Below are 57,671 nucleotides of genomic sequence, written 5' to 3'. Positions count from 1 at the left end.
ATGTAATGTTTTGCCTTGGTGGCAGATTTGTTGGATCAGTGTCCGATGGTTTTGTTGGAGTTGGTTTTTTAGGAGTACCCGGAATATTTGGATGCTCCAAATCGTATAATTTTGCTTTAAGCTGGTTCATTTCAGCTTCTTTTTTAGCAAGAAGATCAGATTGCTTCTTCATAGCAAAATAAGAAATGGTCCATGACAGCAAAAATAAAATAAACCCAACCAAAAGGATTTTGACCATTCCTACTGAAGTGATTTCATCCATGCCAAACATTCCTCCTACGGTATCGAAAGCCATAAAGAAAATGAGGTAGGCTACAAAAAAGATCAGTAGTGCTATCTGGGTAAATTGATGGAATTTTTTCATGTCAACTAATATTTTTACGAATATACTAAACCGACTGAATACTCGAAAGTTTCTGATACAAGCCCTCTTTTTCAATCAGTTCCAAATGGGTTCCTCTTTGTACGATTTCACCCTTTTCTATGACTAAAATTTCATCTGCATGCTGGATCGTACTCAACCTATGGGCAATGACAAGTGTCGTTCGATTCGACATTAATTTGGTGAGAGCTTCTTGGACCAGCAATTCAGATTCAGAATCCAATGCCGATGTGGCTTCATCCAAAATCAAAATAGGAGGATTCTTTAAAACTGCCCGTGCAATACTGATTCGTTGCCTTTGACCTCCCGAAAGTTTGGATCCTCTTTCTCCAATGGAGGTTTGATATCCATTTTCCATTTGGGAAATAAACTGATGGGCATTTGCAATTTTAGCAGCTTCTATCACTTGCTCTTCACTGACATGCTCGATCCCAAAAGCTATGTTGTTATAAACTGAATCATTGAAAAGAATGGATTCCTGAGTGACTATTCCCATCAATGAACGCAATGACTCAAGCTTGAATTTTTTGAGATTTACCCCGTCCAATAAAATTTCGCCTTCGGACGGATCATAAAACCTCGGTACCAAATCCGCCAAAGTAGACTTTCCGCCACCTGATGGGCCCACTAGCGCAATGGTTTTTCCTCTTTCAAGGTCAAAATTGATGTTTTTTAAGACCAATTGATCTTGGTAAGCGAAATTGACATTCTTAAAGGAAACCTGATTTTCAAAAGATTTTAATTCCGTGTAATTCTCAGGTGAAGTGATTTTAGAAGGAGTATCGACTACTTCAAAAATTCTCTCTGCGGATGCAATCCCTCTTTGAATACTACTTACAGCTCTGGAGATTTCTTTTGCTGGATTTAATACTTGTGTGAAAATGATGATATAGGTAATAAAATCACTGGCTCCAAGTTGAGAATTTCCGCTAAGGACTAAACTTCCTCCATATACCAGAATGCCCGCCACTACGGTCACACCTAAGAATTGGGAAATAGGTGAAGCAAGTTCATTCTTCCTGGCCATATTGATATTCACGCCAGAGTAATAATCAGTTTCATGATCAAATTTCCTTTTCATGAAATTCTCAGCATTGAAAGCTTTGATCACTCTCATTCCTCCAAGAGTTTCATCCAGAATATTCACTAATCTTCCTAAGGACTGTTGGCTTTCCACCGCTTTTTTCTTCAGTCTTCTGGTAATTCCTCCGATGATCGCGCCAGTAATTGGGATAATTAAAATGGTGAAAAATGTCAGCTTGGCTGACATGAAAAAGAGAACTGCGAAATACAATATAATGGTTGCCGGTTCACGGAAAACCACTCTTAGCGATTGGACAATGGTGTTTTCTACCTCTTGTACATCGTTCGTCATTTTTGACATTAAGTCTCCTTTTCTTTCATTGGAGAAATAACCGATGTGAAGTTTACTGACTTGGCCGAAAATGTCCATTCGCATTTTCTTGATCACAATTGCACGGACTTTGGCTAAAACAACTCCAGACAGATACGTGAAAAGGTTTGATAAGAAAACCGAGACAACTATGATGATACAGACATAAAAGAGCGTGCCCAGTTTGCCGTATTCTTCTGCTACCTGCAGAAAATTATAATTGAATAAATGAGTGAAATACTCGACCGAAAAGCTGAATTCAGGTTTTTGCTGGAAAGCCGTCAAAACCTCCGGATCCACCTGCTCAAAAATCACATCGAAAAGTGGCTTCAGTAAGGTGAAATTAAGTAAGCCAAAAACGATGGAAAGAAATGCGTAGAATATATAAATAGGCACGAACTTTCCGTAGGGCTTAGCATAGGAAAGAATTCGTAGATAGGTCTTCATAAACGAAAATTCATGGAATAATCCCGCAAGTTACGCAAAATTGGTCTCGGAAGTTTCCTGTTAATAATTGTAGTCAGGTCTTGTGAAGTTCCATCGGAAAGCTAATTGAAGATAATTGGTGGTTTCTGGACTGTCTAAATCCTGTGCCGTTCTTTTCCTGAAAGAATGAGATGCGTCTATGAAGAAGTTGTGTTTCAGCATATAACTGGCATTTAGATTGGATTGAATCACTCTGTTTTCTATGCCTTGGCCTATCTCATTCCCAAATAAACCTGTTGGGCTTCCTTCCAATCTATTTTTCAGCACATCTCCTCCCCAGTTGGTCGCTTCATCAGGATCTGCACCATAATATTGGTACATCCCAAGTAAGGTTAGATTTAACTTAGGAATAGGTTGATATCGGATTATTCCTAAAAACTCTCTGAAGTTCGCTCCTCTTGGGTGAGTGAGTGGTGTTCTCCAGTTGCTATAAGATTGATAGTCGTTTTTCTCCTGAAATGTATACGGTCTGGCAGAATTAAATTCTAGCTGAAGATCAAGGTTGGAGATTTTAAACAAATCCATGTACTTATAGCCAGCTTGGATTCCATATTTGTTTCGTTTCGATCCTTTTCCATCTTGGCCAAAAAATTCAGAAAACACGAATTCATCTAAAGCAAACTGACCATAAAGCTGCATTCCTGAATAGAAATTCCATTTGCCATCCAGTCCAAGCATTACTTTGTCTGGTGTTCCTAGGGATTGTTCTACCCATCTGTAAAAGACTATCGGATTAAAGTAGTTGAAATCAGCTTTATCGGTCATCACAGATTCGAAGAATCCTAGGTTTAGACTTTTTCCAATGTTGAATCCAAGCCGGTGAAATGAAAATAATTTGTGAGGATATCTTCCATCCGTTGGTCTGCCGCGGTCATAATCCACATCTGCTGTCATCTGGGTCCAGATATTTGTCAATTGGAATTTCCAGATTCTTGTATTGAACTTGACAAACATGTAGGGATTCGAAAAGTCTGAAAGAAGAAAAGAACGGTAGCCTTCTCCGATAAAATTCCGATCGTGACCCAGTTCCACTTCAATATGCTTGGTGATATTGTAGCTAATGTGTCCCATAGCAGAAAAGTAGCTATACCCATTGCCATTGTATTCTTTCCAAAAACCTTCCCCCGGCACAGCGCCATTGTATTCGGCATACCCTTTAACCCAGCTTGGAAAAAAAGCTTCAGAAGAGGTGAAATAGGTGTAGAAGCCAACTTTTTTATCAATCGACCCTCTTAAAACTACTCCTCGGGAAAGGCGATTTGGATTTTGATCATTATCAGGCTCGATTCCTCCATTGAGGTAAATCACTGGACTTACATGGATATCAAAGTCCTCACTATAATAGTGCGCAAAATCACCTGGTCTTCTGTAGATTGATTTTAAGAATGGCTTCTTGGATTCAGGAGTTTCTCTGCTGACAAATTCCCAATTGTCTTGACTTAAATAAGCTAAGTTAAATTCATCAGCTCGAGAACGAATGACAGGATCACTTGCTAGGGTATCGAGAAAGGCTGCCACATCATCTCTTCGATATGGTTTGGTCGCTGATCGATAGACTGGGTTATTTTGTCCTCGAAGGATCTCGTAGCGGTCCAGGATATGGTAATAGTCTCTGTTATAAGGAATGTAACTTCCTTGGGAAAAACCCAGTAATGGTAAGAAAACCAGAGTTAGAATAAGTAAACTTTTGATTCTGATGGGTGAAGTAGAATTTTTTTCCATTCGGTAAAGCCTGAAAAAAGTGTATGATTCTTAAAATAAGGCAGTATTTTTGGATTTCGAAGCTAAAGTTCAAGGATTTTAATAATTCAGGCAGAAATACTTGATAAACTTTTTGCGGAATTTCTGAAAAAGGGTAACTTTGTGCCTCATTTGAAAAAGGTACTATAAAACTAACGATACAATGAAAGCCGATATTCATCCAAACTACAGAGACGTGGTTTTCTATGACACTTCTAGCGAGTTCAAGTTTTTGACCAAGTCGACTATCGAAACCAGCGAAACAATCGTTTGGGAAGATGGCAACGAATATCCTGTGTATAAAATTGAAGTGAGCTCTCAGTCTCACCCTTTCTACACTGGTAAGAAAATGATGCTTGACACAGCTGGTCGAGTTGAGAAATTCAACAGAAGATACGCTCAGAAGAAGTAATTCTTCCACATCACATTCTAAAAAGTCTTCCGGAGCATGGATTCCGGGAGACTTTTTTATTTTTGCCCCATGGATAACTTGTTATTGTTTGATGATCCGGCGATAAGGGGATCGCTGCTCCCATTTACTTTTACCAGGCCGGTTGCGGATATTCGTGTGGGGATTTTAAAAATTTCAGAAAAGTGGCAGAAGCTTTTTTGTACTGAGGTTTCATTTCTCACCCAGAAATACCTGGAATCAAAGTTTCCAAGAGCAAAAGGAGATCATTTAGCAATAAACGGTTCGTGGATTCCGGGAGAAAAGGACTTAGCCGCTTTGGAAGAACTCCAAGAAGATCAGTCTCTTTATTTTGGTAAGACTTTGTTAGCTACCTATATCGGAGAAACTGAGAAAAATCTCGATCGAGCTAAAGAAAAGAAGGTTGTTCAGTTAACATTTGAACCTACTTTGCTTCAAAAAACCTGGAATATATTTCAATTGAATGGTTCTGAAATTAAATCTGACTTTCAATTGATCACCAAAGGAAGAAAATCTGCTGAAATCACGGATCCATTTACCAAGGTATATTCCCCTGAAAATGTCTTTATTGAAGAAGGGGCAATCATCAAAGCTTCCGTTTTGAATGCTGAAAATGGGCCTATTTACATTGGGAAAGACACTGAAATTCAAGAAGGGTCTTTGATTCGTGGACCATTTGCGCTATGCGAAGGTTCTACTGTAAACATGGGAGCGAAGCTTCGAGGAGATACGACCATTGGACCGTTTTCCAAAGTAGGAGGTGAGGTCTCCAATTCAGTAATATTTGGATACAGCAATAAAGGACACGAAGGATTCTTAGGGAATTCAGTGATTGGAGAATGGTGTAATCTAGGAGCTGATACCAATACCAGTAATCTTAAAAATAATTACGCTTCTGTTAAACTTTGGGATTATACCAAAGGGAATTTCTCAAATACCGGTCTTCAGTTTTGTGGATTAATGATGGGTGATCATGCGAAATGCGGGATCAATACCATGTTTAATACAGGAACTGTCGCTGGAGTAGGAGCAAATATCTTTGGAGAAGGATATCCCAAGAACTTTATTCCCTCATTTTCTTGGGGAGGGAAAAATGGAATTTCAACCTATCAATTCGCGAAATTTCAGGAAACAGCCATGGCAGTGATGGCAAGAAGAAAAGTCGAGTGGACAAAAAAAGATGAAGAAATCCTCCAATGGATTTTTGAATTAACCAAAACCTACAGAATTTGGGAGATATCTTCCTGATAAAATCAAATCATGCTTTTTGCCGATATACCGGGCTTGCCCGAAACAAAAGAGAATCTGATCAATGCAGTCAAAAACAATCATTTGGCGCATGCATTGCTTTTCCATGGCCCAGAAGGATCAGCCAGTTTGACGATGGCTTTGGCACTTTCTACCTACCTGTTTTGCCAAAATCCGGGTGAAAAAGATGCCTGTGGAGAATGTTCTTATTGTAAAAGAATGGAAAAGCTCATTGTTCCGGATTTGAATTTTGCATTTCCTTCCATTTCAAAAGACAAGGAAGGAGATGAGGATGAAAAGAATAACGAGTTAGCGAATTGGAGGACTTTTGCCACCGAGCAGCCTTATGGAAATATGTATGATTTTATCTATTTCAATGGCTTCGAGAAGAAACAATTAAATATCTCCAAAGGAGCGGCAAAAAAAATCATACAATCTCTTTCGCTGATGTCGTTTGAGGGAGGGTATAAAGTGATGATGATCTGGGGAGTGGAGTATTTACACCCATCTGCAGCAAATGCATTGTTGAAAATCATTGAAGAACCACCTGCGAAAACGGTTTTTATGCTGATCACCTCTCAGCCTGACCAATTAATGACGACTATTCTTTCGCGAACGCAAAAAGTGATGGTTCGCGCATTTTCTGATGAGGAAGTCAAAAATCATTTGGTCAGCTCTGGTAAGTGTGAAGAAAAACTTGCCGAGCAAATTGCAATGCTGGCAGACGGAGACTTGAGAACCGCCTATCGATTGGTCAATGAGGTGGAGGATGAGCAGGTAAGCAAGATCAGAAACTGGTTTTTGCTATGCTATGGTAAAAAGCTGAAAGATATCTTTGCCTTGGCGGATGACTTTCATAAAGCGGATAAAGAGGCTCAAAAATCTACCGTTTTGACCGGTTTGAATGTCTTGAGAGAGATCATGTTGAAAAACCTGAGCTTGGAGACTTTGCTGAGGACCACTGGTGATGATCGAGGATTTATTGATAAGATCAGTGGAAAGGTTTTGGACGAAAATCACGTCCTTGAGCTTTACGAATCCTTTAATCAAGCCCATTATCATTTGGAAAGAAATGGAAATGCCAAGATGATTTTTACAGATCTTTCGATGAAAGTACTCTTGTCAATGGCCAAAACAAATTGAGATGGAAAAGAAAATCATCGGTAGAAAAGAGAAAATTTCCATTCCTGAATTTGATCTAAAATTGGCTTGGGCCAAAGTAGATACAGGTGCATATACCAGCAGCATTCACGCAGAAAACATCCAAGTTGTCGAAAAGGAAGGAAAAAAAGTACTTTGTTTTCAGGTGTTGATGCCCGATCACAAATCCTACACTGGGAAGACTCTTGAGTTTGAAAAATTTAGGGAAAAGCGGGTCAAAAACTCATTTGGCCAGGCAGAAAGTAGGTATTTGATAGAAATAACTTTCAAATTTGCGGGAGAAGAATATCCCGCGGAGTTCACGCTTTCCGACAGGTCCAGCATGCGCAATGCCATATTGCTGGGAAGAAAAATCCTCAGAAATAGATTTCTCGTGGATGTATCAGGATTTAATCTTGCTAAAATTTACCGCAAAAAGGAAACAAAAGTATAGTCCGTTTTCTTTCGCAAAAATCAATCCCATGAAAATTGCCATCCTATCTAGGAACCCAAATTTATACTCAACTAAAAGACTACACCAAGCAATTGTTGAGGCAGGTCATGAGGCTCTCATTATCAATCACAGCATTTGCGATCTGATAATTGAGCAAGATGGACCCTCGATAATTTACAAAGGAGAAATGATCACCGGAGTAGATGCCATCATCCCAAGAATCGGCGCTTCTGTGACATTTTATGGAACCGCTGTAGTCAGACAATTTGAGTTGATGGGATCTTTTTCTGTTGTCAATTCACAGGCAATTGTGCGAAGCAGAGATAAATTGAGAAGCTTGCAGATTTTGTCAAAAGCTGGTTTAGGGATGCCAAAAACTGCTTTCACCAACTTCTCAAAAGGTGGAGAAAAGCAAATCGTAGAGCATGTGGGTGGTGCGCCTTTGATCATTAAATTGCTCGAAGGAACTCAAGGTCTCGGAGTGGTTTTGGCTGAAACCAAAAAAGCAGGACAATCGGTAATCGAAGCATTTCATGGACTGAAGGCAAGGATAATTGTTCAGGAATTTATCAAAGAAGCTAAAGGAGCTGACATTAGAGCCTTTGTAGTAAATGGAAAAGTGGTAGGAGCGATGAAACGTCAGGGTGCAGAAGGAGAATTCCGCTCAAATCTTCACCGCGGTGGCATGGCAACCGTCATCAAATTATCCAGAGCAGAAAAAGCAGCTGCTTTAGGTGCGGCAAAAGCTTTAGGATTGGATGTGGCTGGGGTGGATATGTTGCAGTCGGCAAGAGGACCATTGATTTTAGAAGTGAACAGCTCGCCGGGATTAGAAGGAATCGAAAAGGCAACTGGGATCGATATTGCGGGAGAAATCGTGAAGTTTATTGAGTTAGGAGTAAAGAAAAAAACTACCAGTAGAGTAAATAATCAATGAGTAAATTGATCAAAATAGGGACAAGGGGAAGCAAATTGGCGCTTTGGCAGGCATATTATGTAGAGGAGCTTCTACAGAAAAATGGGTTAGAAACAGAGATTGTCATCATTGATACCAAAGGGGACCAAGTTTTAGATGTTTCTATTTCCAAAATCGGTAGCAAAGGAGTTTTTACCCAAGAACTGGAAGATCAGCTGTCCGATGGTCGAATAGATATTGCTGTTCACAGTGCCAAAGACATGCAGTCGAATCTACCGGAGGGGTTTGAAATCATTGCTTTCACAGAACGCGAAACCGAAAATGATGTGATAGCCTCTTCCAAAAAAGATATTTCAATTTCGGACCCTTCCAAACCTCTAGTTTTAGGAACTTCTTCAACTAGAAGAGTAGCGACTCTGAAACATTTTTATCCTCATGTGAAGACTGTGGAGGTAAGAGGTAATCTGCAAACCCGTATCCGGAAAATGGAGGAGGGGCTTTGCGATGCTTTGTTATTGGCTTATGCAGGAGTGCACAGAATGGGCTACGATGATATGATTGTAGAGAAGTTGAAATTAGAGGAATTTACTCCAGCAGTTGGTCAGGGGTCTGTTGCCATAGAAGTGTCAAAAAACCTCAACCCAGAGACAAGAAACCAGATTATTGCTGCTTGTAATCATCCCGAAACTGAAAAGAAATTACGAGCGGAAAGAGCCTATTTGCGTGTCTTAGAAGGAGGTTGTAGTATTCCTGTTTTTGCTTTGGCAAAGATGGATAATGAAGAAATCTCTTTGAAAGGAGGAATTGTCAGCTTAGATGGTCAAAAAAGAATCAGTATTGAAGTGAAGGGTTCCTCAGAAGAACCAGAAGCAATAGGTGAAAAATTGGCTGAGGAAGTTTTTGCGCTTGGAGGTAAGGAAATATTAGATCAGATTAAATCAACTTTGAATAAATAATGAGGTATTTGAAAAGTTTCCTTTTTGCTTTGTTATTGGTAAGCTCCTGGGCATGCGCAGGAGACAAGGATTATGTGGCAACTATTGAAACCAGACATGGAAAGATTGTCGCTGTATTTTTTGACGACACGCCTGTTCATAAATCAAATTTTATAGAATTAGCAGAAGCGGGACGTTTTGACTCCACGGAGTTTCAGCGAGTGATGAAAGGCTTTATGGCACAAGGAGGAGATGTTTTTACCAAAGAAGATTTACCTCCGGCCGATTGGCCTACCTTACCTGCAGAAATCAAAAGGAATCATTTTCATAAGAAAGGAATGATCGCTGCAGCCAGACAGCCAGATGGCGTAAATCCTGAAAAAAGGTCCAACGGCTCGCAGTTTTACATTGTTTTAGGTAAAGTTTATACTGAACCAGAACTTTTGGTGGATTTTACAAAGCTGCAACCGGCTTTTATGAAATACATCCAATTGGGTAGCCAGGAAGATCTCAAGAAAGAATATATCAGACTTTATGAAGCTCAGGAATTTGACAGCTTGACTGCTCTTTTGGTTTCAAAAAGAGAGGAGATCGAGAAATCCTTGAATATTAACGCTACCAAAGACTTTTCACCTGAGCAGATTGAAACATATACCACTGTGGGCGGAACTCCCCATTTGGATGGAGAATACACGGTGTTTGGACAGGTAATCCAAGGGATGGATGTAGTGGAGAAAATCGGAGAAGAAACAACGGATTTCAGAGACAGACCAATAGATCCTGTGTTCATGAAGGTGACTGTAGAAAAGATGTCTAAAAAGAAAATTGAAAAAGAATATGGGTACCAATACCCCGAAATCAAGTAAGAGGAAAATTTTCATCACAGGAGTTAATGGTCTTCTTGGTCAAAAATTGGTCGCCCAATTAGCTGAAAGAGGTACTTTTGAAATTTATGGTTGTGGAAAAGGTCCTTGTCGGATTCCAGATCAAAAATTTGACTATGTCACTTTAGATATTACTGAAAAAGAAGAGGTTGATCGGGTGATCTCATCGATTAAACCAGATATTATTCTTCATGGTGCAGCGATGACCAATGTGGATGAATGTGAACTCAATCAAGAAGCAGCCTACATTGTCAATGTAAAAGCAACAGAATATTTGCTGAAAGCTGCTGAGCAAATTTCCTCCCATTTCATTTTTGTTTCTACAGATTTCATCTTTTCAGGTGAAAAAGGACCGTTGGACGAAAATGCCATTCCAGCACCAGTTAATTATTATGGTGAGACAAAGCTGGAAGCCGAGCGAATCGTGCAGGCTTCCTCTACGAAATGGGCCATTGCCAGAACAGTTTTGGTTTTTGGGATTGCTCATGACATGAGTAGAAGCAATATTATCCTGTGGGTAAAATCCTCTTTAGAAGCAGGGAAGAATATTCAGGTAGTCGATGATCAATTTAGAACTCCTACTTTGGCAGAAGACTTGGCAGAAGGATGTATTTTGATTGCAGAAAAAGAGGCGGAGGGGATTTTTAACATTTCGGGGAAGGATTTTATGTCTCCTTACGAAATGGCCATTATGACCGCTGAGTATTTCAATTTGGATCAGTCCCTGATCGCTCGTGTGGATTCGAAAATTTTCACTCAGCCTGCAAAAAGGCCCTTAATTACCGGGTTTATCATTGATAAAGCGCAAAAAGAGCTTGGTTATGAGCCTAAAACTTTCCGAACGGCAATTGCTATTTTATCAAAACAAATTATCTTAGCCAGCTAGTAAAACAGCATGTCTTACCCAATATTTAACTTTAGTATCACTCAAATTTAATTTAGAAATTATCTTATGGCAGCAAGTCCAAACACCGAAGAAAGAGGGCAATGGGGGTCAAGCCTCGGGTTTATTATGGCCGCCGCAGGTTCTGCAGTAGGCTTGGGAAATATTTGGAGATTCCCTTATCTAGTAGGTGAAAACGGAGGAGGAGCCTTTGTTTTTGTATACATCCTTTGTGTACTTCTTATCGCTTTACCACTACTTTTCAATGAAATTGCATTGGGTAGAAAATCTGGTAAAAACCCGATTGGAGCGATTCGTGAAACGGGAGGAAATAAATTTTGGCAATTAGCAGGCGTACTTTGTGTATTAGTCTGCTTTTTTGTTTTTAGCTACTATTCAGTAATTGCTGGATGGACAGTAGGTTACATATTTACTGAAATCATCAATATTCCGGTTGATTTTGAAGTCTTTGTAGAGACTCCTTTGTATGTCATCCCATTGACCTTTTTGTTTATCATGATGACCATCTTGATTGTACTAGGTGGGGTTTCTGGCGGAATTGAGAAAGCATCCAAGTTCTTGATGCCTGTATTGTTCATCATCATTATCTTCATTGCTGGCCGATCTGTAACGCTTGAAGGTGCAGAGGCAGGGATTGAATATTATCTGAAGCCTGACTTCTCTAAAATCAATGCAGCGGTAGTGCTTCAGGCACTGGGACAAGCATTTTTCTCCATGTCTGTAGGATGGGGATTGATGATCACTTTCGGATCTTATTTGCCTAAAAAATCAAACATTATCCAGTCATCTGGCTGGATTGCTGGGATGGACACATCGGTTGCTCTATTGGGTGGTTTGATGGTGTTTCCAGCGCTTTTTGCTTTACTTCCGGGGAAAGATCCAGCTGCAGGTCCAGCTTTGGTTTTTGACGTGTTGCCAAGAGTATTCGATGCGATGCCAGGAGGGAATATTATCGGAGGATTGTTCTTTATCCTATTGATGGTAGCCGCCTTGACGTCGACTATTTCCATGTTGGAAGTTCCGGTTGCTTACCTGATTGATGATAGAAAATGGGGTAGAAAAAGATCAACTTGGACGGTTGGTATTGCAGCCATGGCATTGTCTGTACCTTCTGCTTTGTCTCAGATTCCAGGTAACTTCTTCCATTCTTTCCACTTGAATTTCTTCGGAAATAAGCTTGAAGGATTCTTTGGTATCATGGACTTTGTATTCGGAACTTTTGCGGTAATCGTGATCTGTTTGATGCTTGCCTTGTATACAGGTTGGGCGTCTAAACTTTCTGAATATGCAGACGAATTAGCTTCTGGTGCTCCAGGCTTTAAAGGCGTTTTCAGAACAGGATGGATGTTCTTTATCAAGTGGGTTTGTCCTTTGGTAATTATCCTTTTGATTTTGAATATGGTAGGTGTGTTTGGAGATCCTCAAGCAGCCTAATTGAAATTTGATAACATTGGAAAGGGAGCTTTAAGCTCCCTTTTTTTATTTTATAAAGGAAAAAAGCTGATGGATCAAAATGAATTTCATATACTTATAAAAGTATTTGATTACTAAATCGCCCGCCATGCGCGTTTTACTTGTTGATGATGATGAAATCCACTTATTGATTCTCAGAAGAATATTTGAGAAATCAATGGATTTTGTTGAAGTGGCTCATAATGGGATTGAAGCGCTAAAAATTTTAGAGTTAAATCCAAGTTTTCAGGTTATTCTGACAGATATCATGATGCCTGAAATGGATGGGATCGAGCTACTGGTTAATCTGAAAAATAGCGAAGCCTCTCATTCCATTCCAGTGATTGGGTTTACTTCAGGAGATGTGGAGTATTATAGAAAAAGCACTCCTGTCCAATTTGATTCCTTGGTTTCCAAACCCATGGATTTTTGGGATTTGTATCATTTGGCGAAACTAAAAGCCAGTTCTCCGATGAACTGAATTATGACTTGGCAAGAACATTGCTAAATTTTTTTTGAGAATCGTCGTTATCATTCTCCTAAACCAATGTTTACAGCCATGAAAAAACTTCTTTTTACTATCGCAATGATGAGTATGACCCTAGCGGCATTCTCCCAGGATTTCTCAATTGGCCCCAAAGTGGGGATCAGTCAATCCAAATTAGATCTATCTAAAGAAAATTTCGAATCGGGAGATGCCAGGTTTGGCTATCATGTCGGGCTTTTCGGTCGTGTCGGGTTTGGTGGATTTTTCGTTCAACCGGAAATCCTTTATACCCAAACAAAAGCTCAGTTTTCATTTGATGAAATGGGATCTTCTTCCTCTTCGGAATATGAATCAAGCTTCAATCGTTTGGATGTGCCAATTATGGTTGGCTTTAAATTGTTTAACCTATTAAGGTTACAAGCAGGTCCGATTGCCAGTTTTGATGTCAATTCTGAATTAAAAGATGCAGGAAATGATGTGAGTAATGCTGATTTTAAAAAGTCGACTATTGGATATCAAGCAGGACTGGGATTGGATATTGGCAACTTGATTATAGATGCGAAATATGAAAGCTCATTAGGAAATATTTCAGATAATGTGGGGAATTTTGAAACAGACCACAGGTTGAACCAATGGATTCTTTCCCTTGGCTTCAGGCTATTTTAAAGGAGGAAAATTAAAATCCCGATTGAAACGATTCAATCGGGATTTTTTATGTCTCTATTTTTCGACTATTCTGGTTTTATAAATAACTGAATAATCGTTTTCTGCTTCCGAAAAATTAAGGGAAAACCAAACCTCATCCTTTGAAACAAATTTGTTTAAGTTTCCAAGGAATGAAGGCTTATGGATACGCATGCTCAGTTCAGATCCATTAAAAATTACGAGTCCTCCTTTATTTATTTTTCCAATTTCTTCCCATGGTTGTTCGCCATTTTCTTCAGCAACTGCATTCGCCTCGGTATATTCTTCTTTGGTGATTCCCCCTAAATAATCTACCAAGAAATGGTTGTCATCTATAAAGTGGATGCTGTTAATTGTTCCAGCATATAATTCACTGATTTCTATGTTATTATTGACTTTGTCATCTTTCGGTTCATTTTGGACAAAGGTTTCAAAAGGCAATGTTTTCGTAGATCCTAATTGATTTAAATCGGATAAGGGATAGCCAAATATTTTTGGTTCATGTCGGTAGGAAATAAATAGACTGTCTTCGGATAAGGTCAGTGTTGGGTAATAAGAATAGAATTTATAAGCTTTTTCATTACTGCTGAATTTGGATGTGTTTGGGAATTTGATGGCAGGAGTGTATTCTTCTTTTTGGAGATCTAAAACCTCAACATGAGTTGATTTTGTCTGGTAATCTACCCCTTGCTGTCCGTATTCATCTGAGCCTCTTCCCGGAAGGTTGAGATAGACTTTTTCGTCTTTGATGAATAAATTATCCCTCCCGGAGATAATTATCTGGGCCATACCGGTAAAATCTGGTTTGTAATGTTTGATGAGCTTTCCCTGTAGGTCATATCGATAAACACCACCAGTAGTAGGAATTAAAAACTCCTCATTCGTAAGAAATTGATATAATCCATATAGCCTTTCCTTAAATTGATTTGGCCCTTCACCACTTAGTTTAAATCTTTCTAATATATCACCTTTATTATTTGACACGAAAATGCTGTCACTATTTTGGTCTCTTAATAAGAAGGTTTTTTGATCAGGACTTACATCTTGTAACTCCAAGGTGCCAAGGTAATCCACTACCAAAGAATCATATATTTCAAATTCCAGCTGTTGCTCTGACAGTGGTGTGGAGGTTTTTTTTTCGTCTTCATTTCCTCCCGAACAGGAGAACGTACAAATTGCGATTGTTAGGAGAAATAGGAGTTGGTGTATTTTCATTTCTGAACTAGTTGTAGTTTATAAAAAGTTAGATAATCCTGCTCTTCTCCGATGTATTCATCGTTTCTGAGGGCGTAGAATGGCTCAGATAAAGATTTAATGTTTAGAATTCGCCCGATAGAATAAGGGACATCAATTTCATTGGAAAGCGTTGAGTCAGGGTTTATTACTTTAATAATCTGCCTTTGATGGTCTTTATGTTGAGGGAAGTTTTCTGGTTTTTTTAATTCATATTGGGCATAAATATCTTCAGATATTCCTTCTGTATAAAAAACTACAATACCCTCTTTTGTAGGGAAGAATTGCTGGATATTTCCATCCCGCATTTTTCTGAAATTTATATATTCATAAGCTTTTGAATGTTCCCCATTATCCAGAAACTTTGTTGGTTCGAAATTAAAAGTATGCAAATACTCATTGTTTTTGGACAGGTCATAGACATGTATCAATGGTTCATTTTCAAGGGTCAGGTAGAGATTGTTTTGTAATACAACGAACTGGATAAATGGGCGCTCATAAAATTTATCTGACGAATACCTTGAGGTATTGGGAATTCGAATAATTGGTTCAGATGTTTCGGTAAGAGGATCAATTTTTTCAAGTAGAAAATGGTCTCTTATAAAATGTGGATCATATGGATTTGCCCCATCCCTGCCGGGGTAGTAGGTAATGATTTTTTCATTCCAAATGTCCAGATTTTTCAATAGTCCCCCTCCATCTTTTGCTTCGGTAGGGAATTCCAATTTTATTTCTTTTTCAAACGAAAGATCTGAATTCATTTTATACAACCAACCAATAAAGCTCGATGCGAGGACTTCCCCATTGTCTAGAATTTTAATTTGGGTCGGATAATAAATTTTACCTGGACCCTCAAAAGGATAGGATTGTTCGGAAAGTATTTTTCCCTTTTCATCAAACTTGATAAGTTTATTTTCTTTGAAATTAAAAATAACGCCAGTCCCATTATTAAAATCCCCACCATCTACCGTCCCCAAATAATCCACCTTTATAGAATCCAGAATTTCCAGCTCCCATTCATTGGAATTGATTGCTTGGGTTTCTTTTTTTTCTTTTGAAGAACAGGAAAGAATGGAGAAGATTAAAAAGAGCTTTAAAAAACTTTTGTAATTCATTTTTCGACTAGTTTCATTTTATAAATTCTCAAAAAATCTTCTTCAACATCAGGATCCGGGAGTTTTTGAAACCATGCAAATCCATTTGCGCTAGCATAAGATCTTCCACCGGTATTCTCAGGGGGAGGGACCATTCCCAGATATTTGAGATCTGGAAGGCTATAAAGTATCGTTCCCTTAGGGGTGTCATCTTCCAGCTTTTTGTACAAAGCTCTTGCTTCTTCTTCATTTCCCCCAGCCCAAAGGGATTCAGCCTCTTCCGCTTTTATAGGATCTTGTCCAGAATAAAAGTCTAATAAAAGCAAATTGTCTATAACATGGATATTCCTAACTGCTGCAGTACCTCCATAAATAGTGACCGTACCTTTCTGAAATTCTGCCCGGTCTTTTCCTTCAGGTGAGAAAAAGTTCGGAATATCCAATTGAATGATAGTGTCTAGTGTTGCTTCTTCAGGGCTTATCTGGTAGCTGAAAAGCTTTGGGTCACCTCCGTGTACGAAATATAATTTTCCGTCATAGGCTTCATAAGCCGCGGTGTAATCACTTGGATGATATCCTTTTCCATTTAAAAAAAGACTCCCTTCTTCAAATGGAATCATTTCAGTCATTGTTTCAGAATCTTTGTCTACCAACTCTATTGCTCTATAAGAGTCATAAAACAACTGCTCTCCTGGGAAAGTATTCCTTGTTCTTACAGATTTAGTAAGAATGTATTCTTTTCCTTGGAGCGTTATCGTTTCAGTTGATTTGCCGGCATGATTGATTGATCCTGTAGCGCCAAGAGTTTCTGGGTGCGGGATTTTTTTAATCAACTCACCTTCTAAGTTGTAAAAAAACAAGCCATTTCTACCAAAGGCCGTGAGTTGATTGCTTTTGAAAAAACCAGGTCTTTCTAACAAATTCCCATAAGAATCCGGAGTGTCTTCTTCTTTTGAAAAACTTGAATTTATGGTTCCTTCCTTATCTACCACTAGAATTTGTTTGCTGGTATAATCATAGAAAAGTAGGGTCTCCCCATCTTTGCTGACATCTGAAAGCATCGGGTTTCCCAGAAAATTCAGATCTAATGAATCTATCAGTACCCATTCATAATTTTTTTCTTCCTGAGTGATGACTTCTGTCTTTTCTGAGCATGAACTCACGAAAATTATAAAAGCAATACTCCAAAGTATTAGTGGATTTTTTTTCATAAAAAATAGTCGTATAAGTCTAGGAATAAATAAGATAGTAGCTAAAAAATTAGATACAAAAAAACTCGGCCTGATTGACCGAGTTTTAAGTTTTTATCCGATTAGATTCCCTTCATCGTCCCATTGAGCGACCGTACCGCGATCTTCAGGTTTCAGGTAGATCGGTACATATTTTTCCGGAAGCGTGAAGCCGTGTTTGTCCATGACTTCCTGTGGCACACCATCCCAAACATTTGGGGTGTTTCCTTTGTATCCCATGTACTTCCATCCAGCCTCGGTAGAAAAATATCCGGAGCAGGTAAGGTTTCTTAGCATGTTAAACCATTTTACAGCTCCTTCATATTCCGGAGTAGCTTTTTCTGGCCACGCCACTAATTCCACAATCTCAATTACCTGGTCTTTGGAAAGTTCCAAAAATGGTTTTCCGAACTTTTCATCCGCTTCATAATCCAGCCACATCAATCCGCCGCGCATCGGGGTCTGATTGTAAGGCATGTCTTTCATGATGAACTCCATAAATTCCGGAACGCCCACTTCAGTTGCCGAAGGGGATTCAGAATCCTTAGGTATGATGATGTCTACCAGAATATCCAGTTTCTTCAGTTCGTCTTCCGTAAAAAAGGTTTCCGAAAGCAGTTCCTTATCTCTTTGTCTTTCTTCGTCAGTTCTGTATCCTTTGGTACCTCCGGAAAATGCTGCCGCTGCCGGCAATTTCTGCTCCTCTGGAGAGCATCCTGCTAACATTAATCCAGTACCGACAGAGCCGGTAAAGAGTAGTTTTAGGTTTTCTCTTCTGTTCATGGCTTAAATGTTTTTTTGTTTCAATTGATCCACAATGTATTCAGAAGTTCTCCAGCTCAAAGCAAGGATAGTCCAGGTTGGGTTTTTATCCGCCTGGGAAACAAATGGACCTGCATCCACCACAAATAAGTTGTCGCAATCATGAGCCTGGCAATTGGAATTTACCACAGAGCCTTTAGGGCTCTTACCCATTCTGGTTGTACCTACTTCGTGAATGATTCTTCCCGGAGCATGCAGTCCATATTGAGATTCTGGTCCTGGCTTTTCACCTAGAAGAATCGCCCCTGCATTAGTCAGGATTTCCTCAAAGGTGTCATGCATGTGCTTGGCCTGCTTCAATTCCTGATCAGTCCAGTTGTAGTTGAATCTTAAAACAGGGATTCCGTATTTATCGACGGTGTTAGGATCGATCTCACAATAGTTTTCATAACGAGGTACACTTTCTCCACGTCCGGACATGCCCAAAGTAGATCCATAGATTTTTCTCACGTCTTTTTTCAGACCTTCGCCATATCCACCGTTTGGACTTGGATTGCCAAACTCATCTTTGATGAATTTACGCATGGTATCCATGCCGCCACCTGCACCATAAGAAGGTTGACCCATTCCACCCCAATATTCGATATGATATCCTCTGGCAAAATCCAGTTTCTTATTATCCAGCCACCAAGGAGTGTACATGTGCATTCCGCCCACGCCATCTTCATTGTATCGCTCTCTGTCAATCATGTCCGGAAGAATTCCCATTCTGTCAGCTCCGGTAGAGTCGTGTAGGTATCTTCCCAATGCTCCAGAATCACCTCCGATTCCGTTTGGATGGGTTTTGGATTTGGAGTTCATCATGATTCGGGCAGACTCACAGGCAGATGCGCCAAGAACTACCACTCTTGATTTTAGCTTGTATTCTTTCATGTCCACTTTGCTCACGAAAGAAACACCTGTTGCTTTACCTCTGTCATCGGTAGTCACTTTTCTTACCATCGAATGAGTGTAAAGATCAACTTTTCCTTTTTTCATCGCTGGGTGAACCAGACAAGTTCCTGCTGAGAAATCAGCATACACCTGACAGGCTCTATTACACTGGGCACAGAAGAAACAAACACCACGTTCGTTGTTGATCGGACGGGTAAGCATGGAAAGTCTGCCAGGGATCATTGGCATTCCTGCTTTGTCAGCTCCTTTTTTCAGGAAAAGTTCGTGAAGTCTAGGCTTCGGAGGAGGTAAGAAAAATCCATCCGGTTCATTGTAGATGCCTTCTTTGGATCCGAAAACCCCAATCAGCTTATCTACTTTGTCATAATAAGGTTTCAGATCATCGTATCCGATAGGCCAGTCATCACCTAGACCGTCAATACTTGCTCTTTTAAAATCATTAGGTCCGAAACGAAGTGAAATTCTTCCCCAGTGGTTGGTTCTTCCACCGACCATTCTGGATCTGAACCAGTCAAATTTGGTTCCATTGGCTCTGGTATATGGCTCTCCTTCGATGTCCCAGCCACCGATAGCTGCGTCAAAGTCACCAAAAGGTCGGATTCTCGTTCCTGCACCTCTTCTTGGAGATTCCCATGGTGGTCGAAGCTGAGTCCGATCTTCGTCTTTTGCTGGGTCAAAATCTCCCCCCGCTTCCACTACTGCTACGGATAAGCCAGCCTCAGAAAGAATTTTGGAGGCCATACCCCCTCCGGCACCTGATCCCACGATGATCACATCGTAGCTATCTCCGGATGATTTTATCTGAAAACTCATTTTTGAAATTTTTTAATGAAGTTTAAAAATTACTTCAATTTTTTCTAAAATGAAATTATCAGCTTCTTAGGAATGTGAATTTTTCAATAAACGGTGAAAATGTTTGAAATTGTGAAGGATGTCTTTCTTTAAACTTCCTCTTTCAAATATTCCCAAACATTTTCAAAAACGATTTTGTGGCCTTCTTCTGTTGGGTGAATTCCATCCGGAAGATTTAATTCTTTGATGCCTCCGACATTTTCCAATAAAAATGGAATCAGTGTGACATTTTTCTCCTCAGCGACACTCGGATAAATCTGAGAGAATTCCTCAGAATATTCTGGCCCCATGTTCGGTGGAATCTGCATCCCGGCCAAAATAATTTTTGTATCAGGGTATTTTGATTGAACCTTGTCAATAATAGCAAGCAGGTTCTTTTTAGTCTCACTAAGTTGGATACCTCTCAAACCGTCATTTCCTCCAAGTTCCAATACAAAAATGTCCGGCTGGTCTTCTAAAAACCAATCCAAGCGGCTCAATCCCCCAGCGGTAGTTTCTCCACTCAGTCCACCGTTGATTACTTTGTAATTTTTCCCAAGACTATCTAGTCTGTCTTGAGTAAGGCCAGGGAAAGCGAGATCTTGCTCGATGCCATATCCAGCAGTCAAACTGTTTCCGAAGAATAAAATGATTTTTTGATCCTCTTTAACTTCTTGAGTTTCAGTTTTGGCCTCCGTCTGTGTCTGTTCTGTTTTTTTCTCAGAGCAAGAAAAAAGAGCGAAGTTTACTATGAGAGATAGAAGAAGAAGTTTAATGCCTTTTTTAGGGAAGTTCATAGAGATCAAGAGATTGATTTGTAAAACTATATACCCAAAAGGAATTTTAGGCCAAAAGGTTCGATAAAATCTAGGTTAAAATAAAATTGCCAAAGAAACTATTCCCAATATTCCGCAAAATGCCTGGAATAATGAGTTTCTGAATTTTATGGATAAAGCCAGTAATGCAGTGGATAGAATGGTTACAGAGCATGGCAAAATTGAAAGATCAAAATTGGGTTCCGTCATCAAAAGATCTAGCCAATAAAATGTAAGTAACCCCCAAAATGTAAGCAGGCAAAAGTTGCATGGTAAAAGAAAATGCTCGGTGAATTTGTTATACTTTTTCATATTCAGGCTTATTGATTTCACGCTTTTTTCTGATGTGCCACATGATTTGCAAGGGGATAAATAGGGATAGGAAAATATAAACCATCGGAGTCACGATCATCGTGGCAATCGCATAACTTACGAAGACTGTTACTGCTCCAAGGAGAACGATCAAAAGAATAACTCCGACGGAATAAATGAAGATGGTTTTTTTGACTTGGCTCTTCTCCTTTTCGGTTTTTTTGGAGCGAAGCATGTAGATAAGAAAACCAGTAATTGATAAGATGCCAGTGGTCAATCCCAATAAGGAATAGGCGATTTTGAGTAAAATGCCCCCAAATCTTCCGAAGTGTAAACCTTCCTGCATGTAATAGAACTTGTCCGAAAATTCTTGGTCTCGTATGTCGTAAACATCCAATACCTGAAGGGTTGATTTGTCCAAAACTACTTTGGAAATATGAGGCTCAAACGGCAGATGTCCGGCGTCACCTTTAAGCTCCAAAGTATTTGTTCCATCCTTTGATGGAATGACTTGTGTGATTTTGAAATCAGGGATTTGATTTTTTGCAACTTCCAGAGATTCCCAATAAGCATAGGGTTGAAGAATATCTTCTTCCGGAGATAGAATTTTCTCGGACCTTTTGAATGTGTTTGGTGCTTTGATGTCAAAAGCTTTGATCAAAACTGGTTGCAAGCCCAGCCATGCTCCGGTGGCACCAATCATTAAATTGAAAAGAAGGGCAGCAATTCCGACCATTTTGTGCCAATCGGCCATCAAGATTCTAAGGTTCTTTTTTCGGATGGCTCCGAAAACCTGATTCTTCATGAATTTACCGTAAATCAACAAGCCTGAGATGCAAAGCAGGCAAAGTCCGATTCCGGCAAGACCGACAATTTGCCTTCCCCACCAAGAATCCATTAGACGAACATGAACCTGTCTCAGGAAATTTGAAAGGCTATCGGTATGGGACTTTTGACCCAATATTTCCCCTGTAAACGGATCAATGAAAATTTGAACACGCTGAGAAGAGGTGGCTCCATCTTCTTTAAAAATATCCATTATCAAAGGAGAAGTTTTTGATTCTGGAGGCATCGCTCCCAAAATTCTAAAGTCAGGATTTCTCAGTTGGACTTCGGCAATAATTGAGTCCATTGGGATGTAAGTATCTCCTACCTCCGATAACTCGTATTTCCGCTCGAGGAAGTGGTCAATTTCAGGAATGAAAACAGCTGCAGCGCCAGTTAAACTGAGCGCTGCAATGACTATTCCTACATAAAGGCCCACCCATTGATGGATTTTCCAGAGGATATTTTTAGATTTTTTCGCCACTTAAGCTGGGGATTAGAAATTGAAAGTGACCGTGCCTAGAAGATTTCTTGGTGCTCCTGGGAATAATCTCAGATAATCATAGCCGCCAACCCAATGGGTTTTATCAGTCAGGTTGTTGATGTTTATTTGGAGGCGAACATTCCCTGTGGTGTAATACAAAGCTGCGTTGGAAACAGCATAACCAGGAATTGTTTGGGTGTCGTTAAGGGAAAGGTTTCTTTCTGTGACGAAATTTGCGCCAAGACCTATTCCCAAACCGGATATTTTGCCTTGATCAAATTCATATTTTGTCCAAAGGTTTCCTTGGTGTTTCGGAGCATTTGGCTTTTGTCTTCCCAAATCAATTTCATTTGGACTTTCAGTGATTTCAGCCACATTGTAGGCATAAGAAGCCATCACACTCCAGTTCATCAGAATTCTTCCAGTCACATCAAACTCAATTCCTTTCGCAGTTTCTTTTCCAATCTGCTGAAGTAAATCAGTTTCTCCGGGTACTTGGTAAAGAGTATTCTTTTGGTCGATTTGATAAATGCCAGTTGTCAATTCCAAACGCTTGTTAAACCAATCGGACTTCATGCCGAACTCCACCATTGAGCTGATCAAAGGATCAAAAGGACCTCCTGCATTTGGATTGGAGATAGATGATGCTGTCTGTGGATTATAACCCTCTACATAAGTACCGTAGAAGTTTACATTTTCATTAGCCTTGAATACTAAACCAAGTCTTGGAAGAAGCGCGTTTTGATTTACCTTTTGCTCGTTCTCTTTTTTGTAATTCTCAAAGTCAGTGTATACCTCATATCTTAAACCAATCATCGCTTCAAGTTTTCCAAAAGTGATTTGGTCTTGGACATAGAATCCATTCAAATGATACAAGGTCGGGTCATAACTACGCTGGGCATAGAAGTACTTGGACATGTCCTGCATGGTCTGGGATCCAATCGGATTTTTCAAGTCAAAATGAGTCACATTTGGTACTGGATTTCCATTGACATCTAACAAATAAGCTTCTTTGTTTGCAGGGTTATATTTTGCGATTGATCCAGTATTTGAAGCATTTCTGTAACCATTTGCTGTCAATTGAGAACCTCCAGCTGGTAAAGTTTCCTGTGCGTAATCATATCCAACCACTAACTTATGAGTGAACTTGCCAGTAGATTTTTGGATGTTGAAATAAGCAGAAAGGTTATCGACAAATCTTGATCTTTTTCGGATGAAAACCTGACGTCCTACCATGGTGCCGATATTGTTTCCTTCTCCATCTACTGCATAGCTGTTTGAAGAGCGATGCTCGGTAAGATCTTCGTTGTAACCGGTTTTCATGTAAGAAGCATTGAAGCTGATATTCTTACTGATCTGATGGTTTAAGGAAGTAGTGATCGTATATGTCTGCTCCTTTAAATAGTCATTTGCGGTATTGAGCGACCTAGTGATAGGAGTAGAGTAAAGATCATTTTCAAAGGTAGATTGCCCTCGGTCAAGTCGGCTACTGGAATTATTGAAAACCAAATCCAAGTTAATTCGCGTTTTATCCGAAGGGATGAATGAAAGTGATGGAGCGACGACAACGTTTTTGTCAAACTGAAGGTCTCTAAAGTTTTGGGCATCTTCATAGCCCAAATTCAATCTGTAAAGTAAAGTTTTGGATTCATTTACCGGACCGGTAAAATCTGCCAGTGCTCTGAAATTGTTAAAGCTGCCTATTGAAAAACTCAGGCTATTTCTGTTGATGTCCAAAGGCTTTTTAGTCACTCTATTTACTACTCCTCCGGGACTGGCATTTCCAAATAGTGCGGATGATGGACCTTTCAAAACTTCAACTCTTTCCAAGTAATTGATCAATGGCTGCTTCCAGAATCCAGAAGTGGATCGCATACCATTTACTAGTTGTGTATTGCTGCCGCCGTTAATTCTAAAGCCACGAATCGTGATGTCATCATAAAAAGTGAATTGGCTGACTCCGGAGAAGTTTTTGACAGTTTCTCCTACACGCATCAAGCCTTGATCTAGGATCAACTCCTTTGTCACATAAGAAACAGATTGTGGAAGATCCTTGATGTTTGTTTGGGTCTTACTTCCGATAAAAGTGGAAGTGTTTTTATAGCCTTCTTCTTTCCTTCCAATGATTTCTACTTCCTGTAGGTTGGAAGTTTCTTCCTCCATTTGGTAATTCCTAACCATAGAACGTTTGGAGATAGTGACTTTCTCCTGGATGCTGGAAAAACCAATGAATGAAAGTTTTAACTGATAGTCGCCAGTATTCTCAAAGTTCAATTGATAGTTACCATTTAGATCTGTTATTGTTCCAAATGACGTACCTGCCACTTGGATACTTGCTCCGATCAATGGTTCTCCAGATATGTCTGTGATTTTGCCCTTTAATTCAAAGTTTGATTGTCCAAAAGCGTTGATGCAGATGAACAGGACAAAGGAAAAACAGGTAAAAACTCCTCTCATTTCTTATTTAGATTAATTATTGATAAGACAAAAGTAGGAGTGGATTTTTTATTCGCAAAGCTTATTTAGATTAATTTTAAATAAAAATTATAATCCTATTGTAAATCAATTTGTTGGCAATAAACCGGGGTGTTCATTTACATTTTTTAAAGACTCTGGCTATTTCGTTGCCTAATTTGTTGAATTAGGGCTTGATTGCTATCTTCCACCAACTATTCAGAGGGTTATCCGTTATGTTTTAGCTTAACCCTTCACTCTCTTGTTTTCACCTATGAATATTTTATCAGTCTCAAACCTGAGTAAGGTTTACCAAAGCGGCAGCAGAAAGCTGACTGTACTGGATGAAGTTAATTTTGATATCAAAGCCGGGGAAATCATCTCCATCGTGGGCCCTTCAGGAAGCGGCAAGACGACTTTGCTTGGTCTTTGTGCAGGATTAGACTCGGCAAGTACCGGTAATGTGAGTTTGAATGGCGAAAATCTTCAAACGATGAATGAGGATCAAAGAGCAGCTGTTCGCAACCAACATGTCGGCTTTATTTTTCAGAATTTCCAATTGCTTCCAACTTTGACTGCTTTGGAAAATGTGATGGTGCCGCTAGAGTTAAAGAAAAGAAAAGATGCCCGCTCCAAAGCTCAGGAGCTACTTAACAAAGTGGGGCTTGGTGATCGTGGAACACATTATCCAACTCAACTTTCAGGAGGTGAGCAACAGAGAGTTTCCATTGCCAGGGCTTTTGCCAATGAACCAAAAATTCTTTTCGCAGATGAGCCAACAGGGAATTTGGATACTGAAACAGGTGAAATGATAGAGAAATTGATTTTTGACCTGAATAAGGAGCAAGGGACCACTCTTGTTTTGGTGACGCATGATTTAGATCTGGCAGCCAAAACACAGCGAATCATTCATATCAAGGGAGGCAAAATACAGGAGGGAGAAAATGCCTGATTTCGGATGGATCATGAAGATGGCTTTCCGGGACTTCAGGAAAAACATCTCTCGACTTTTACTCTTTGTAAGTTCCATAGTGGTGGGGATTGCTGCATTAGTAGCGATTAGTAGCTTCGGGGAAAACCTGACTAATGATATTGATAATCAGGCAATGGAGCTTTTGGGAGCGGATCTGGTTTTGGAAAATAACCAGCCACTCGGAGACCAACCTGTTGATTCCATCGCAATTGAAACAGCATCAGAAGTGAATTTTGCTTCGATGGTGGCGTATCCGAAAACTGGTGCAAGTCGCTTGACTCAAGTTCGCGCATTGGAAGGTGCGTTTCCATTTTATGGTATTTTGGAAACTATTCCTGCATCTGGTGAAGCAGAATTTCGCAGCGGAGGAAAGAAAGCTTTGGTAGAAAAAGCGCTTTTGGCACAATTTGGAGCTGAAGTTGGCGATAAGATCAAAGTTGGAATGGTTGAGTTTACTGTTACTGGGGAGCTTCAGGCCGTTCCCGGGCAAACAGGAATTACAGCGACTGTTGCACCGGCAGTTTACATACCTATGGAATACCTGGAAGAAACCGGGCTTGTTCAATACGGTAGCCGGGTGAATTATAGCAGGTATTATCAGTTTGCTCCAAATACTGACGTTGATGAACTGATTAAGCCATTTGAAGATCAATGGGAGATTGACCGGGTAGATGCGGATACGGTGGAGGACCAAAAACGATCCACAGGCAGGTCTTTTGAAAACATGTCCAATTTCTTGAGTTTGGTAGCTTTCATTGCCTTGCTTTTAGGATGTGTAGGAGTGGCAAGTGCTGTCAATGTTTTTGTAAAGGAGAAACTTGCTTCTGTGGCAGTATTGAGATGTCTAGGTGTATCATCTAGAGATGTGCTTTTGATTTACCTGACCGAAATCAAAATCATGGGTTTGGTAGGAGCGATTCTTGGAGCATTCTTTGGAACGCTTTTACAATACGTTTTGCCGGCAGTTTTCTCAGATTTCCTTCCGGTGGAGGTAAGCTTTGGGATTTCTTGGCTCTCTGTTGGTTTCGGTGTTATCACTGGCTTATTCGTTTCTGTGCTTTTTGCCTTGTTGCCACTTCTTAAAGTGAGAAATGTGTCGCCAATGGCAACTCTTAGACCAGAAACAGCAGATACTACTTTATTGAAAGATCCGCTTCGATGGTTGGTTATTTTAGGGATTCTGACTTTCATTTGGGGATTTAGCTTTTATCTTTTGGGTCAGGCGGTTTTTGCGTTTGGATTTACTGCATTCGTAGTATTCGCCTTCGGGATATTATGGGGAATTGCACAGGTGATTATTTGGGCGGTTCGCAGGTTCCTACCAATCACATTTTCTTATCCACTTCGTCAATCATTAGCAAATCTTTATCGTCCCAACAACCAAACTGTTTCTTTGATAGCGACGATTGGCTTGGGAACAGCAATGATCTCTACGCTATTTTTCCTTCAAAATCAATTACTCGAGGAGGCGAGGTTTGCAGATAAAGAAGATCAGCCAAACATGTTGATGTTTGATATTCAAACTGCTCAGCTTCAGGATGTCAAGGAGAAAGTTGAGTCAAGAAATTTGCCGATTATGCAAGAAGTAGCAATTGTAACAATGCAACTGAATGCTATCAATGGCATAGATAAGCAGGCGAATGAGGAGCTGCCCGATGAAGAGGATTATTCCAGATGGATTTATAACAGAGAATTCCGGGTGACCTATCGCGATACATTGATCTCATCTGAAACATTGACTGACGGCGAATTGATTCCTGTAGGCGCAAGAGGAGATTCTGTCTTTGTGAGTTTCGAAAAAGGATTTGCAGAGGGGAATGGTCTGAAAATCGGAGATGAAATTGAATTCAATGTGCAGGGAAGACCGATCAAGACATATATCGGAAGTTTTCGAGATGTAAAATTCAATCAGGTTTCTACCAATTTCCTGGTATTGTTTCCTTCTGGAGTTTTGGAGCAGGCTCCAAAGTTTCATGTGATAATCACCAAAACAAAAAATGACCGAGAAGCAGCGGATGTACAGGCAGATATCGTAAGGGCTTTCCCAAATATTTCCATTATTAATCTGGGGACCATCGTTGCAACTTTGGAAGAAATCCTTGGTAAAATCAGCTTTGTAATCCAGTTTATGGCCTTTTTTAGTATTGCCACAGGAGTTCTAGTATTGATCAGTTCATTGATTATTTCGAAATATCAGAGAATGAGAGAAAGTATTTTGTTAAGGACTTTGGGTGCAAACTCGGCTATTGTCAGCAAAATCAATACACTTGAATATTTCTTCTTGGGAAGTTTGGCTTCCTTGTCTGGGATTATTTTATCCTTTTTGGCGACCTTTTTATTGAGTGAGTTTCTATTCAATATTCCGTTTAGAGGGGCCTGGTTAGAGGCGTTGTACCTCTACTTGGCAATTACTGCCTTGACCATCGTATTAGGTTGGCTGAATGGAAGGAAAATCATCAATCAACCTCCGATGGAGATATTGAGAGGAAATTAGAAAAGCAGAAGGCTGAATTTAGAAGTCTGAATAATAGGAGAGGCTCACAGAAATGTGGGCCTTTTCTTATGATAAGAGTTGGAGTTAAAAAATAGGTTCAAAAAACCATGCAATATGAAAATGAAACTTTCAGATTACATGGTTTTTTACTTAAATTCATGTAATCTGAAAATATATCATTCAAAAAGTAGCTCTGGTAGTTGATGGAATGGAAATTGGAATAAACGAAAAAAGCCTGCTTTTCAGCAGGCTTTTGTACCCAGGGCCGGAGTCGAACCGGCACGCCCGAAGGCATTGGTGTTTGAGACCAACGCGTCTACCAATTCCGCCACCTGGGCTTTTGGTAAATCCTGATTTCTCAGAATCTCGGTCCGTTGCTTTCGTAACGGGATGCAAATATGAGTAAAGAATTTTTTTTCTACAAACTCATTTTCTCACTTCTTCAATTTTTTTTGAACTGAAAGCAAGAGGTTTTTCGGAAAACAGCGCTTTGGTAAACTTCCAGACAGATTTAAATAACTCAGAATCACGATATTGATTCAGATGTTCTTCACTTTTCCAATGACTGTAAGTAGTGAAAATATTTTTTTGATTTTCGTCTTGCCACAGCTCTAAATGCTCACAACCGGGGAAATTCCGGATTGATTTTTTATGAAGTTCGAAATTTTCTAAAAATGCAGGGACATTTTCAGCGTGGAAAGTCATCCTTACAATCCGAATCAACATCGCTCAGAGATTGAAATTCACAAAAACTACGCTATCGTATTTCAAGCCTAATAAATCCGCACCATGACCATGATTGATGCCGATTTCCAGCAAGTTCAAGCTATTGAAAAAAGCAAAGCAATCGCCTGGCTCAACCTGATCATATCCTTTGTTTAGGCTAAATAGTTCTTCTCTGCCAAATTCGATGCTGAACTTACCCGGATTCAGTTTTTCAAAAACCTCTTTTTGGATGTTGGTAATCAGGTTTCCGTACCTATCAACACGAATAACATGACCTAAGATTTGTTCTCTTGTGGCTTTGGCCTGACGAGCCATCAGTTTTCTGAAACCACTCAAAGGTCCACCAAAATCATGGATGGCCGCACCGCTTGCTACTTTTGCAGCAATAGGCGCTAAGATATCTTTTGCGGGAAAAGTAGAATCCTGAACGTGAATATCTGCGAACTGAACCATAATACCTGGGTCATGATCCGCCAAAAGACTTAAAACTCCATTGTTTGGACCGACGAAAATATGTTCTTCCAGTTTGATCCCAATGTATCCCTGCGTCAAGGCACCTGTGGTATTCATTGCCACCAAATGGACAGTCCCTTTTGGGAAATCCCGAAACGTCGACCTCAAAACGAAAGCCGCATGTGCTATGTCAAACGTATCTATAGAATGGGAAATATCTATGATATTCAACTGTGGATTTACTGCAAGCATTTTGGCTTTTACCGCAGGTACGTAATAATCTTTATCCCCAAAATCTGAAAGGAAAGTCACCAAAGCCATAGGAGCATGTCAATTAAAATTGTGTACTTTTGTTAGTGTAGCTGCGGACAAAAATAGAAATTTATTCGTTCGTGAAAGGATAATCTAATCAAAGAAAACAGATTGGTAGAAAAAGTAATCACTTTAGAAAATGTGCCATTGGCTGAGTTTTTAGGTACTGCCAATGAAAATATCAAGCAAATCGCACTTGCTTTCCCTCAAAGTAAAATTGTATCCAGAGGAAATGAGATCCGAATCAAAGGAGGAGCTCCGGAGATTTTGCGCATCAATGATGTGATCAATCTTTTGCTGGAGCACCTGGAGCGTTTTGGGCATCTTACTCCTGAAAATGTGAAGGATTATCTTGACGTAGAGGGGATTCCGTTTGAAGAAGCAAGTCGAGATCAGGTGATTGTTTTTGGTAATAAGGGATTGGTCATCAAACCTAAGTCCCCAAACCAAAGAAAATTAGTGGAATCGGCGATGAATAACGATCTGGTTTTTGCACTGGGGCCAGCCGGAACCGGTAAAACTTACATCGCTGTTGCTTTAGCTGTGCGGGCGCTGAAAAATCGAGAAGTCAAGAGAATCATTATTACCAGACCTGCTGTGGAAGCCGGTGAAAATCTAGGTTTTCTTCCAGGGGATTTGCAGGAAAAATTAGACCCTTATTTGAGGCCAATCTATGATGCGCTTGCTGACATGGTACCTCCAGAGAAACTGAAATTTTATCAAGAAACCAGAGTGATAGAAATAGCGCCTTTGGCGTATATGAGAGGTAGAACACTTCACGATGCTTTTGTTTTGCTCGATGAGGCGCAAAACACAACAAATGAGCAAATAAAAATGTTCTTAACCAGAATGGGGCCTAATTCGAAGGTCATTATTACTGGTGATCAAACTCAAGTGGATTTGCCTGTAAGACAAAAATCAGGGCTTTCAGAAGCCTTAAAGATTTTGAAAAATGTAAAAGGCATTGGAGTTGTGAACCTGAGTGGAAAAGACGTTATCAGACACAAATTGGTGAAGTCTATCATTGAGGCTTACGAAAAAGATCAAGCAGAAAAAGATCAAATGAAATACGATGCTTCGAGTAGAAAAAATATCAACTGAAGAGGATCTAAAGGAAGTTTTTTCGATCCGGAATAAAGTTTTTGTTGAAGAGCAAGAAGTAGCTTCGGAAGATGAATACGATGAGTTTGAGAATATTTCCAGTCATTTTCTGGCAACTCTTGACGGAGTTCCTGTTGGAACAGCAAGGTGGAGAATAACAGAAAAAGGAGTGAAGCTAGAGCGCTTTGCAGTTCTCAAAGAAGCCAGAGGAAAAGGTGTGGGACATGCTTTGGTAGAAACTGTACTGACTGATATTAAATCTGACGCAGCGACTGAGGGGAAAGTGAAATATCTGCATGCTCAAATTGATGCAGTACCACTTTACAGCAAATTTAACTTTAAAAAAGTAGGTGATATTTTCGAAGAATGTAACATCTTACATTACAAGATGCAGCTGGCTTAAGAATTGTATTAACCTTTGAAAACTAAATAACTATGAGAAAATCAATTTTTACATTGGCAATGATGCTTGGTTTTATAAGCATGGGCATGGCACAGGAGGTGGTTTCAAGTAGCTCTGGAAATACCTACGCAGGAGACTTCAATAATGAAGTAAAGGTGAACTTTGTGAATCTGATTCTTTACGGAACCTTCGAGGTAGGATATGAAAGATATCTAAGCGATGATCATTCTTTGGAATTCAAAGGCTTTATTAATGATAGATTTGGCTTTAACTCAGAAGGAAAAGGAAAGAAATACAAAACCAATTCGGTTCAGGTTTCCATGAATTTTTACTTCGGTGAAAGTGATAAAGGGAACATCTATTTATTTCCTTTGGCAAAAATCCGATTTGGGGATTTTGAAGAACCAGCTGATGGAGGAGGTGTCGATACTACTGATATGACAGCATTTATCATTGGAGTGGGTGCTGGATACAAGTGGGAGTTATCAAGGAACTTTGCATTTGGACCATATGCCAGTGTCGGTAGAAACTTCAGCGATGAAGTAGCAGACAGATTTACCAGTATTGAATTTAACGCAGGATTTAATCTTGGCTATAGATTCTAAGAAAATCATACTATAAAATTAAGAGCTTCAAGTTGGAGCTCTTTTTTTTGTCTGAAAATCTGTAACTTAAGTTTTAATTTTTATAAAGCTAAATGAGGTTTTCAGACTTTCCTTTTTTACGATATCTACCTTTTCTGCTTATAGGGATAATTTCAGAAAATCATCTCCAATCACCTCCGTTTTTTTGGGGAATTGCTCTTGCCATTTGTTGGTTGCTATACCTGACTAGTATTCTACTTTTGAGGAATTTTTTAGGCAGTATGGGAATCGCTTCACTGGCCTACCTTTGCCTCTTTTTGTTTGGCGGAATGCTGGTTTCTTTAAATAAATACTCTGAGCAAAAGATTGATTGGACGGACTCGCAAGGATATTTGGCAGAAGTAATTCAGTTTGATGAAGAGAAACCAAATTCAAGACAAAATATTTTAGAGGTAAAATCTATTCTCAAAAGTGGGCGATGGGAAGAGGCATTTGGCGAAGTATTGGTTTACCATCAATTAGACCAGGAGTTAAGACCTGGAATGATTCTTTTTGTTCAGGGAATACCAGAATATATTGAAAAACCCAGTAACCCATCCGAATTTGATTATGCTTCTTATTTGGCCAGAAAAGGGATAGGAAGCAGACATTTTATCGGGAAGAAAGCGGAATTGATTGGAAATCATCCAAGTCAAAAAACGACTTATTGGATTGAAAATCTTCGGAATTCCATCAGTTTACAGTTAAAAGAAAAAATCCCAGACCCAAGGTCTAATCAAGTAGCTCAGGCATTGCTTTTAGGCCAAAAACAATTTTTGGATCAAGACACCAAAACCGCTTATTCACAATCTGGAGTGATGCATGTTCTTGCAGTATCTGGTTTACATGTTGGGATAATTTATTTGTTTCTGATGTTTTTGATCAAACCCTTTGGTCTGAAGAAAGTCGGTCTAAAAAGCTACTTAATCTTTGTGGTTTTTTGTATCTGGCTTTATGCATTGATCACAGGAATGTCACCTTCGGTGCTTAGAGCTGCCACCATGTTTACTTTAATCACCTTTGGACAAATGAGGGAAAGAAAACCTTCCATTTTCAATGTGCTTGCATTCTCAGCCATTTTGATGATCACTTTAAATCCTGAAGTAATCTTCGAAGTCGGTTTCCAGTTGTCGTATTTGGCGGTAGGAGGAATTGTCTTAATTCATCCTTTGGTGGCTAGGCTTTGGACGCCAGCTACCAAGGTTTCTGAATACATTTGGCAATTGATTGCTGTGAGTATTTCTGCTCAACTCGCTACTTTTCCTCTTACAGTCTATTACTTCCACTCTTTTCCAACGTTCTTTTTGTTGGGGAATTTAGTAGTCCTCCCAATGGCTTTTTTGGTCATGCAAATAGGTGTTCCATTGGTTGTTTTTAGCTGGGTTCCATTTCTGAGTGACTTCTTAGGTGTTTTGGTAAGCTATTTAATTTTAGTACAAAATTGGCTTATAGACCTGATCCAAAAGTTGCCATTTTCTCAATTGGACAGACTGACGATTTCTATCTCGACAATGATCTTTGTTTGGCTGGTTTTAATGATTTGGGCGATGTGGGAAGAAGGACAAAAGCGAAAACTGGTTTGGCTAACTCTTTTTCTAGGCTTTTTTTGGTCTGGGATGAGACTATTTGAATCGTTGCATGCTACTTCAGAAGAACTAATTCTATATCATACCAAAAGTGGGATAATTCTGGATTATGTTTCAAATGGGAATGTACGTAGCTGGAATGTTGGAGTGACGCCAGAGGATATCCGATTTAAGGTAGATTCCTATCGACTTGCCAGAAACTGGGATCAGATTCCCAAATCATTGGCAGGCATTAAAAATGATCCATCGACTTTTTATTTTCCTTTGGAAAGTTTCAGTATCGATATGGAAAAGCAAGAACTGGATATTTCTAAAAAGTCGCCTAAATCCGTGCAAAGATGGTCAAAAGGGCGTTGGGAGGAAATCTCGGTTTCAGAAAAAATCACTTCCGATCAAGCAGCAATGAGAATACTTTTCTAGACTTTTTTGGCTTTGAGTTATTAGGAAAGTAAATTGATTCTTTTCCCAAAAAGATTGATTCATGACAAATGCGGTATTGACAAGAGTAGAGAATAGGATTGGTTTCATCAAGCTGAATAGACCGGAAAAACGGAATGCTTTGGGACCTGAACTTATTTCGTCCCTACATCAGGCTTTTAAAGAAATGGATCAGAATTCTGAGGTAAAAGTTATCGTGCTCGAAGCGGAAGGGAAAGCTTTCTGTGCAGGTGCGGATTTAGCATATTTGCAGGAACTGCAAGGTAATTCGTATTCGAAAAATTTGGAAGACAGTTTACATCTCAAAGATTTATTGACCTTGATTTACAATATGCCGAAAGTAGTCATCGCAAAGGTGCAAGGGCATGCCTTGGCAGGAGGATGTGGATTGGTGACAGTGTGCGATTTTGCTTTTTCTGTTCCCAATGCCCTTTTTGGATATACTGAGGTAAGAATTGGCTTTGTGCCGGCTTTGGTTTCTGTCTTTTTATCGGAGCAAATAGGCATCGCCAAAACACAGGAATTATTGCTTTCAGGAGAGTTGATTTCTGCTGCGAAAGCTGCGGAATTGGGATTAATTACGGAAGTTTGTCACGATGAATTTCTGGAAAAAGGAGTGATGGATTTTGCTACCAAACTGATTGCTCAAAACTCTGGATTTTCAATGTCAGCTACCAAAACCCTCCTTCGTTCGCTTAATCGGGATGCCAGAGAAAAATCTTTACTTCATGCCTCTGAGGTCAATGCTAAATCAAGATCTCACGAAGATTGTATCAAGGGGATTTCTGCATTTCTAAATAAGACAAATCCTTCTTGGTAATTGGAAAACCGCATCAAAGAAATACTTCGGGAAACCTTCGGATATGAAACTTTCAGATCTGTACAGAAAGAGGTCATAGAAGCTGTCCTGTCGAAGCAGGATACTTTAGCCCTTTTGCCGACAGGTGGAGGGAAATCTTTGTGTTACCAGATTCCAGGATTGGCACAAGATGGAATTTGCTTGGTGATAAGCCCCTTGATTGCTTTGATGAAAGATCAGGTAGACGCACTCAAAAGCAAAGGCGTAAAAGCTGCAGCAATTTTTTCTGGAATGAGTTACCGTGAAATCGATACGACTCTTGATAATTGCATCTATGGAGACTTTAAATTTTTATATGTTTCGCCAGAGAGGTTGAAAGTTGATTTGTTTATCGAGCGATTTAAGCAGATGAATGTCAATTTGATTGCTGTGGATGAGGCGCATTGTATTTCTCAGTGGGGATACGATTTTAGACCACAGTATCTGGAGATCGCTGAGATCAGACAATACCATCCCAAAGTTCCTGTGTTGGCTTTGACCGCCTCTGCCACTCCAAAAGTCTGCGAGGATATTGTGGAAAAACTACTGATGAAGAATGAAAAGCAATTTCATCAAAGTTTTGCCCGGGAAAATTTGAGCTTCAGCGTCAGGTTGGTAGAAAATAAATTTGAAAAGGGAGTTGAGGTACTATCAAGAGTGCCGGGCTCGGCGATTTGGTATGTTCGCAATCGCCAAGGAACGCATCAAATAGCAAAATCTCTTCAAAGACTTGGAATCACATCGGCTGCTTACCATGCAGGGATGAATATGGCGGATCGGGATGCAGTTCAGAATTCCTGGATGAAAAATCAAGTTCGGGTGATGGTCAGTACCAATGCTTTTGGGATGGGAATTGACAAACCGGATGTTAGGGTCGTTTTGCACAGTGATCTTCCAGAAAATCTGGAAAATTATTATCAGGAAGCAGGCAGAGCCGGAAGAGATGGAACCAAAGCTTTTGCAGTTTTGATGAGCAATGAGCAGGATTTTGAATTGTTGATGAATAGAGCGGCTCTTGTTTATCCTCCAATTGAATTCATCAAAAGAGTCTACCAATGTCTGGCCAATTATTACAAATTGGCAGTGGGCAGTAATATGTTCAGCAGCTTTGATTTTGTCTACCACGAGTTTGCGAATAATTATGAACTGGGCGTTTTAGAGACCTTTTATGCTTTAAAAGTGCTTGAAGAGGAAGGCTTGATTTCTCTCAATGAAAGCTTCTATGCGCCATCCAGAATTCATTTTTTGGTAGACCCGGCAAGGCTTTACGAAGTCCAAATTGCCTATGCCAATTTAGATCCTTTGGTAAAAGTGCTTTTGAGAACTTATGGGGGAAATCTCTTTTCAGAGTACTTATCCATTCAGGAAGCAAAGCTGGCCAAAGTGTTGGAGATTCGGGAAATAGATGTCATCAGCAGGCTTAGAAAACTTGCCGAACTGGAGGTGATGGATTACGACCAAAGAAAGGATAAACCTCAACTGACATTTCTGACGCCAAGGTACGATGCAGGTAAATTGCCATTGAATTTTAAGAGAATTGAAGCCAGAAGAGAGTTGACTTTGGACCATGCGAAAAGTATGGTTGCCTATGCGCATCAGAACAAAATCTGTCGAACTCAATTCATTCAGGAGTATTTTGGTGAGGAGACAGATTCCCAATGTGGAATTTGTGATTGGTGTATTGAAAATAAAAAATCCACCGGCCTGGCTTTGGAAGAAAAAAATCTGGAAAAGAAAGTTGTCGAAACTTTAAGCCAATTTGGAGAGTTAAGTGAGAAGGAATTGCTTGAAAGGTTGAAAGTTCCCGGTTCTGAAAAGCTATTTTCAATTCTAAGAAGAATGGAAGATTCTGACATGATTTCCTCAACTTCCGAAGGTAAATACCTAATTTCAAATCATGGGAAATTTCTTTGAAGACTTAATCAATAAAGTGTTTCCAGCTTCTGAAAAGATAGCTGTGAATCATAAGGAGAATTACTCTCTGTCTACAAAGGAAATTGAAGAAGCCGTCAACTGGACTAAAACGGAAGATGGGAGGGCAATTTTGGATCTGATTTATAAAAATTATCACTTCAAAAGAACTCAGATTAACGAAAGACCGGAAGTTCACATTTTCGAATCTCCCTATGCCAATGGATTGGCAGTCAGTTATCAAGAACCACTTGATCCGCAATCTTTTTCTAAGCTTTTCTTGGCTTTTAGCCAGCGTGTTTTAGCTTTGGGTTATAGGCAGGTAAGTTTAGATCGGAAATACGAGGAAATAAACGATCAAATGAGGCTTACTGAAAAGTTTTATTTCAAGCCTCCTCTTTCTGCACCAAAAAAAGGTGATTTAATTTCTCAACTTTTTGGGAATGTTACCTTGGAAAAGATTAGTATTGACAATGAACCGAGCTATATCAAGCTTTTGGTTACCATATATTCTGATCGATTATACAAAGACCCAAAACCATTTGATCAATTTCTGGATTTACTATTTGATTAAATTAAAATGGATAGAACGATATTAAAAAGTCAGCTTGAGAAGTACAGAACTCCTTACGAAGAGGAATCCGCATTCATTGATTCGTTTATCGAATTAACAAATGATCCTTTGGCTTATAGGAGAGAGAGATTGGAAGGTCATTTTACCGCGTCTGCTTGGGTCGTAAATAGACGAAGAACACATACTTTATTGACTTTGCACAGAAAATTAGGTCGTTGGCTACAGCTTGGAGGACATGCTGATGGCGATGAAAATCTAATCGAAGTAGCTTTGAAAGAGGCCAGAGAGGAAAGTGGTCTGAAGTCTTTGGAGTTGGTAGATTCTACCATTTTTGATTTGGATAAGCACATCATTCCTGAGCGTCCACATGTGCCTGAGCATTTTCACTACGATGTCAGATACATTTTGGAGGCGGATATCAACGAACCATTACATATCAGCGATGAGAGTATTTCGCTTGCCTGGATTACCTTCGATTCTGTAGTGGATATGATTGGCTACAACCCATCTATCTTACGAATGCTGGAGAAAACAAGTAAATCAGAAATCGTCCTCTAATGCCAAGAATTGACCTGTCTGAAATCATTGGAGAGCTCGATTTTTTTATCCCCATTCAAATTCGCTTTTCGGATATCGATGGATACCAGCATGTAAATAATGGGATCTATTTCAATTATTACGAGCATTCCAGAGCAGCATATTTATTAGACCATTGTGGCTGGGATTTGATGGAAGTTGGGTCTGTAGTAGCACATGTCGGGATCGATTATTTTTTACCAATTCATCTGAATGACACCTTAAAAGCATACGTTAGATGCTCCAAAGTAGGAAATACCTCTTTTGATTTGGAACAATATCTAATCGGAAAAACTGCTGAAGGAAAGGATGTGATTTTCTCTAAATGTCATTGTACACTGGTTTCTGTCGATATGAAAACCATGAAACCTGTCAGTATTCCTGATACCTACCGAAGTAAACTTCAGAGTTAAGTACCTTTCCAAAGTCAGATTCCCTATCTTTGCCGAAAATTTAAGCCCGTGAAAAGATTGTTGATTGTTTGCCTTTTGGCAGTAGGAATGAGTAGCTGTAGCCCAAGTGAAGAGGAATTGTTTCAAGCTGGAATTGAGAAAATGGACCAGCAAGCTTGGAAAGAGGCAATCGTTTATTTTGACCGGGCGCTGGAAGAAAATCCAAAGAATGCTGCTGCTTTAAACGCGAAAGGCGTGGCTCTTTTTCAGGAGGGTGAATATGAGGCGGCAATTCCTGTATTTACCGCATCCATTTCTGCCGATAGCACGATGTACAAGCCTTGGTTCAATCGTGCCAATGCAAACTTTGAACTTGGGAATTACAAGGAATCCCTAGCGGATTATAACATGGCCAACGGTTTGGATCAAAGCCAAACAGACATTTACTATAACAGAGGTCTGGCACTTTTGGGATTGGAAGAATACGAAGATGCTTTGTTGGATTTTGATGCGGCTTTGCAAGTGAATCCAAATCAGCCATTGGTTTATTTCAATCGTGCCAAAGCTCAGATAGGCAATAATGATCCTGCGGGTGCACTGGAGTCTTTGACGAATACCGTCAACTTGGATAAAAGAAATGGTGCGGCATATTATTTATTAGGAGTTACCCGTATGAGTGCTACCGGTGAAAAAGAAGAAGGCTGTGCAGATTTAAAAATGGCATTGAGCCTTGGATACACAGAGGCAAAAACCTGGATAGACGATTTTTGTGAATAGCATATGGCGGAAATAGGTCAGGATATCATACAAGCCAAGAAATTTCTTGAATCAGGGAAATTGGTGGCCATTCCTACCGAAACTGTTTATGGTTTGGGAGGGAATGCATTGAATCCTTCTGCCGTAGCCTCAATTTTTGAAACCAAAAACCGACCTAGTTTTGATCCATTGATCATTCATACTTCCTCACTGGAAAGAGTGAATGATTTTGTAGCATCATTTCCAGATCCGCTTCGCAAACTTGCAGAGGCTTTTTGGCCGGGTCCCTTGACTTTATTGCTACCAAGAAAGAAAATTATACCTGATTTAGTAACCTCTGGGCTCGATAGAGTTGCCGTCCGAGTTCCAAAGCATCCTTTGACGAGCGAACTATTAGCCTCTTTGGATTTTCCCTTGGCGGCACCTAGTGCAAATCCCTTTGGCTATATTTCTCCGACTACCGCCATGCATGTGGAATCGCAGCTGGGTGGGAAAATTCCTTACATCCTTGATGGCGGTAATTGCCAGGTGGGACTGGAAAGCACCATTGTTGGCATGGAGGAAGAGAAAATTGTCATCTACCGTTTGGGTGGATTAGAAATATCCAAAATAGAAAAGATAGTAGGGCCAGTCCATATTCGTGATCATAGTTCCTCTAATCCGCAAGCTCCGGGTTTGTTGGAAAGTCATTATGCGCCGAGAAAACCTTTTGTCCTGGGAGATCTGGATTCGCTCGTGGAGAAATATTCTAGGGAGAACAAACGTTTCGCAGTGATGAGTTTGTCCAGAAGCTTTGATCAGATTGGAGAAGGTCTTCAAATCCAACTGAGTGAATTGGGTGATTTGAATCAGGCAGCTCAGAAACTTTTTGCCAGCATGAGATTTTTAGATGAGCAGGAAGTTGATGTGATTTTGGCTGAAAAAATGCCTGCCATCGGCTTAGGAAATGCGATTAATGATCGATTGAAACGAGCTGCGGCAGAAGTTTAAGTGTTTCTTTTTCTTTATCATTTTGAATTCAAATGCCCTGAATTCGGTAATTGAGCGAATCTTTGATAAATTCACCTTCTTTTTAAAAGCAGAAATTCAAAAAATCTATTAACCTAATATGAATCCTAGAATCAAAAATGTAGATAACCTCAGCTTTGAGGGGAAAAAAGCACTAGTTCGAGTTGATTTTAATGTGCCTTTGGATAGTGAATTTCATGTGACTGATGACACTAGAATTCAAGCAGCCATTCCTACGATCAATAAAATTCTGAATGATGGAGGATCCGCAATTTTAATGTCCCACTTGGGAAGACCAAAAAGCGGCCCTGAAGATAAGTTTTCCCTAAAACATATCGTGTTAGATTTGGAGAAGGCATTGGGAAGACCAGTGAAATTCGCTCCGGATTGCATCGGACAAGAAGCAGAGCTTCTTTCAGAATCCCTGAAGCCAGGAGAAGTGTTGTTGTTGGAAAACCTTAGATTTTACAAAGAAGAGGAAAAAGGCGACGAAGAATTTGCAAAGAAATTGTCCAAACTTGGTGATATCTATGTAAATGATGCATTCGGAACTGCTCACAGAGCACACGCTTCTACTTCGATTATTGCTCAGTTTTTTACTGACAAAGTTTGTGGCTATTTGATGCTTTCTGAGCTGAAAAATGCAGACAAAGTTTTGGGTAACCCTGAGAGACCTTATACTGCAATCATGGGGGGTGCGAAAATTTCCGATAAAATTTTGATCATCGAGCAGTTACTTGAAAAAGTGGACAACTTGATCATAGGCGGAGGAATGTCTTACACTTTTGCGAAAGCACAAGGTGGTTCTATTGGTGACTCATTGCAGGAGCCAGATAAAATGGATTTTGTTCTCGAATTGATGGCAAAAGCTAAGAAGAAAGGTGTGAACCTTTTGCTTCCAGTGGATACCGTGATTTCTAAAGCTTTTGCAAATGATGCGGAGCAAGGTTTGGCAGTTAGCGGTCAAATTCCTGATGGCTGGATGGGCTTGGATATCGGACCAGAAACTAGAGAAAAATTTGCTGAAGTCATTCTGGCTTCGAAAACTATCCTTTGGAATGGTCCAATGGGAGTTTTTGAAATGGATTCTTTTGACAAAGGAACAAAAGCAATTGCCGAGGCGGTAGTTGAAGCTACAAAGGGTGGTGCCTACTCATTAATCGGTGGAGGTGATTCTGCAGCTGCAGTGAATAAGTTTGGCTTCGGCGAGGAAGTTTCATTTGTATCTACAGGTGGAGGAGCATTGCTTGAGCACATGGAAGGTAAAGTACTTCCAGGTGTTGCTGCCTTGGAACCTTAAGAAATATTCAAGGAAATGAAAAGGCTGCTAATCAGATTAGCAGCCTTTCTTTATGATTTAGAATTTAATTTCTGCAAGAACAGGAAAATGATCAGAGGGATATTTTTTACCATAATTATCAGTCAAAATTCCATGTCGAACCACCGTTAATTTTCCTTTTACAAAGATGTGATCAATGATTCCATCAGGCATCCTTTCCCAATCAAACCCTGTGAATGTTCCAGCAGGCCCATAAGACGGGATTTCAGAAACCAAACGAGCATCTTTCCAGCCATCCTTGGAAACGATGGTTTTATAGGCCTCATTATCTGGTTTCACATTAAAATCGCCCATTAAAATAACCGGTAAGTTTTCAGTGTTCATTTTCTCAGCTTGAGCAACAACTAGTTTACTGCTTTCCTCTCTTGCCTGCTGCCCGATGTGATCGTAATGAATGTTGAAAACCATGAATTTAACTCCATCCGAATCTTCGAATTTCCCCCAAGTACAGATTCTGTTCAAAGCGGCATCCCAGCCTTTACTTGGCTTCTCAGGGGTTGGAGAAAGCCAAAAAGTACCATGATCTAAAAGTTTGAATTTCTTGTCATCGTAAAGAATAGCGGCATATTCACCTTTGTCTGTTCCATCATCTCTACCCACGCCGATGTATTTGTAATTTAATCCTTCAGTCAATTCAGTGACTTGATGATGAAGTCCTTCCTGGATTCCAAAAAGTTCAATTTGATGGAATTGAATTAGGCTAATCACATGCGGAAGTCTGTCTTTCCAAAGATTTCCTACATCATTTTGGTTGGCATACCGAATGTTGAAGGTTGCGAAATTGTGTGTTTGAGCCATCACATTTGCCTGGATCCCAAAAATCAGGAAGCTGACAATTGCTGCGGTGAACAAAGATTTAAACAGGGTAGTTTTCATAAAAGATGAAGTTAATCGTGGAAAAGTATTTAAGTTTTAAAATTGCATTCTAATTTCAGAATATGAAAACCTTTTATCCCAAAGACCTTGCCCCAGTTGAATTTCATGCATTGCTACAAGGAAGTGTGGCTCCTCGACCCATTGCTTTCGTCAGTACAATTGATGCGGCAGGAAATGTCAATTTGAGTCCCTTTAGTTTTTTCAATTTATTCAGTACCAACCCGGCGATTTTGGTCTTTTCTCCATCCAGAAGAGTGAGAGATAATACCACCAAACATACCTTGGAAAATGTATTGGAAGTGCCAGAAGTGGTCATCCATGTGGTTCACTTCGGGATTGTGGAGCAGATGTCTTTGGCCAGTACCGAATATGAAAAAGGTGTCAATGAATTCAAAAAGGCTGGGTTTACAGAAGTTCCTTCTTTAGAAGTAAAACCGCCTAGAATCAAAGAAGCACATGTGGCATTTGAATGTAAAGTAAACGAAGTGAAGTCCTTGGGAGAAACCGGTGGTGCAGGGAATTTAGTGATTTGCGAGGTTCTTGTTTCTCATGTGAATGAAGCGATTTTGGATGATTCTGGCGTCATTGATCCTAGGAAGCTTGATGCAGTGGCAAGGTTAGGAGGTAATTGGTATAGCCGTGCAAATGGCGATTCTCTTTTTCAGATTCCAAAGCCTCTTAGAACAAAAGGAATTGGGATTGATCAAATTCCTGATGAAATCAGAAACAGTAGTATACTGACAGGAAATAATCTGGGACGTTTAGGGAATGTAGAATCCTTGCCGATGGAAAGTGATGTGGAGGAATATTCTCTTCGTCAGGAAATCCGGGAAATCAGGTTGAGGTTTGTAAATGATGTAGAATCCTGGCTGGATCATATTCATTTATTGGCAAAGGAAAAATTAGAACTAGGAGAGGTAGAAGAAGCCTGGTTGATATTGCTTCAGAAGAGATAAAAAAAGCGGCCTAAGCCGCTTTCTTTATTTGATGATGTATTCAATTGGCATCCGAACTTGGATTCCATGATAGTCTTTTAGCTTTTGTGCTTGCTTAAACAAACCGAAGTTCTCACCCAATTCGGATTTTAACATTTTCAGTTTGACGTTATTTCCAAAGTCACTTATTAGTTCTTCGAACCAAGGTTTTTGCTGAGGATAGTAGACAACTCTGAAATCATCTCCTGCACCGATTCTTTCAGCAGCAAGTTCGATAGTGTCATCCAAACCACCTAAGACGTCCACCAATCCTCTTTCGATAGCTTGATTTCCTGTCCAGACTCTTCCCGATGCAACTTCTTTTACAGCATCCGGAGTCATCCCTCTGCCATCAGCCACTCTGGAGATAAAGGTTTCGTAACCTTGTTCCACGTTCTTTTGGACAATGTTCCGTTCTACTTCAGTTAATTGACGAGTAGGGTTCATAAAATCAGAAAGCTCGCCGGTTTCTACGACATCTGTGGTGATCCCTAGTTTATCATTCAGTAATTCCTGAGTATTAAACCAAAGTCCAAATATTCCGATGGAGCCTGTGATGGTATTTGGTTGGGCAACAATGGTGTCAGCCGGAGCAGAGATATAATAACCTCCTGAAGCTGCTACCTCACCCATAGAAACATAAACAGGTTTTGCTTTTTTTGCTTCCTTCATTTCTCTCCAGATCACTTCTGAAGCTAAAACTGATCCCCCAGGGGAATTGACTCTCAAAACAATCGCTTTGATATTGTCATCTTTTCTGGCTTTGCGAATTTCTTTGGCGAATTTTTCTGAACTGATTACTCCGTCTGCATTTCCACTGACGATTTCTCCTTCAGCGATAATCACTGCTATCCTGTTTGGAGAGGTGATATTAGAAGATCTTACAGTAGAGTTTAACTTGGTAGCATTGATGGTGGAAATATCATCATCTTCACTAAGACCTAGTTTTTCTCTCAATTTTGCATGGATCTCATCTTCATATGCTAAATCTGTGATCAATTGATAAGTGACCGCGTCTTCAGGTTCTCTCACCAGCATCTGATTATTTACCTTGGTCAAAGTATCCAAATTAATATTTCTGGATGCTGCGATGCTTTTCAAGGCATTGTCATTCATGTCAGATAAGAAAGCTTGAGTCTGCAATCTGTTTTCATCTGACATTTGCTTAAGGATAAATGGCTCAACAGCACTTTTGAATTCGCCGACTCTGAATACTTCAGGCTTAATTCCGATTTTTTCAAAAAGACCTGTAAAGAATAATATATCTGAAGAATATCCATTGAAATCAATTCCTCCCATTGGGTTTAAGTAGATTTCATCTGCGACAGAAGCCAGGTAATAGCCTCCTTCTGTATAGGCTTCATCATAAGCAAGGATGAATTTCCCAGAGCTCTTGAAGTCTTCAAAAGCTTCTCTCAGTTCCAAAAGATTGGCTTGTCCAGCCATCACCATTCCTGCATTTAGGTAAATCCCTTTGATACTTTCATTGGTTTTGGCAGCTTCAATTGCTTTTTTAAGATTGACTAAACCTGCTACGTTTGGCTGGCCAAAGGCAGCTCCAAAAATGGATAAATCCAAGTCATCATCGTTTGTTCTTTCTACGATGGTACGGCCATCAAGATTGAGGTGAAGTATCGAGTTCTCTTTTACTGTCACTTCTTCATTTCCTGAGGCAGCGATCATTCCAATGATGCCAAAAGAAACCAGAATGCTCAAAACACTGAATATTATTAAACCCACAATTACTGCGAGTACATTACCTAAGAATCTCATATTTGGATTGATTTAAGATGCGAAAATAACCTATTTTACCAAATCATAATAAGTACAATCATACGAATGACAGAATGTCAAGGGTAACATTACTATTAGGAGGGAATAGAGGCGATCGGGATTTACTGTTAACTACTGCTGTGGAGTCAGTAACAAAGCGTTATTCGCTTTTGTTCAAATCCCTCGTTTATGAAACAGAAGCTTGGGGAGGAATCGCCAAAGGACCCTTTTTGAATCAGGTAATTCAGATTGAGACCAGTGAGACTCCAATGGTTCTTTTGGCTTTTATACAGAAAATCGAAGTCGATTTAGGACGCTTGAGAAATGATCATTGGGGAGATCGAACGATGGATATAGATATTCTTTTTTGGGATAAGATGATAATTACCACTCCAGAATTGAATATTCCTCATCCATTTATACAGGAGCGGAAGTTTGTATTAGAACCTTTGAATGAGATAATGCCTGATTTTGTCCACCCTGTTTTGAAAAAAACAATTCGGGAGTTGGTCGCTGAATGCAAGGACAAATCTTCTGTTCAGGTATTTAAAAAATAAACCCGCCGAAGCGGGTTTTTATTTATAAGCCTGAAACTTCAGCCTCTGGATGTATTTTTTTCACTAAGCCTTGCAAAACTTTTCCAGGTCCACATTCTAGAAATTCAGTAGCTCCGTCTTTTGCCATGTTTTGAACAGACTGTGTCCATTTTACTGGCGCTGTTAATTGGGCGATCAAATTAGATTTGATTTCTGCTACATCACTCACTGCAGTAGTGCTTACGTTTTGGTAAACCGGACAGATAGGATTGCTGAATTCAGTTGCTTCAATAGCTTTTTGAAGTTTTTCTCTGGCAGGCTCCATCAAAGGAGAATGGAAAGCTCCACCTACAGGCAATGGCAAAGCTCTTTTTGCGCCAGCTTCTATCATTTTTTCGCAGGCAATTTTGATCCCTTTATTGGATCCAGAAATCACCAATTGTCCTGGACAGTTATAGTTGGCAGGCACGACAATCTCGTCGGTTATTCCTGCACAGATTTCTTCTACTTTTTCATCAGCCAAACCCAAAATCGCTGCCATAGTCGAAGGGTTGATTTCACATGCTTCCTGCATGGCCAATGCTCTTTGATAAACTAGTTTCAGTCCATCCTCAAATGCCAATGTTCCGTTTGCTACCAAAGCAGAGAATTCTCCCAAACTGTGACCTGCTACCATGTCTGGCGCAAAGTCAGGAGTGGTTTTAGCCAAAATTACAGAATGAAGAAAAATAGCCGGTTGGGTGACTTTGGTTTCTTTTAATTCCTCTACAGTTCCATCAAACATGATGTCTGTAATTCTGAAGCCTAAAATTTCATTGGCTTGCTCAAATAATGCTTTCGCTTGTGGATTTTCCTCGTAAAGGGCTTTTCCCATTCCTGGAAATTGGGCTCCTTGGCCCGGAAACACAAATGCTTTCATTCAATTGGATTTTGTTATGGGGCAAATATAGAGCTTTTCCCTGAGCCGATTCCATTAATTGGTTCAACCGGTGACAGGATGTGGTGAATTGCTGGGGCTTAAGAATTTAGCTTTTTCCTCAGGAGTAGGAAGTCGGCAGGTGGATTTTTTACCATACCAGCGATAGCGATTTCTACCAATCCAATCATAAACGGGATCTCTCAAAAACTTTGGAAGAAAGATCAAAGGATATAGAAAAGGTGCAAAACCAGTTAGTTTTTTGGCGATTTTTAATGCAGCAGTACTTCGATAAAATATCTTTCCATTTTCCAATAAAACCAAAGAATCGAGGTAATTGGGGTCAACTTGATAATTGGAAAGAATACGTCTGCTGAGTTCATCCTGCAATGCACCCACCAGAAACCGGTCATTCGTATCATGTCGAATGACAAAGTCGATGGATGCATTGCAGAGATTACAGACTCCATCAAAGAATATGATGGATTTTTGCTCACTCATCGTAATATTTCAATCGTGCCTTTGAGACTTTCTTGCTGTAAGCTTGGATCTAAGACGTCATAAGTGACAGTTCCAGAATAGAAATAAGTGCCAGCAGGAAGATCATTTCCATTTTTGTCTTTTCCATCCCAACGGATGAAAATATCATTTTCGTTAGACTCAAGGCTGTTGTAAGAATAAACTTCCACGCCCCATCTGTTCACGATGAAGATTTCAACTCCCAAAACGAATCTTGGACATTGGGCAAATGGATTGTCAAATGCCATGAAGGTTTCATTGATACCGTCACCATTTGGAGTGAATGCATTTGGAAGATTGTAAGAAGGACAATTCTCAACGCAAACCACATTGCTTGGCTCACTTTCGTTTCCAGATCTATCCACTGCTGTGATGTAATAACATCCTCTGTAAGTAGTCAATTGACTTACTCTTGTTTGCAAATCAATCGCTGAGATTTCCTGAATCATCGTGAATTCGCTATCCTCGCCGTTTGGAGTATAGTAAAGTCTATAACCGCTCAACTCATCATCGCATTCTCCACTGAAATCAGGTGTCCAGCTCAAATCATGATAGAAGGTAGAAGTATTACAAGGCTGCTCAGCCAAATATTCTTCACAAACTGGTCCTTCAAAAGTCAAGACTGGAGGACAAGGAAGTCTGTTGTCATCCGGCTTCGCACAAACTATTTGCGATTTGTTTTCCAATGGATAAACTAGTCCATCTACATTGTAAGAGCCCTTAGTGATGACATAATAGCAGTATTCTGTCTCTTTTTCCAGAGGGATACCATTAAAGCTTCCATCATCCAGATAGGTGAAACCATCTTGAGTAACATCTACTTCTGCAATTTTCACGAAGGTATCTTCATCTGCGGCGTTAGCATCAGTTCTGTTTCTGTAGACCTCATGCTTGTACTGCTGAACAGCATTGTTCCAAGGAACCTGGAATTCCCAATTCAATTCTATTGCCTCATTAATGATCGTTGGCTGAAGCCAAACTGAAGAGGCTTTTGAAGAAGTGTCAATTTTGGTATTTCTATCTAATAATATGACTTCGTAATTGTAGACCAGATTTTCTGTATTCAGACCAGTATCTGTAAACAAAGTGTCCGATGTTACACCCAATGAAACCTGTCCTTGATCACCTGTAAAGCCTGTATTTCTTAATAGTTCATAAGTAAATGGACCTGGATAGACTGTTTTATCAATATCATAAGGAGGGGTCCATTTGACGAATATTTCCCCGTCAGTAGCATCTGTGTTTTCGACACTTACATTGGTGATGATCGGAACATCCACATCAACGGTGATACAAATTTCCTCCGAAACGACACTCTCTCCCGATCTTGGTGATGGGAATGCCGCTACCAATCGGTAACAATAGGTGTTGCCTGGATCCAATCCTTCCGAGCCATTCAAATCCGTAAAGCTAAATGTCTGCATGTCGGTAATACCAACTAATTCATAGCCCGGCCTGATTCCAGTTTCACAACTGTCTGGTTCGTATGGATCTGAATTAATTCTTCTCCAGATCTGCATTTCATTGGCTGAGTTAGAGCAAGTATATGGATCCCAAGTGAGTTCGGCTGTCCTACCAGCTTGCTGTTCGATGTCATCGAAAACAGGTGGTGGACCTATGACTTTTATTCGCCAGGTCTGTATGTCTACTAGACTTGGGCCTGATTCAGGCTGATCAGAAATTCTTACCCTCACGTCATATTCACGTGCTCTTACATGGTTGCAGACAGTTTGCCATTCGAAATTTACAATTCCTGGACTTGACTGATATTCTCCATCGTTTGGAGAGAAGGATGCTGGAGAAGTAGTGATAGAAATTGGCTCACCATAAACTTCAATTTTGATAGGATCTCCGTCAGGATCAGAACCTTGGATGATTTCCTGGATATTGGTGCCTGCTTCCACACAGAGATCTGGAGGCAGTATTAATTCTGGTCTTCGGTTATTCGAGTTCTCGATAATGATCTGCATATCTCTGACGACATAGCCAATCAGTACCCACTCTCCATTGAGTTTCCGGTATTCTTTGATTCGGAAGGCAACATTAAATTGGCCGGCGGTGCCGGGGGCATCCCAAACCAAATCACCAAAAATCTCATCAAGTGTTAGAAATGCAGGGGTGCTGCCATCTTGCTGATTGAAACTGAATTCAGATGATGCAGGACTTCTGTAATTATTTACAGGTCTTTGGAAAGCCTGCTTTGGAATGTCCATTTCATAAGCTAAGCTATCTCCATCTGGGTCATAAGCTCCTGGGTTGTGGATATATCTGGAATTAATTGCTCCATTGTCTACCGGAGGGATGGTCAAAACCGGAGAGTTATTGACTCCGATAAAAGGGTCAATGGTGATTTGAGTTTCTACATAAAACGGTGTATCCACCGAGTTATCCATGTTTAAAGTTCTGTCATTTCTGTTGAATTCCTGAAAACGGATGGTGTAAACTCCCGGTCCTTGATAGGTATGCTCTATGACAAAAGTGTTTTTCTCGATCATATTACCTAAATCCTGAACCGTGCTAAATGCACTTTCGGTATTTAACTGATCTTCTCTTCCATCACCAAAGTTGATTGTTCCCGGCCCAAAAACGACACTAGATCTGGTATCAGTATACCCAACGACGATGATTCGGTATTCAAGGGTTTGAACAGAAATTCTTTCGGCGATAATTTCACCTGCTCTGATGTGTGTCGCCCATGCATTGGAGAGGCCAATGAGAAAGAACATCAAAAAAAATCCTAAGAAATGATTCAGCTTCATGTTGGTCGATTTGTTGAGGTCACTTTTTGAAATACGTTGTTTAAGCGAAAAGCGATTCAATAGTTTTACAAGACTTTGATTTTCTACCTATACGAAATAAATAGAAGTAAGTAGAAAATCCTGTTAAAATCAAACAATAAAAATTAACAGAGTGTTGCAATACCAAAGTAACTAATAAAGTATAATAAATGAATTTAGTTATTTAGAACCGATTAAAATAAGCAATCCTTTTTTACTTGGATTGTTTACTATGACATCCAAACGTAAATTTGGCTTCAATAATTACAAAGAATTCGTTCTAATCTAATCGCACAATCTGTATGAGCTGGGTTACCAAAACCTTAAGTAGCACACTAGGCAGGAAATTGATCATGGCTTTGACCGGACTTTTCCTCATCCTGTTTTTGACGGGGCACGTTTCCGGAAATTTGCTTTTATTCAAAAATGACGGGGGTGAAGCCTTCAATATCTACGCAAAATTCATGACCACTAACCCTGCGGTGAAGTTGTTGTCATGGTTAACGTACATTTCTATCATTGGCCACGTGGTCTATTCAATTATCCTTTCGAGAAAGAATAAATCTGCAAGACCAATCGGCTATTCTGAATCCAAAGCATCGACAAATTCCACAGCCGCTTCCAGAAATATGGGAGTTTTGGGTACTGTTGTCTTGTTGTTTATTGTGGTTCATATGCAGAGCTTCTGGGCTCAGATGCACTGGGGATCTATTCCTACAGTCACTTATGGTGGAGAGGAATACAAAGATCTTTATTCAATTGTCAATGCTGCATTCCAGGTTGAGTGGATGGTAGCATTGTATGTGATCGCCATGATTTTCTTGGGCGTTCACCTATCCCATGGTTTTGCCAGTGCCTTCCAGACATTGGGATTAAATCATAAAAAATATACCCCAGCCATCGAAGGTTTGGGAAAATTCTATTGCATTGTGGTACCTGCTCTTTTCGCAAGTATGCCGCTGTACATCTATTTTACACAGAGCTAATCCATAGTCCCGTATGATACTAGATTCAAAATCACCTGCAGGCCCTTTAGCCGAAAAGTGGACAAAACATAAGTTTACCAGTAAACTGGTAAACCCTGCAAACAAAAGAAAATACGAAGTAATTGTGGTTGGAACCGGTCTTGCCGGTGCTTCTGCAGCAGCATCATTGGCAGAGCTTGGATATAATGTGAAAGCTTTCTGCTTTCAGGATAGTCCAAGAAGAGCGCACTCCATCGCTGCACAGGGTGGAATCAATGCTGCAAAAAACTACCAAAATGACGGTGACTCAGTTTTCAGATTGTTCTATGACACCATCAAAGGTGGTGACTACAGAGCAAGAGAATCCAATGTGTATAGACTTGCTGAAGTTTCTGTCAATATTATTGACCAATGTGTGGCACAGGGTGTTCCTTTTGCCCGTGAATACGGAGGATTATTAGCAAACAGATCTTTCGGTGGTGCGCAGGTTTCCAGAACTTTCTACGCTAGAGGTCAAACTGGACAGCAATTGCTTTTGGGTGCTTATTCTGCTTTGAGCCGTCAGGTAGCCAATGGAAAAGTTAAGCTGTATCCCAGAACTGAAATGATGGATTTGGTGACAATCGATGGTGAGGCCAGAGGTATTGTAACCAGAAACCTGATCACGGGAGCGATCGAAACGCATGCAGCTCATGCGGTGTTGCTTTGTACCGGTGGATACGGAAACGTCTTTTTCCTTTCTACCAATGCAATGGGTTCTAACGTGACCGCAGCTTGGAGAGCACATAAGAAAGGCGCTTACTTTGCAAACCCTTGCTATACTCAAATCCACCCAACCTGTATTCCAGTTTCTGGAGATCATCAGTCAAAATTGACATTGATGTCAGAATCTCTTAGAAATGATGGTCGTGTTTGGGTTCCAAAGACAGTAGAAATGGCTGAGAAGTTGAGAAAAGGCCAGATCAAACCTGCTGATATTAAGGAAGAGGATAGAGATTACTATTTGGAAAGAAAATATCCAAGCTTTGGTAACTTGGTTCCACGTGATGTGGCTTCAAGAAACGCCAAATATGTTTGTGATGAAGGTAGAGGTGTCAACGAAACTGGGGAGGCTGTTTTCTTGGATTTCAGAGATGCAATCAACAGAGACAGTGAAGATGCCATCCGTGCTAGATATGGCAACTTGTTTGACATGTATCAGCAGATCACGGGAGAGAATCCTTATAAAACCCCGATGATGATTTATCCTGCGGTTCACTACACCATGGGTGGACTTTGGGTAGATTATAACTTGATGACGACTGTTCCAGGTCTTTACGCTTTAGGAGAGGCAAACTTCTCTGATCACGGAGCTAACAGACTGGGTGCTTCTGCTTTGATGCAAGGATTGGCTGACGGATACTTTGTAATTCCTTATACTTTGGGAGATTATTTGGCGCAAAACCTTGCTACCAAAGTGGATACAAATCATCCTGAATTCACCAAAGCTGCTGACGAAGTTAAAGCCAAAATCAAAAAACTTCTTTCCATCAATGGAACGAAAACAGTAGATCATTTCCACAAGCGTTTAGGTAAAATCATGTGGAATGAGTGCGGTATGGCTAGAACAGCAGAAGGTTTGAAGAAAGCAAAAGCTGAAATCAAAGCTTTGAGAGCGGAGTTCTGGAAGGATGTGAAAGTATTGGGAGAAAACGAAGAGTTGAACCAGTCTTTGGAAAAAGCACACCGAGTAGCAGATTTCCTTGAATTAGGAGAATTGATGGTGGATGATGCCTTGAACAGAAATGAATCTTGTGGAGGACACTTCAGAGAGGAATACCAAACTCCGGAAGGAGAGGCGTTGCGTGATGATGAAAACTATGCATACGCAGCCGCTTGGAAATACATGGGTGATGAGCAGGAAGAGGAGCTAAACAAAGAACCTCTTGTGTTTGAGAATGTGAAGTTGACCCAGAGATCTTACAAATAATTGCTAGACAAAAATTCATAGCTATATGAAATTGACATTGAAAGTATGGAGACAAAAGAACGCTTCTGATAACGGAAGCTTTGTCACCTATCCATTGGATGGAATTTCCAAGGATATGTCCTTTTTGGAAATGTTAGATGTACTAAATGAGGAACTTTCCGAAAAGGGAGAGGATCCTGTACATTTTGACCATGATTGTCGTGAAGGCATCTGCGGGATGTGTTCTCTTTATATTAATGGAAAACCTCATGGACCTCAGCAGACAACCACTTGTCAGCTGCATATGAGATCTTTCTCTGATGGAGAAACGATCACTATTGAACCTTGGAGAGCGAAAGCATTCCCAGTTGTAAAAGACTTGGTAGTAGACAGAGCATCATTTGATAGAATTATACAGGCTGGTGGATACGTTTCTGTTAACACAGGCGGTGTTCCAGACGCCAATGAGATTCCTATCCCAAAGGTGATTGCTGACGAAGCATTTGATGCGGCAACTTGTATTGGATGTGGTGCTTGTGTGGCGGCTTGTAAAAACGCTTCTGCGATGTTATTCACTTCCGCTAAAATCTCCCAGCTGGCCATGTTGCCACAAGGACAGGTAGAAAGAAAAAACAGAGCAGAGAAAATGATTGCTCAGATGGATGCAGAAGGTTTCGGTGCTTGTACCAATACAGGTGCTTGCGCTGCGGAATGTCCAAAAGGTATCAGCTTGACGAATATTGCCAGAATGAACAGAGAATACTTCTCTGCAGTTTTGAGCAGTGATAATGTTTAATAAATGTTATTACAATACATTTAAGAAAAGCCGGCGAAAGTCGGCTTTTTTTGTTTAGGTAGAAGCGTTCTATGTACTGATGAGATTCGTATATATTCTATTTCCAGGGTATATGCGAGATTTTTGATTTTAGAGAGATGCTAGATTATTTTTTACAGTTTTTGGGAAAACTTTTGTGGTTTGGAGCCGGGAGCGTGGATTAGTAGTGATTTTCAGATAAGAATATTTCTTAATTTAAATAGCTGAAAGCTAGCTGGCTAAATTTATCCATATTTAAATAGCAGGTTAGTTAAATGGAATACATGCGAAACTAGTTTCGTATACATAATCGTTGGCAACAAGCCAAAAAAAAGACAATGCGACAGATAACCTACATATTGAATTTTCTGATTTTAACGAGTTGTGGTCAATCCTATTCTGACAAGAATTCTATAAAGGAAACTTCAGCAGACACGGAGACATTTAAGTTGGAAGCTCAAAACGAAACACCTAAACAAGAATTAGAGCAAAATTCAACCGAACAGACTCAGTACAATAATCAAGATTTAAGTTATGAATTTAAAGACGCAACCATATTCAAACTGACGGACACAATAACCGCAGACTTTAACGGAGACGGAAATGCTGACCAAGCAATTTTCAGAAAAATAAATGAGACTTCAGGAATTATTATAACTCACGGAGAGACTAATCAGGAAATCAAAATTGGCTTCGGAGAGGCTTTTGCTCATTTGACGGAATTTAATTGGGTTGACTATTGGGGACTTATAATTGACTCTGAATCGTATGAAATCTTAATTGAAGACGCTGAAATTATTGGAGACAGAGAAGTCAAGCTTGATAATCCATCAATTGTAGTTAGAAAAGAAGATGTTGGTGGTGGACTAATAACATTTAAGAGCGGAAGATACGTTTGGATTCATCAATCCGACTGAAAATAAGAAAAGCCAGCAACAATGCATATAGCATATGGCAGGTAAGGTAGTTAATCAAAGTTTTAGGCTTTTAGGTAAGTTTGTTGCAAGCCGCTAGAAAGCACTTTAAAAGTCGCTACAAAGCCTTATTCTACCCGTTAGCTGACATTTTATATCGACAGTAAACCTTGAGAAATTCAAATACAAAATTTTAATACTAATGAAAGAGGAAATTTTAAAAATAAGAGCAGCATTGACCGAAGCTATTCAAAAAAAAAGCGCTTCAAAAGCCAACGATTTCTATGCAGAGGATGGTGTGCTTTTTTTGTTGGCACCGCCTCTACAGGAAAAAATACAAATTGGGATAGAAGGTTTGAATGATTTAAATATTTGGTTTGATACATGGGAGGGAAATATAGGTTTAGAGTCTGAGGAAGTTGTAATACAAAATGACAGAAATATTGCATTCTTGCATAGTCTTGAACATTTGTTTGGACAACGCAAGGATGGTAGCTATACTGACTCTTGGTATAGAGAAACCTTGTGTTTTTTGAAAATAAATAATATTTGGAAAATTGTTCATCAGCATCAGTCATTTCCAATGTATATGGATGGTTCAGAAAAAGCAGCTACAAACTTGAGACCTTAAAGAATATAGTAAGTTTAAGTTCTCTTCTTAGTAAGAAGTTTAGTGCTAAAAACCCTGCATACGTATAGCTGAATCCCGTTATGGGCAAGTTAAGACCTTTATCACTGGCAGGAATGACCACCAATCAATAAGAAAATTAAAAATAAAGTATATGAATAAGGATTTATCAGACCGACTAAGAGAAGTTTTACTTAATGGAAAGTGGGTTGCTAATACCAATTTCAAGGAACAGATAACAAGTATAAATTGGGAAAGGCAAATGAAAAGGTTCAAGATTTGAACACGATTGCATTACTGACATTTCATGTTAACTATTATTTGAAAGGAATATTAAATGTGTTTGAAGGTGGGGAACTTGAAATTAAGGACAAATTCAGTTTTGATATGCCCGAAATCAAATCCGAAATGGATTGGCTAGACCTAGTGAATGATTTTATCCACAATTCCGAAAGGTTTATAGATCAGGTCGAAAAAATGGACGAAAAAGATTTGGCACAACAATTTGTAAAAGAAGAATACGGAAGTTATTTAAGAAATATTGAAGCGCAAATTGAACATAGTTATTACCACTTAGGACAGATTTCTTTGATTAAAAAGTTGATCATGCAAAAACATTAAAAAACTTTAGTAGGAGGAGAATACCTTCCAATAAAGGCCGTTTTTTTAAGAGGGGAATTTATGGGGCTTATAAATTTTGATGCTAAAAATCATCTCTTACTAAAATGCTCAGAACATAAAAATTTGATCGAGAAGAAGTTAGATTTATTCTTAAAAATATGAAATACGGAATAGTAATAGTTTTTGCACTGACTTTATTGAGCTGCAAGGATGATCCAGAAATAATTGAAATTCAAGAGCTAAGAGGAAGTTGGGTTAATATTGAAAATACTACAGATACATTATCTTTCGAAACCCTTTTTGAGGGCAAGGAATTTATACTTTTAAAAAGGGCTGAACTCTACCGAACTGGTCCTTATGAATACAAACTTTTACCCAATAATAATATTTCGATCCATTGGTCCTTAGCAAGTACAATGACATTTGATGAATATTATTTTAAAGTTTCAGGCGACAAATTGAATATTGGAAATTTTTACGACTCTCCCTCAGGAGAAATATTGACTTTTAAAAAACTACGTTAGTTGATTTCAAAAAGGCAAGCTTAAAAAAAATTAAAATCTAGTTTTTGTAATTTTTTATGTTTTTTAAAATTTAACTATTCCAATTAAATATTGTAATCAAAGATAAAAATCAATATTAAAAAGCTCGAAATTCGATTATTTGAGCATAAAAGCCTAACTTTGAAAAGTTATAATTTAGAATGAATTTGTTACAAATCAAAATTAGGTATGAGTTTTATAGATCTGGGGATCTTTTTGGCCTACATGCTGGCAATGCTAGGTGTGGGATTTTTTTACATGAAAAAGAACACAGGTCAGGAGGATTATTATGTAGGAGGCAGGAATATAGGTAGTTGGCATATTGGACTCTCCGTCGTCGCTACAGATGTCGGTGGTGGGTTCTCAATAGGTCTTGGCGGATTGGGTTTCGCAATGGGGATTTCCGGATCCTGGATGCTTTTTACCGGATTACTTGGAGCTTGGTTAGCGGCAGTTTTATTGATACCAAGAGTAAAATCTGATACTGCTTTCGCTAAATTTTTCACTTTCCCTCAAATCATCGGACATCTTTATAATTCCACAGCTGCCCGAGTAGCTGCAATCATTTGTTTTCTGGGATATTTGGGATTTACTTCTTCCCAGCTTCTAGCAGGAGCAAAATTGGCTTCTGGGACATTCGAAGCTTTGGATTTACATGTTGCTTTGTTAATCATGGGAGGCATTGCTGTTATCTATACTGTAATGGGCGGATTAAAGGCCGTTATCTATACAGATACCATCCAATGGATTATCCTAATGCTAGGTTTGATGCTGATTGGAGTTCCTATGGCCTACAATTATGTGGGTGGATGGGAAGGTATTTCATCAACCTTACCGAATGAATTTTTCTCTTTTGCTAACTTAAGTTGGCAAGATTTAGCCAACTGGGGAATTACTATCATCCCAATTTGGTTTGTAGGTATGACCCTGTATCAGAGGATTTTTGCAGCTAGAGATGTAAAGTCTGCAAAGAAAGCCTGGTTTATTGCAGGTTTGTTTGAATGGCCAATTATGGCATTCCTTGGAGTTTCTCTGGGGCTTTTGTCTAGGGTAGCGGTAGAGCAAGGTGCTTTGGAAGGCTTTGGTTTAGGAATGGATCCAGAAATGGGTTTGCCCGTTTTATTAAGCCAGATCTTGCCTGCAGGTATTTTGGGACTGATGATGTCTGCCTATTTCTCTGCAGTTCTTTCGACTGCAGATTCCTGTTTGATGGCGGCATCAGGTAATTTGACCACAGATCTTCTAGGAAGATTTCTAAAAGGGAAATCCCTGAAAGTAGAAATGAGAGTAAGTCAGATTTTGACGCTTTCGATCGGAGCGGTGGCAATTCTCATTGCTTGGCAAATGACAGAAGTTTTGAGTCTGATGCTATATAGTTATGCATTTATGGTGTCAGGACTTTTGATTCCGGTTATTGGCGGCTTGTTCTTTCATCAAAACAATGGGACGGCTGCAGTGGTTTCTATGGTTTCAGGTGGCGCAGTGACTGCTGGTTTAACCATCGCAGAAGTAGCACTTCCATTTGGGCTAGATGCCAATTTATTTGGGCTTATGGTCTCTTTACTGGCTTTCGTGTCAGTTATCTATATTCAAAAATTAAATAGTACTAAGTTAAAATCTATATGATCAAACTAGAAACACTTTCGGCGATAGACTCCGCTACCTATATTCAGAAAAACGAAATTGCTGATTTTCTTTTCCACCATTTAGGCAAATACGGAGATCCAAAAGAAGATATTATGAAATGTCTTGATTATGCCCTTGATCAAGGACTTCATGCGGGTGGTTTTGTGGTTTTGGCGAGAGAAAAAGGAAAGATTGTCGGAACACTTGTGAT

At 39.7% G+C, this 57,671-nt stretch carries 54 protein-coding genes and 1 tRNA gene (2 of these 55 cut by a window edge); 36 read left to right on the top strand and 19 right to left on the bottom strand.

Translation table 11 applies throughout. The features are described from left to right. The 3 genes in view from FHS59_RS21030 to FHS59_RS21020 are tightly spaced (at most 60 nt apart) and all read right to left on the bottom strand, a layout consistent with a single transcriptional unit that may run on beyond the window. A protein-coding gene (locus tag FHS59_RS21030) for a hypothetical protein (RefSeq protein WP_184497907.1) crosses the window boundary here: on the bottom strand, window positions 1-364 show its 5' portion. Its footprint begins 2 nt before the window's first position; only the first 364 of its 366 coding nucleotides appear in the window; it begins with the start codon at window positions 362-364; its stop codon straddles the left edge of the window (only 1 of its three bases is visible, at window position 1). A gap of 25 nt (window positions 365-389) precedes the next feature. Beyond that, window positions 390-2,222, bottom strand: a complete 1,833-nt coding sequence (locus FHS59_RS21025; RefSeq protein WP_184497905.1) for an ABC transporter ATP-binding protein — start codon at window positions 2,220-2,222, stop codon at window positions 390-392. 60 nt (window positions 2,223-2,282) lie between these two features. Continuing rightward, window positions 2,283-3,983 (bottom strand): hypothetical protein, encoded by a 1,701-nt coding sequence (locus FHS59_RS21020; protein WP_221444564.1) that lies wholly within the window; start codon window positions 3,981-3,983, stop codon window positions 2,283-2,285. 181 nt (window positions 3,984-4,164) lie between these two features. Between FHS59_RS21020 and FHS59_RS21015 the strand changes: the two genes are divergently transcribed. The 11 genes from FHS59_RS21015 (at window position 4,165) to FHS59_RS20965 (ending at window position 13,517) form a co-directional block, all read left to right on the top strand. Further along, entirely contained in the window at window positions 4,165-4,413 is a 249-nt protein-coding gene (locus tag FHS59_RS21015; RefSeq protein ID WP_184497903.1) for a type B 50S ribosomal protein L31, read from the top strand. Between the two features lie 69 nt (window positions 4,414-4,482). Continuing rightward, window positions 4,483-5,679 (top strand): GlmU family protein, encoded by a 1,197-nt coding sequence (locus tag FHS59_RS21010; protein WP_184497900.1) that lies wholly within the window; start codon window positions 4,483-4,485, stop codon window positions 5,677-5,679. A 12-nt stretch (window positions 5,680-5,691) separates the two neighbouring features. Continuing rightward, entirely contained in the window at window positions 5,692-6,822 is a 1,131-nt protein-coding gene (locus tag FHS59_RS21005) for a DNA polymerase III subunit (protein ID WP_184497898.1), read from the top strand. A 1-nt stretch (window position 6,823) separates the two neighbouring features. Further along, a complete protein-coding gene (locus tag FHS59_RS21000) occupies window positions 6,824-7,273 on the top strand; it encodes an ATP-dependent zinc protease family protein (RefSeq protein WP_184497896.1) in 450 nt (149 codons plus the stop codon). A gap of 28 nt (window positions 7,274-7,301) precedes the next feature. Then, window positions 7,302-8,210 carry a 30S ribosomal protein S6--L-glutamate ligase gene (gene rimK, locus FHS59_RS20995; protein ID WP_184497894.1) on the top strand — a complete coding sequence of 303 codons (909 nt, stop codon included), beginning with the start codon at window positions 7,302-7,304 and terminating at the stop codon, window positions 8,208-8,210. Next, on the top strand, window positions 8,207-9,145 hold the full coding sequence (gene hemC, locus FHS59_RS20990) for a hydroxymethylbilane synthase (protein WP_184497892.1): 939 nt from the start codon (window positions 8,207-8,209) through the stop codon (window positions 9,143-9,145). Before rimK ends, hemC begins: the two co-directional genes overlap by 4 nt. Further along, window positions 9,145-9,990, top strand: a complete 846-nt coding sequence (locus FHS59_RS20985) for a peptidylprolyl isomerase (RefSeq protein WP_184497890.1) — start codon at window positions 9,145-9,147, stop codon at window positions 9,988-9,990. The genes hemC and FHS59_RS20985 overlap by 1 nt, the downstream gene beginning before the upstream one ends. Next, the gene (locus FHS59_RS20980) at window positions 9,962-10,894 is read left to right on the top strand and encodes an SDR family oxidoreductase (protein ID WP_184497888.1); all 933 of its coding nucleotides are present in this window, start codon (window positions 9,962-9,964) and stop codon (window positions 10,892-10,894) included. Before FHS59_RS20985 ends, FHS59_RS20980 begins: the two co-directional genes overlap by 29 nt. A 66-nt stretch (window positions 10,895-10,960) precedes the next feature. Continuing rightward, window positions 10,961-12,346 carry a sodium-dependent transporter gene (locus FHS59_RS20975; RefSeq protein ID WP_184497886.1) on the top strand — a complete coding sequence of 462 codons (1,386 nt, stop codon included), beginning with the start codon at window positions 10,961-10,963 and terminating at the stop codon, window positions 12,344-12,346. A 127-nt stretch (window positions 12,347-12,473) separates the two neighbouring features. Then, window positions 12,474-12,845: a response regulator gene (locus FHS59_RS20970; RefSeq protein WP_184497884.1), complete on the top strand. Its 372-nt coding sequence runs from the start codon at window positions 12,474-12,476 to the stop codon at window positions 12,843-12,845. A 78-nt stretch (window positions 12,846-12,923) separates the two neighbouring features. Beyond that, the gene (locus tag FHS59_RS20965) at window positions 12,924-13,517 is read left to right on the top strand and encodes a porin family protein (protein WP_184497882.1); all 594 of its coding nucleotides are present in this window, start codon (window positions 12,924-12,926) and stop codon (window positions 13,515-13,517) included. Window positions 13,518-13,571: 54 nt separating this feature from the next. Here FHS59_RS20965 and FHS59_RS20960 read toward each other — a convergent pair whose 3' ends face one another. The 8 genes from FHS59_RS20960 to FHS59_RS20925 form a co-directional block, all read right to left on the bottom strand. Continuing rightward, entirely contained in the window at window positions 13,572-14,750 is a 1,179-nt protein-coding gene (locus FHS59_RS20960) for a hypothetical protein (protein ID WP_184497880.1), read from the bottom strand. Then, window positions 14,747-15,883 carry a hypothetical protein gene (locus FHS59_RS20955; protein WP_184497878.1) on the bottom strand — a complete coding sequence of 379 codons (1,137 nt, stop codon included), beginning with the start codon at window positions 15,881-15,883 and terminating at the stop codon, window positions 14,747-14,749. Before FHS59_RS20955 ends, FHS59_RS20960 begins: the two co-directional genes overlap by 4 nt. Beyond that, the gene (locus FHS59_RS20950) at window positions 15,880-17,073 is read right to left on the bottom strand and encodes a hypothetical protein (RefSeq protein WP_184497876.1); all 1,194 of its coding nucleotides are present in this window, start codon (window positions 17,071-17,073) and stop codon (window positions 15,880-15,882) included. Before FHS59_RS20950 ends, FHS59_RS20955 begins: the two co-directional genes overlap by 4 nt. 93 nt (window positions 17,074-17,166) lie before the next feature. Next, the gene (locus FHS59_RS20945) at window positions 17,167-17,874 is read right to left on the bottom strand and encodes a gluconate 2-dehydrogenase subunit 3 family protein (protein ID WP_184497873.1); all 708 of its coding nucleotides are present in this window, start codon (window positions 17,872-17,874) and stop codon (window positions 17,167-17,169) included. 3 nt (window positions 17,875-17,877) lie between these two features. Continuing rightward, window positions 17,878-19,620, bottom strand: coding sequence for a GMC family oxidoreductase (locus FHS59_RS20940; RefSeq protein ID WP_184497871.1), 1,743 nt, complete (start codon window positions 19,618-19,620; stop codon window positions 17,878-17,880). A 128-nt stretch (window positions 19,621-19,748) separates the two neighbouring features. Then, the gene (locus FHS59_RS20935) at window positions 19,749-20,435 is read right to left on the bottom strand and encodes an arylesterase (RefSeq protein ID WP_184497869.1); all 687 of its coding nucleotides are present in this window, start codon (window positions 20,433-20,435) and stop codon (window positions 19,749-19,751) included. Between the two features lie 316 nt (window positions 20,436-20,751). Continuing rightward, the gene (locus tag FHS59_RS20930) at window positions 20,752-22,074 is read right to left on the bottom strand and encodes a PepSY-associated TM helix domain-containing protein (RefSeq protein WP_184497867.1); all 1,323 of its coding nucleotides are present in this window, start codon (window positions 22,072-22,074) and stop codon (window positions 20,752-20,754) included. A gap of 12 nt (window positions 22,075-22,086) precedes the next feature. Continuing rightward, the gene (locus FHS59_RS20925; RefSeq protein WP_184497865.1) at window positions 22,087-24,531 is read right to left on the bottom strand and encodes a TonB-dependent receptor; all 2,445 of its coding nucleotides are present in this window, start codon (window positions 24,529-24,531) and stop codon (window positions 22,087-22,089) included. Between the two features lie 271 nt (window positions 24,532-24,802). On the opposite strand from FHS59_RS20925, the gene FHS59_RS20920 reads away from it, so the two are divergent. Then, the gene (locus FHS59_RS20920) at window positions 24,803-25,480 is read left to right on the top strand and encodes an ABC transporter ATP-binding protein (protein ID WP_184497863.1); all 678 of its coding nucleotides are present in this window, start codon (window positions 24,803-24,805) and stop codon (window positions 25,478-25,480) included. Beyond that, window positions 25,473-27,995 (top strand): ABC transporter permease, encoded by a 2,523-nt coding sequence (locus tag FHS59_RS20915; protein ID WP_184497861.1) that lies wholly within the window; start codon window positions 25,473-25,475, stop codon window positions 27,993-27,995. The genes FHS59_RS20920 and FHS59_RS20915 overlap by 8 nt, the downstream gene beginning before the upstream one ends. Window positions 27,996-28,251: 256 nt before the next feature. Here FHS59_RS20915 and FHS59_RS20910 read toward each other — a convergent pair. The 3 genes from FHS59_RS20910 to FHS59_RS20900 form a co-directional block, all read right to left on the bottom strand. Then, window positions 28,252-28,333, bottom strand: a tRNA-Leu gene (locus FHS59_RS20910). Between the two features lie 88 nt (window positions 28,334-28,421). Beyond that, complete coding sequence (locus tag FHS59_RS20905) at window positions 28,422-28,721, bottom strand: putative quinol monooxygenase (RefSeq protein WP_184497859.1); 300 nt, start codon at window positions 28,719-28,721, stop codon at window positions 28,422-28,424. Between the two features lie 3 nt (window positions 28,722-28,724). Next, on the bottom strand, window positions 28,725-29,495 hold the full coding sequence (locus tag FHS59_RS20900) for an SAM hydrolase/SAM-dependent halogenase family protein (RefSeq protein ID WP_184497857.1): 771 nt from the start codon (window positions 29,493-29,495) through the stop codon (window positions 28,725-28,727). 102 nt (window positions 29,496-29,597) lie between these two features. Here FHS59_RS20900 and FHS59_RS20895 point away from each other — a divergent pair, with 102 nt between their 5' ends. The 12 genes from FHS59_RS20895 (at window position 29,598) to FHS59_RS20840 (ending at window position 40,992) form a co-directional block, all read left to right on the top strand. Further along, the gene (locus FHS59_RS20895; RefSeq protein WP_184497855.1) at window positions 29,598-30,587 is read left to right on the top strand and encodes a PhoH family protein; all 990 of its coding nucleotides are present in this window, start codon (window positions 29,598-29,600) and stop codon (window positions 30,585-30,587) included. After that, a complete protein-coding gene (locus FHS59_RS20890; RefSeq protein WP_184497853.1) occupies window positions 30,559-30,990 on the top strand; it encodes a GNAT family N-acetyltransferase in 432 nt (143 codons plus the stop codon). Before FHS59_RS20895 ends, FHS59_RS20890 begins: the two co-directional genes overlap by 29 nt. Before the next feature lie 32 nt (window positions 30,991-31,022). Then, on the top strand, window positions 31,023-31,595 hold the full coding sequence (locus tag FHS59_RS20885) for a DUF3575 domain-containing protein (RefSeq protein ID WP_184497852.1): 573 nt from the start codon (window positions 31,023-31,025) through the stop codon (window positions 31,593-31,595). Window positions 31,596-31,687: 92 nt separating this feature from the next. Continuing rightward, the gene (locus FHS59_RS20880) at window positions 31,688-33,619 is read left to right on the top strand and encodes a ComEC/Rec2 family competence protein (RefSeq protein ID WP_246388566.1); all 1,932 of its coding nucleotides are present in this window, start codon (window positions 31,688-31,690) and stop codon (window positions 33,617-33,619) included. Window positions 33,620-33,680: 61 nt separating this feature from the next. Next, complete coding sequence (locus FHS59_RS20875; protein WP_184497848.1) at window positions 33,681-34,457, top strand: enoyl-CoA hydratase/isomerase family protein; 777 nt, start codon at window positions 33,681-33,683, stop codon at window positions 34,455-34,457. After that, on the top strand, window positions 34,458-36,389 hold the full coding sequence (locus FHS59_RS20870; RefSeq protein WP_184497846.1) for a RecQ family ATP-dependent DNA helicase: 1,932 nt from the start codon (window positions 34,458-34,460) through the stop codon (window positions 36,387-36,389). After that, window positions 36,373-36,960: a hypothetical protein gene (locus FHS59_RS20865; protein WP_184497844.1), complete on the top strand. Its 588-nt coding sequence runs from the start codon at window positions 36,373-36,375 to the stop codon at window positions 36,958-36,960. Before FHS59_RS20870 ends, FHS59_RS20865 begins: the two co-directional genes overlap by 17 nt. Before the next feature lie 6 nt (window positions 36,961-36,966). Beyond that, window positions 36,967-37,518 (top strand): NUDIX hydrolase, encoded by a 552-nt coding sequence (locus FHS59_RS20860; RefSeq protein ID WP_184497842.1) that lies wholly within the window; start codon window positions 36,967-36,969, stop codon window positions 37,516-37,518. After that, a complete protein-coding gene (locus FHS59_RS20855; RefSeq protein WP_184497840.1) occupies window positions 37,518-37,949 on the top strand; it encodes an acyl-CoA thioesterase in 432 nt (143 codons plus the stop codon). Before FHS59_RS20860 ends, FHS59_RS20855 begins: the two co-directional genes overlap by 1 nt. A gap of 87 nt (window positions 37,950-38,036) precedes the next feature. After that, window positions 38,037-38,705, top strand: a complete 669-nt coding sequence (locus tag FHS59_RS20850) for a tetratricopeptide repeat protein (protein ID WP_184497999.1) — start codon at window positions 38,037-38,039, stop codon at window positions 38,703-38,705. Between the two features lie 3 nt (window positions 38,706-38,708). After that, on the top strand, window positions 38,709-39,674 hold the full coding sequence (locus tag FHS59_RS20845; RefSeq protein ID WP_184497838.1) for an L-threonylcarbamoyladenylate synthase: 966 nt from the start codon (window positions 38,709-38,711) through the stop codon (window positions 39,672-39,674). A gap of 118 nt (window positions 39,675-39,792) precedes the next feature. After that, window positions 39,793-40,992, top strand: a complete 1,200-nt coding sequence (locus FHS59_RS20840) for a phosphoglycerate kinase (protein ID WP_184497836.1) — start codon at window positions 39,793-39,795, stop codon at window positions 40,990-40,992. A 57-nt stretch (window positions 40,993-41,049) separates the two neighbouring features. On the opposite strand, the gene FHS59_RS20835 is transcribed toward FHS59_RS20840, so the two are convergent. Next, complete coding sequence (locus tag FHS59_RS20835) at window positions 41,050-41,907, bottom strand: endonuclease/exonuclease/phosphatase family protein (RefSeq protein ID WP_184497834.1); 858 nt, start codon at window positions 41,905-41,907, stop codon at window positions 41,050-41,052. Window positions 41,908-41,969: 62 nt separating this feature from the next. Between FHS59_RS20835 and FHS59_RS20830 the strand changes: the two genes are divergently transcribed. Beyond that, window positions 41,970-42,863 carry a flavin reductase family protein gene (locus FHS59_RS20830; RefSeq protein WP_184497832.1) on the top strand — a complete coding sequence of 298 codons (894 nt, stop codon included), beginning with the start codon at window positions 41,970-41,972 and terminating at the stop codon, window positions 42,861-42,863. Window positions 42,864-42,887: 24 nt separating this feature from the next. Here the strand turns inward: FHS59_RS20830 and sppA are convergent, their stop codons facing one another. Next, window positions 42,888-44,654: a signal peptide peptidase SppA gene (gene sppA / locus FHS59_RS20825; RefSeq protein ID WP_184497830.1), complete on the bottom strand. Its 1,767-nt coding sequence runs from the start codon at window positions 44,652-44,654 to the stop codon at window positions 42,888-42,890. A 74-nt stretch (window positions 44,655-44,728) separates the two neighbouring features. Between sppA and folK the strand changes: the two genes are divergently transcribed. Next, the gene (gene folK / locus FHS59_RS20820; protein WP_184497828.1) at window positions 44,729-45,211 is read left to right on the top strand and encodes a 2-amino-4-hydroxy-6-hydroxymethyldihydropteridine diphosphokinase; all 483 of its coding nucleotides are present in this window, start codon (window positions 44,729-44,731) and stop codon (window positions 45,209-45,211) included. 22 nt (window positions 45,212-45,233) lie between these two features. Here folK and fabD read toward each other — a convergent pair whose 3' ends face one another. The 3 genes from fabD to FHS59_RS20805 all read right to left on the bottom strand — a co-directional run bounded on the left by fabD (window position 45,234) and on the right by FHS59_RS20805 (window position 49,384). Beyond that, window positions 45,234-46,109 carry an ACP S-malonyltransferase gene (gene fabD / locus FHS59_RS20815; RefSeq protein ID WP_184497826.1) on the bottom strand — a complete coding sequence of 292 codons (876 nt, stop codon included), beginning with the start codon at window positions 46,107-46,109 and terminating at the stop codon, window positions 45,234-45,236. Window positions 46,110-46,172: 63 nt separating this feature from the next. After that, window positions 46,173-46,607, bottom strand: coding sequence for a thiol-disulfide oxidoreductase DCC family protein (locus FHS59_RS20810; protein WP_184497824.1), 435 nt, complete (start codon window positions 46,605-46,607; stop codon window positions 46,173-46,175). Continuing rightward, window positions 46,604-49,384, bottom strand: a complete 2,781-nt coding sequence (locus tag FHS59_RS20805; protein ID WP_184497822.1) for a T9SS type B sorting domain-containing protein — start codon at window positions 49,382-49,384, stop codon at window positions 46,604-46,606. The genes FHS59_RS20810 and FHS59_RS20805 overlap by 4 nt, the downstream gene beginning before the upstream one ends. Window positions 49,385-49,704: 320 nt before the next feature. Here FHS59_RS20805 and FHS59_RS20800 point away from each other — a divergent pair, with 320 nt between their 5' ends. From FHS59_RS20800 to FHS59_RS20760, 9 genes are all read left to right on the top strand, one after another. After that, on the top strand, window positions 49,705-50,388 hold the full coding sequence (locus tag FHS59_RS20800) for a succinate dehydrogenase cytochrome b subunit (protein ID WP_184497821.1): 684 nt from the start codon (window positions 49,705-49,707) through the stop codon (window positions 50,386-50,388). Window positions 50,389-50,401: 13 nt separating this feature from the next. Next, window positions 50,402-52,336 (top strand): fumarate reductase/succinate dehydrogenase flavoprotein subunit, encoded by a 1,935-nt coding sequence (locus FHS59_RS20795; RefSeq protein ID WP_184497819.1) that lies wholly within the window; start codon window positions 50,402-50,404, stop codon window positions 52,334-52,336. Window positions 52,337-52,361: 25 nt separating this feature from the next. Next, entirely contained in the window at window positions 52,362-53,111 is a 750-nt protein-coding gene (locus tag FHS59_RS20790) for a succinate dehydrogenase/fumarate reductase iron-sulfur subunit (RefSeq protein ID WP_184497817.1), read from the top strand. Between the two features lie 356 nt (window positions 53,112-53,467). After that, on the top strand, window positions 53,468-54,046 hold the full coding sequence (locus tag FHS59_RS20785) for a hypothetical protein (protein ID WP_184497815.1): 579 nt from the start codon (window positions 53,468-53,470) through the stop codon (window positions 54,044-54,046). Window positions 54,047-54,245: 199 nt separating this feature from the next. Next, window positions 54,246-54,674 carry a YybH family protein gene (locus FHS59_RS20780; RefSeq protein WP_184497813.1) on the top strand — a complete coding sequence of 143 codons (429 nt, stop codon included), beginning with the start codon at window positions 54,246-54,248 and terminating at the stop codon, window positions 54,672-54,674. Between the two features lie 246 nt (window positions 54,675-54,920). Then, window positions 54,921-55,292 carry a DUF1572 family protein gene (locus tag FHS59_RS20775; RefSeq protein ID WP_221444563.1) on the top strand — a complete coding sequence of 124 codons (372 nt, stop codon included), beginning with the start codon at window positions 54,921-54,923 and terminating at the stop codon, window positions 55,290-55,292. 158 nt (window positions 55,293-55,450) lie between these two features. After that, window positions 55,451-55,816: a hypothetical protein gene (locus tag FHS59_RS20770; RefSeq protein WP_184497811.1), complete on the top strand. Its 366-nt coding sequence runs from the start codon at window positions 55,451-55,453 to the stop codon at window positions 55,814-55,816. A gap of 207 nt (window positions 55,817-56,023) precedes the next feature. Then, window positions 56,024-57,460 carry a sodium:solute symporter family protein gene (locus tag FHS59_RS20765; RefSeq protein WP_184497809.1) on the top strand — a complete coding sequence of 479 codons (1,437 nt, stop codon included), beginning with the start codon at window positions 56,024-56,026 and terminating at the stop codon, window positions 57,458-57,460. Beyond that, window positions 57,457-57,671 carry the beginning of a GNAT family N-acetyltransferase gene (locus tag FHS59_RS20760; RefSeq protein ID WP_184497807.1) on the top strand. Its footprint extends 226 nt past the window's final position, so 215 of the gene's 441 nt are visible here — the first part of the coding sequence; its start codon is at window positions 57,457-57,459; its stop codon lies beyond the right edge, outside the window. Before FHS59_RS20765 ends, FHS59_RS20760 begins: the two co-directional genes overlap by 4 nt.

Origin of the sequence: Algoriphagus iocasae (assembly GCF_014206875.1) — a bacterium.
GTDB classification, from domain to species: domain Bacteria; phylum Bacteroidota; class Bacteroidia; order Cytophagales; family Cyclobacteriaceae; genus Algoriphagus; species Algoriphagus iocasae.
The sequence above is the reverse complement of the archived record's forward strand: the minus strand, read 5'-3'. Positions and strand labels throughout refer to the sequence as shown.

What these genes read in the sequence shown, in the direction of transcription:
- FHS59_RS21025 (WP_184497905.1), bottom strand. Translation starts at nt 2,222, where the DNA reads ATGAAGACCTATCTACGAATTCTTTCCTATGCTAAGCCCTACGGAAAG.
- FHS59_RS21020 (WP_221444564.1), bottom strand. Translation starts at nt 3,983, where the DNA reads ATGGAAAAAAATTCTACTTCACCCATCAGAATCAAAAGTTTACTTATT.
- FHS59_RS21015 (WP_184497903.1), top strand. Translation starts at nt 4,165, where the DNA reads ATGAAAGCCGATATTCATCCAAACTACAGAGACGTGGTTTTCTATGAC.
- FHS59_RS21010 (WP_184497900.1), top strand. Translation starts at nt 4,483, where the DNA reads ATGGATAACTTGTTATTGTTTGATGATCCGGCGATAAGGGGATCGCTG.
- FHS59_RS21005 (WP_184497898.1), top strand. Translation starts at nt 5,692, where the DNA reads ATGCTTTTTGCCGATATACCGGGCTTGCCCGAAACAAAAGAGAATCTG.
- FHS59_RS21000 (WP_184497896.1), top strand. Translation starts at nt 6,824, where the DNA reads ATGGAAAAGAAAATCATCGGTAGAAAAGAGAAAATTTCCATTCCTGAA.
- rimK (WP_184497894.1), top strand. Translation starts at nt 7,302, where the DNA reads ATGAAAATTGCCATCCTATCTAGGAACCCAAATTTATACTCAACTAAA.
- hemC (WP_184497892.1), top strand. Translation starts at nt 8,207, where the DNA reads ATGAGTAAATTGATCAAAATAGGGACAAGGGGAAGCAAATTGGCGCTT.
- FHS59_RS20985 (WP_184497890.1), top strand. Translation starts at nt 9,145, where the DNA reads ATGAGGTATTTGAAAAGTTTCCTTTTTGCTTTGTTATTGGTAAGCTCC.
- FHS59_RS20980 (WP_184497888.1), top strand. Translation starts at nt 9,962, where the DNA reads ATGGGTACCAATACCCCGAAATCAAGTAAGAGGAAAATTTTCATCACA.
- FHS59_RS20975 (WP_184497886.1), top strand. Translation starts at nt 10,961, where the DNA reads ATGGCAGCAAGTCCAAACACCGAAGAAAGAGGGCAATGGGGGTCAAGC.
- FHS59_RS20970 (WP_184497884.1), top strand. Translation starts at nt 12,474, where the DNA reads ATGCGCGTTTTACTTGTTGATGATGATGAAATCCACTTATTGATTCTC.
- FHS59_RS20965 (WP_184497882.1), top strand. Translation starts at nt 12,924, where the DNA reads ATGAAAAAACTTCTTTTTACTATCGCAATGATGAGTATGACCCTAGCG.
- FHS59_RS20960 (WP_184497880.1), bottom strand. Translation starts at nt 14,750, where the DNA reads ATGAAAATACACCAACTCCTATTTCTCCTAACAATCGCAATTTGTACG.
- FHS59_RS20955 (WP_184497878.1), bottom strand. Translation starts at nt 15,883, where the DNA reads ATGAATTACAAAAGTTTTTTAAAGCTCTTTTTAATCTTCTCCATTCTT.
- FHS59_RS20950 (WP_184497876.1), bottom strand. Translation starts at nt 17,073, where the DNA reads ATGAAAAAAAATCCACTAATACTTTGGAGTATTGCTTTTATAATTTTC.
- FHS59_RS20945 (WP_184497873.1), bottom strand. Translation starts at nt 17,874, where the DNA reads ATGAACAGAAGAGAAAACCTAAAACTACTCTTTACCGGCTCTGTCGGT.
- FHS59_RS20940 (WP_184497871.1), bottom strand. Translation starts at nt 19,620, where the DNA reads ATGAGTTTTCAGATAAAATCATCCGGAGATAGCTACGATGTGATCATC.
- FHS59_RS20935 (WP_184497869.1), bottom strand. Translation starts at nt 20,435, where the DNA reads ATGAACTTCCCTAAAAAAGGCATTAAACTTCTTCTTCTATCTCTCATA.
- FHS59_RS20925 (WP_184497865.1), bottom strand. Translation starts at nt 24,531, where the DNA reads ATGAGAGGAGTTTTTACCTGTTTTTCCTTTGTCCTGTTCATCTGCATC.
- FHS59_RS20920 (WP_184497863.1), top strand. Translation starts at nt 24,803, where the DNA reads ATGAATATTTTATCAGTCTCAAACCTGAGTAAGGTTTACCAAAGCGGC.
- FHS59_RS20915 (WP_184497861.1), top strand. Translation starts at nt 25,473, where the DNA reads ATGCCTGATTTCGGATGGATCATGAAGATGGCTTTCCGGGACTTCAGG.
- FHS59_RS20905 (WP_184497859.1), bottom strand. Translation starts at nt 28,721, where the DNA reads ATGTTGATTCGGATTGTAAGGATGACTTTCCACGCTGAAAATGTCCCT.
- FHS59_RS20900 (WP_184497857.1), bottom strand. Translation starts at nt 29,495, where the DNA reads ATGGCTTTGGTGACTTTCCTTTCAGATTTTGGGGATAAAGATTATTAC.
- FHS59_RS20890 (WP_184497853.1), top strand. Translation starts at nt 30,559, where the DNA reads ATGCTTCGAGTAGAAAAAATATCAACTGAAGAGGATCTAAAGGAAGTT.
- FHS59_RS20885 (WP_184497852.1), top strand. Translation starts at nt 31,023, where the DNA reads ATGAGAAAATCAATTTTTACATTGGCAATGATGCTTGGTTTTATAAGC.
- FHS59_RS20880 (WP_246388566.1), top strand. Translation starts at nt 31,688, where the DNA reads ATGAGGTTTTCAGACTTTCCTTTTTTACGATATCTACCTTTTCTGCTT.
- FHS59_RS20875 (WP_184497848.1), top strand. Translation starts at nt 33,681, where the DNA reads ATGACAAATGCGGTATTGACAAGAGTAGAGAATAGGATTGGTTTCATC.
- FHS59_RS20865 (WP_184497844.1), top strand. Translation starts at nt 36,373, where the DNA reads ATGGGAAATTTCTTTGAAGACTTAATCAATAAAGTGTTTCCAGCTTCT.
- FHS59_RS20860 (WP_184497842.1), top strand. Translation starts at nt 36,967, where the DNA reads ATGGATAGAACGATATTAAAAAGTCAGCTTGAGAAGTACAGAACTCCT.
- FHS59_RS20855 (WP_184497840.1), top strand. Translation starts at nt 37,518, where the DNA reads ATGCCAAGAATTGACCTGTCTGAAATCATTGGAGAGCTCGATTTTTTT.
- FHS59_RS20850 (WP_184497999.1), top strand. Translation starts at nt 38,037, where the DNA reads ATGAGTAGCTGTAGCCCAAGTGAAGAGGAATTGTTTCAAGCTGGAATT.
- FHS59_RS20845 (WP_184497838.1), top strand. Translation starts at nt 38,709, where the DNA reads ATGGCGGAAATAGGTCAGGATATCATACAAGCCAAGAAATTTCTTGAA.
- FHS59_RS20840 (WP_184497836.1), top strand. Translation starts at nt 39,793, where the DNA reads ATGAATCCTAGAATCAAAAATGTAGATAACCTCAGCTTTGAGGGGAAA.
- FHS59_RS20835 (WP_184497834.1), bottom strand. Translation starts at nt 41,907, where the DNA reads ATGAAAACTACCCTGTTTAAATCTTTGTTCACCGCAGCAATTGTCAGC.
- FHS59_RS20830 (WP_184497832.1), top strand. Translation starts at nt 41,970, where the DNA reads ATGAAAACCTTTTATCCCAAAGACCTTGCCCCAGTTGAATTTCATGCA.
- sppA (WP_184497830.1), bottom strand. Translation starts at nt 44,654, where the DNA reads ATGAGATTCTTAGGTAATGTACTCGCAGTAATTGTGGGTTTAATAATA.
- folK (WP_184497828.1), top strand. Translation starts at nt 44,729, where the DNA reads ATGTCAAGGGTAACATTACTATTAGGAGGGAATAGAGGCGATCGGGAT.
- fabD (WP_184497826.1), bottom strand. Translation starts at nt 46,109, where the DNA reads ATGAAAGCATTTGTGTTTCCGGGCCAAGGAGCCCAATTTCCAGGAATG.
- FHS59_RS20810 (WP_184497824.1), bottom strand. Translation starts at nt 46,607, where the DNA reads ATGAGTGAGCAAAAATCCATCATATTCTTTGATGGAGTCTGTAATCTC.
- FHS59_RS20805 (WP_184497822.1), bottom strand. Translation starts at nt 49,384, where the DNA reads ATGAAGCTGAATCATTTCTTAGGATTTTTTTTGATGTTCTTTCTCATT.
- FHS59_RS20800 (WP_184497821.1), top strand. Translation starts at nt 49,705, where the DNA reads ATGAGCTGGGTTACCAAAACCTTAAGTAGCACACTAGGCAGGAAATTG.
- FHS59_RS20795 (WP_184497819.1), top strand. Translation starts at nt 50,402, where the DNA reads ATGATACTAGATTCAAAATCACCTGCAGGCCCTTTAGCCGAAAAGTGG.
- FHS59_RS20790 (WP_184497817.1), top strand. Translation starts at nt 52,362, where the DNA reads ATGAAATTGACATTGAAAGTATGGAGACAAAAGAACGCTTCTGATAAC.
- FHS59_RS20785 (WP_184497815.1), top strand. Translation starts at nt 53,468, where the DNA reads ATGCGACAGATAACCTACATATTGAATTTTCTGATTTTAACGAGTTGT.
- FHS59_RS20780 (WP_184497813.1), top strand. Translation starts at nt 54,246, where the DNA reads ATGAAAGAGGAAATTTTAAAAATAAGAGCAGCATTGACCGAAGCTATT.
- FHS59_RS20770 (WP_184497811.1), top strand. Translation starts at nt 55,451, where the DNA reads ATGAAATACGGAATAGTAATAGTTTTTGCACTGACTTTATTGAGCTGC.
- FHS59_RS20765 (WP_184497809.1), top strand. Translation starts at nt 56,024, where the DNA reads ATGAGTTTTATAGATCTGGGGATCTTTTTGGCCTACATGCTGGCAATG.